The sequence below is a fragment of the Streptomyces sp. NPDC107550 genome, assembly GCF_055639095.1.
Map to the genome: position 1 here is coordinate 1 of NZ_JBVKBC010000020.1, position 56471 is coordinate 56471.

50 protein-coding genes (1 of these 50 running past the window's edge) are annotated in these 56471 nt (G+C 73.7%); 25 read left to right on the forward strand and 25 right to left on the reverse strand.

Annotation, left to right across the window (positions count from 1 at the left end):
• Positions 1–216 precede the first annotated feature (216 nt).
• Together ACZ7LY_RS23730 and ACZ7LY_RS23735 are read right to left on the reverse strand one after the other, a co-directional pair.
• Positions 217–966: a maleylpyruvate isomerase family mycothiol-dependent enzyme gene (locus ACZ7LY_RS23730; RefSeq protein ID WP_471626684.1), complete on the reverse strand. Its 750-nt coding sequence runs from the start codon at positions 964–966 to the stop codon at positions 217–219.
• A gap of 59 nt (positions 967–1025) precedes the next feature.
• On the reverse strand, positions 1026–2246 hold the full coding sequence (locus ACZ7LY_RS23735; RefSeq protein WP_471626685.1) for an MFS transporter: 1221 nt from the start codon (positions 2244–2246) through the stop codon (positions 1026–1028).
• 376 nt (positions 2247–2622) lie between these two features.
• On the opposite strand from ACZ7LY_RS23735, the gene ACZ7LY_RS23740 reads away from it, so the two are divergent.
• Entirely contained in the window at positions 2623–4026 is a 1404-nt protein-coding gene (locus ACZ7LY_RS23740; RefSeq protein ID WP_471626686.1) for a glycosyltransferase family 39 protein, read from the forward strand.
• 75 nt (positions 4027–4101) lie between these two features.
• Here ACZ7LY_RS23740 and ACZ7LY_RS23745 read toward each other — a convergent pair whose 3' ends face one another.
• Entirely contained in the window at positions 4102–4881 is a 780-nt protein-coding gene (locus tag ACZ7LY_RS23745) for a DeoR/GlpR family DNA-binding transcription regulator (RefSeq protein ID WP_471626687.1), read from the reverse strand.
• 265 nt (positions 4882–5146) lie between these two features.
• Here ACZ7LY_RS23745 and ACZ7LY_RS23750 point away from each other — a divergent pair, with 265 nt between their 5' ends.
• The 3 genes from ACZ7LY_RS23750 (at position 5147) to ACZ7LY_RS23760 (ending at position 8441) form a co-directional block, all read left to right on the forward strand.
• The gene (locus tag ACZ7LY_RS23750) at positions 5147–6031 is read left to right on the forward strand and encodes an SIS domain-containing protein (protein WP_471626688.1); all 885 of its coding nucleotides are present in this window, start codon (positions 5147–5149) and stop codon (positions 6029–6031) included.
• A gap of 34 nt (positions 6032–6065) precedes the next feature.
• A complete protein-coding gene (locus tag ACZ7LY_RS23755) occupies positions 6066–6926 on the forward strand; it encodes a class II fructose-bisphosphate aldolase (RefSeq protein ID WP_471626689.1) in 861 nt (286 codons plus the stop codon).
• Positions 6927–7574: 648 nt separating this feature from the next.
• Positions 7575–8441, forward strand: coding sequence for a calcium-binding protein (locus ACZ7LY_RS23760; RefSeq protein ID WP_471626690.1), 867 nt, complete (start codon positions 7575–7577; stop codon positions 8439–8441).
• A 177-nt stretch (positions 8442–8618) separates the two neighbouring features.
• On the opposite strand, the gene ACZ7LY_RS23765 is transcribed toward ACZ7LY_RS23760, so the two are convergent.
• A complete protein-coding gene (locus ACZ7LY_RS23765; RefSeq protein WP_471626691.1) occupies positions 8619–9551 on the reverse strand; it encodes a LysR family transcriptional regulator in 933 nt (310 codons plus the stop codon).
• Positions 9552–9713: 162 nt separating this feature from the next.
• Here ACZ7LY_RS23765 and ACZ7LY_RS23770 point away from each other — a divergent pair, with 162 nt between their 5' ends.
• Positions 9714–12050, forward strand: coding sequence for an FdhF/YdeP family oxidoreductase (locus ACZ7LY_RS23770; RefSeq protein ID WP_471626692.1), 2337 nt, complete (start codon positions 9714–9716; stop codon positions 12048–12050).
• Positions 12051–12146: 96 nt separating this feature from the next.
• The gene (locus ACZ7LY_RS23775; RefSeq protein ID WP_471626693.1) at positions 12147–13406 is read left to right on the forward strand and encodes an ROK family protein; all 1260 of its coding nucleotides are present in this window, start codon (positions 12147–12149) and stop codon (positions 13404–13406) included.
• Between the two features lie 259 nt (positions 13407–13665).
• Here ACZ7LY_RS23775 and ACZ7LY_RS23780 read toward each other — a convergent pair whose 3' ends face one another.
• Together ACZ7LY_RS23780 and ACZ7LY_RS23785 are read right to left on the reverse strand one after the other, a co-directional pair.
• Positions 13666–14595, reverse strand: coding sequence for a phosphotriesterase family protein (locus ACZ7LY_RS23780; protein WP_471626694.1), 930 nt, complete (start codon positions 14593–14595; stop codon positions 13666–13668).
• Positions 14596–14612: 17 nt separating this feature from the next.
• Positions 14613–15179 (reverse strand): TetR/AcrR family transcriptional regulator, encoded by a 567-nt coding sequence (locus tag ACZ7LY_RS23785; protein ID WP_471626695.1) that lies wholly within the window; start codon positions 15177–15179, stop codon positions 14613–14615.
• 166 nt (positions 15180–15345) lie between these two features.
• On the opposite strand from ACZ7LY_RS23785, the gene ACZ7LY_RS23790 reads away from it, so the two are divergent.
• The gene (locus ACZ7LY_RS23790) at positions 15346–15648 is read left to right on the forward strand and encodes an SHOCT domain-containing protein (protein ID WP_471626696.1); all 303 of its coding nucleotides are present in this window, start codon (positions 15346–15348) and stop codon (positions 15646–15648) included.
• A gap of 166 nt (positions 15649–15814) precedes the next feature.
• Here ACZ7LY_RS23790 and ACZ7LY_RS23795 read toward each other — a convergent pair whose 3' ends face one another.
• Both ACZ7LY_RS23795 and ACZ7LY_RS23800 read right to left on the reverse strand, forming a co-directional pair.
• Positions 15815–16315: an ATP-binding protein gene (locus tag ACZ7LY_RS23795; protein WP_471626697.1), complete on the reverse strand. Its 501-nt coding sequence runs from the start codon at positions 16313–16315 to the stop codon at positions 15815–15817.
• Between the two features lie 231 nt (positions 16316–16546).
• Positions 16547–16861, reverse strand: coding sequence for a hypothetical protein (locus tag ACZ7LY_RS23800; protein WP_471626698.1), 315 nt, complete (start codon positions 16859–16861; stop codon positions 16547–16549).
• 375 nt (positions 16862–17236) lie between these two features.
• On the opposite strand from ACZ7LY_RS23800, the gene cds1 reads away from it, so the two are divergent.
• Positions 17237–18334, forward strand: a complete 1098-nt coding sequence (gene cds1 / locus ACZ7LY_RS23805) for an L-cysteine desulfhydrase Cds1 (RefSeq protein WP_471626789.1) — start codon at positions 17237–17239, stop codon at positions 18332–18334.
• Between the two features lie 541 nt (positions 18335–18875).
• Entirely contained in the window at positions 18876–19379 is a 504-nt protein-coding gene (locus tag ACZ7LY_RS23810; protein ID WP_471626699.1) for a GNAT family N-acetyltransferase, read from the forward strand.
• Here the strand turns inward: ACZ7LY_RS23810 and ACZ7LY_RS23815 are convergent.
• Positions 19327–19818: an SRPBCC family protein gene (locus tag ACZ7LY_RS23815; protein WP_471626700.1), complete on the reverse strand. Its 492-nt coding sequence runs from the start codon at positions 19816–19818 to the stop codon at positions 19327–19329. The genes ACZ7LY_RS23810 and ACZ7LY_RS23815 overlap by 53 nt on opposite strands.
• A 97-nt stretch (positions 19819–19915) precedes the next feature.
• On the reverse strand, positions 19916–20746 hold the full coding sequence (locus ACZ7LY_RS23820; RefSeq protein ID WP_471626701.1) for a DeoR/GlpR family DNA-binding transcription regulator: 831 nt from the start codon (positions 20744–20746) through the stop codon (positions 19916–19918).
• Positions 20747–20960: 214 nt separating this feature from the next.
• Here ACZ7LY_RS23820 and ACZ7LY_RS23825 point away from each other — a divergent pair, with 214 nt between their 5' ends.
• Positions 20961–23402, forward strand: coding sequence for a hypothetical protein (locus ACZ7LY_RS23825; RefSeq protein ID WP_471626702.1), 2442 nt, complete (start codon positions 20961–20963; stop codon positions 23400–23402).
• Here ACZ7LY_RS23825 and ACZ7LY_RS23830 read toward each other — a convergent pair.
• From ACZ7LY_RS23830 to ACZ7LY_RS23845, 4 genes are all read right to left on the reverse strand, one after another.
• Complete coding sequence (locus tag ACZ7LY_RS23830; RefSeq protein WP_471626703.1) at positions 23372–25798, reverse strand: right-handed parallel beta-helix repeat-containing protein; 2427 nt, start codon at positions 25796–25798, stop codon at positions 23372–23374. The two genes, ACZ7LY_RS23825 and ACZ7LY_RS23830, sit on opposite strands and share 31 nt — an antisense overlap.
• A 126-nt stretch (positions 25799–25924) precedes the next feature.
• A complete protein-coding gene (locus tag ACZ7LY_RS23835) occupies positions 25925–26530 on the reverse strand; it encodes an Rv1733c family protein (RefSeq protein WP_471626790.1) in 606 nt (201 codons plus the stop codon).
• A gap of 192 nt (positions 26531–26722) precedes the next feature.
• The gene (locus ACZ7LY_RS23840) at positions 26723–27550 is read right to left on the reverse strand and encodes an MOSC domain-containing protein (RefSeq protein WP_471626704.1); all 828 of its coding nucleotides are present in this window, start codon (positions 27548–27550) and stop codon (positions 26723–26725) included.
• A gap of 95 nt (positions 27551–27645) precedes the next feature.
• A complete protein-coding gene (locus tag ACZ7LY_RS23845; protein ID WP_471626705.1) occupies positions 27646–28113 on the reverse strand; it encodes a DUF6643 family protein in 468 nt (155 codons plus the stop codon).
• 272 nt (positions 28114–28385) lie between these two features.
• On the opposite strand from ACZ7LY_RS23845, the gene ACZ7LY_RS23850 reads away from it, so the two are divergent.
• A complete protein-coding gene (locus ACZ7LY_RS23850) occupies positions 28386–29684 on the forward strand; it encodes a TerD family protein (RefSeq protein ID WP_471626791.1) in 1299 nt (432 codons plus the stop codon).
• Between the two features lie 19 nt (positions 29685–29703).
• Here the strand turns inward: ACZ7LY_RS23850 and ACZ7LY_RS23855 are convergent, their stop codons facing one another.
• Positions 29704–30879, reverse strand: coding sequence for a glycosyltransferase (locus ACZ7LY_RS23855; protein ID WP_471626706.1), 1176 nt, complete (start codon positions 30877–30879; stop codon positions 29704–29706).
• Positions 30880–30937: 58 nt separating this feature from the next.
• Here ACZ7LY_RS23855 and ACZ7LY_RS23860 point away from each other — a divergent pair, with 58 nt between their 5' ends.
• Together ACZ7LY_RS23860 and ACZ7LY_RS23865 are read left to right on the forward strand one after the other, a co-directional pair.
• Positions 30938–31723 (forward strand): glutamate racemase, encoded by a 786-nt coding sequence (locus ACZ7LY_RS23860; protein ID WP_471626707.1) that lies wholly within the window; start codon positions 30938–30940, stop codon positions 31721–31723.
• 76 nt (positions 31724–31799) lie between these two features.
• Positions 31800–32363, forward strand: coding sequence for a hypothetical protein (locus tag ACZ7LY_RS23865; protein WP_471626708.1), 564 nt, complete (start codon positions 31800–31802; stop codon positions 32361–32363).
• 17 nt (positions 32364–32380) lie between these two features.
• Here ACZ7LY_RS23865 and ACZ7LY_RS23870 read toward each other — a convergent pair whose 3' ends face one another.
• A complete protein-coding gene (locus ACZ7LY_RS23870) occupies positions 32381–33409 on the reverse strand; it encodes an O-antigen ligase family protein (protein ID WP_471626709.1) in 1029 nt (342 codons plus the stop codon).
• Between the two features lie 575 nt (positions 33410–33984).
• Between ACZ7LY_RS23870 and ACZ7LY_RS23875 the strand changes: the two genes are divergently transcribed.
• Together ACZ7LY_RS23875 and ACZ7LY_RS23880 are read left to right on the forward strand one after the other, a co-directional pair.
• A complete protein-coding gene (locus ACZ7LY_RS23875) occupies positions 33985–35199 on the forward strand; it encodes a cation:proton antiporter (RefSeq protein WP_471626710.1) in 1215 nt (404 codons plus the stop codon).
• A gap of 249 nt (positions 35200–35448) precedes the next feature.
• Positions 35449–36858 (forward strand): YVTN family beta-propeller repeat protein, encoded by a 1410-nt coding sequence (locus tag ACZ7LY_RS23880; RefSeq protein WP_471626711.1) that lies wholly within the window; start codon positions 35449–35451, stop codon positions 36856–36858.
• Positions 36859–36924: 66 nt separating this feature from the next.
• On the opposite strand, the gene ACZ7LY_RS23885 is transcribed toward ACZ7LY_RS23880, so the two are convergent.
• Positions 36925–37191, reverse strand: a complete 267-nt coding sequence (locus ACZ7LY_RS23885; protein ID WP_471626712.1) for a hypothetical protein — start codon at positions 37189–37191, stop codon at positions 36925–36927.
• Positions 37178–37435: a hypothetical protein gene (locus ACZ7LY_RS23890; RefSeq protein WP_471626713.1), complete on the reverse strand. Its 258-nt coding sequence runs from the start codon at positions 37433–37435 to the stop codon at positions 37178–37180. The genes ACZ7LY_RS23885 and ACZ7LY_RS23890 overlap by 14 nt, the downstream gene beginning before the upstream one ends.
• A 129-nt stretch (positions 37436–37564) precedes the next feature.
• On the opposite strand from ACZ7LY_RS23890, the gene ACZ7LY_RS23895 reads away from it, so the two are divergent.
• The 4 genes from ACZ7LY_RS23895 (at position 37565) to ACZ7LY_RS23910 (ending at position 40977) form a co-directional block, all read left to right on the forward strand.
• Positions 37565–38005, forward strand: coding sequence for a DUF6325 family protein (locus tag ACZ7LY_RS23895; RefSeq protein WP_471626714.1), 441 nt, complete (start codon positions 37565–37567; stop codon positions 38003–38005).
• Between the two features lie 73 nt (positions 38006–38078).
• A complete protein-coding gene (locus tag ACZ7LY_RS23900) occupies positions 38079–38423 on the forward strand; it encodes an SHOCT domain-containing protein (RefSeq protein ID WP_471626715.1) in 345 nt (114 codons plus the stop codon).
• 256 nt (positions 38424–38679) lie between these two features.
• On the forward strand, positions 38680–39279 hold the full coding sequence (locus ACZ7LY_RS23905; protein WP_471626716.1) for a TetR/AcrR family transcriptional regulator: 600 nt from the start codon (positions 38680–38682) through the stop codon (positions 39277–39279).
• A gap of 60 nt (positions 39280–39339) precedes the next feature.
• Positions 39340–40977, forward strand: a complete 1638-nt coding sequence (locus tag ACZ7LY_RS23910; RefSeq protein ID WP_471626717.1) for an acyl-CoA dehydrogenase family protein — start codon at positions 39340–39342, stop codon at positions 40975–40977.
• Positions 40978–41000: 23 nt separating this feature from the next.
• Here ACZ7LY_RS23910 and ACZ7LY_RS23915 read toward each other — a convergent pair whose 3' ends face one another.
• Both ACZ7LY_RS23915 and ACZ7LY_RS23920 read right to left on the reverse strand, forming a co-directional pair.
• On the reverse strand, positions 41001–41969 hold the full coding sequence (locus ACZ7LY_RS23915; protein WP_471626718.1) for a S8 family peptidase: 969 nt from the start codon (positions 41967–41969) through the stop codon (positions 41001–41003).
• A gap of 75 nt (positions 41970–42044) precedes the next feature.
• A complete protein-coding gene (locus tag ACZ7LY_RS23920) occupies positions 42045–43349 on the reverse strand; it encodes a hypothetical protein (protein ID WP_471626719.1) in 1305 nt (434 codons plus the stop codon).
• A gap of 255 nt (positions 43350–43604) precedes the next feature.
• Between ACZ7LY_RS23920 and ACZ7LY_RS23925 the strand changes: the two genes are divergently transcribed.
• Positions 43605–44114, forward strand: coding sequence for a DUF6069 family protein (locus ACZ7LY_RS23925; RefSeq protein ID WP_471626720.1), 510 nt, complete (start codon positions 43605–43607; stop codon positions 44112–44114).
• 383 nt (positions 44115–44497) lie between these two features.
• Positions 44498–45799 (forward strand): chloride channel protein, encoded by a 1302-nt coding sequence (locus tag ACZ7LY_RS23930; RefSeq protein ID WP_471626721.1) that lies wholly within the window; start codon positions 44498–44500, stop codon positions 45797–45799.
• On the opposite strand, the gene ACZ7LY_RS23935 is transcribed toward ACZ7LY_RS23930, so the two are convergent.
• Positions 45789–46523 (reverse strand): GAF and ANTAR domain-containing protein, encoded by a 735-nt coding sequence (locus ACZ7LY_RS23935; RefSeq protein ID WP_471626722.1) that lies wholly within the window; start codon positions 46521–46523, stop codon positions 45789–45791. The two genes, ACZ7LY_RS23930 and ACZ7LY_RS23935, sit on opposite strands and share 11 nt — an antisense overlap.
• Before the next feature lie 166 nt (positions 46524–46689).
• Positions 46690–48288, reverse strand: a complete 1599-nt coding sequence (locus ACZ7LY_RS23940) for an adenosine deaminase family protein (RefSeq protein WP_471626723.1) — start codon at positions 48286–48288, stop codon at positions 46690–46692.
• A gap of 183 nt (positions 48289–48471) precedes the next feature.
• On the opposite strand from ACZ7LY_RS23940, the gene lnt reads away from it, so the two are divergent.
• Together lnt and ACZ7LY_RS23950 are read left to right on the forward strand one after the other, a co-directional pair.
• The gene (gene lnt / locus ACZ7LY_RS23945) at positions 48472–50121 is read left to right on the forward strand and encodes an apolipoprotein N-acyltransferase (RefSeq protein WP_471626724.1); all 1650 of its coding nucleotides are present in this window, start codon (positions 48472–48474) and stop codon (positions 50119–50121) included.
• A 109-nt stretch (positions 50122–50230) separates the two neighbouring features.
• Positions 50231–50740, forward strand: a complete 510-nt coding sequence (locus ACZ7LY_RS23950; RefSeq protein ID WP_471626725.1) for an NUDIX hydrolase — start codon at positions 50231–50233, stop codon at positions 50738–50740.
• A gap of 81 nt (positions 50741–50821) precedes the next feature.
• Here the strand turns inward: ACZ7LY_RS23950 and ACZ7LY_RS23955 are convergent, their stop codons facing one another.
• Positions 50822–50962, reverse strand: a complete 141-nt coding sequence (locus tag ACZ7LY_RS23955; protein ID WP_471626726.1) for a hypothetical protein — start codon at positions 50960–50962, stop codon at positions 50822–50824.
• A 65-nt stretch (positions 50963–51027) separates the two neighbouring features.
• On the reverse strand, positions 51028–51999 hold the full coding sequence (locus ACZ7LY_RS23960; protein WP_471626727.1) for a hypothetical protein: 972 nt from the start codon (positions 51997–51999) through the stop codon (positions 51028–51030).
• 357 nt (positions 52000–52356) lie between these two features.
• Here ACZ7LY_RS23960 and ACZ7LY_RS23965 point away from each other — a divergent pair, with 357 nt between their 5' ends.
• Both ACZ7LY_RS23965 and ACZ7LY_RS23970 read left to right on the forward strand, forming a co-directional pair.
• On the forward strand, positions 52357–53160 hold the full coding sequence (locus ACZ7LY_RS23965) for a 3-hydroxybutyrate dehydrogenase (protein ID WP_471626728.1): 804 nt from the start codon (positions 52357–52359) through the stop codon (positions 53158–53160).
• A 110-nt stretch (positions 53161–53270) separates the two neighbouring features.
• A complete protein-coding gene (locus ACZ7LY_RS23970) occupies positions 53271–55256 on the forward strand; it encodes a helix-turn-helix domain-containing protein (protein ID WP_471626729.1) in 1986 nt (661 codons plus the stop codon).
• A 67-nt stretch (positions 55257–55323) separates the two neighbouring features.
• On the opposite strand, the gene ACZ7LY_RS23975 is transcribed toward ACZ7LY_RS23970, so the two are convergent.
• Positions 55324–56471, reverse strand: partial view of an MFS transporter gene (locus ACZ7LY_RS23975; RefSeq protein ID WP_471626730.1) — the 3' portion only. The gene runs 259 nt beyond the window's last position; only the last 1148 of its 1407 coding nucleotides appear in the window; its start codon lies off the right edge, out of view; its stop codon occupies positions 55324–55326.

Here is a 56471-nt window from a genome sequence, read left to right on the forward strand (position 1 = left end):
GCCTCGTACTGGATGTACTTGGCCTTACGCCCGGTGCGGCGAGAGTGCGTGCCAGGCGTCGCGGGGCAGACGGGACTTTGCGGACACGCCCTAGAGCGCCGAGGCCGGCTCGTTCGGCTTGTTACGCGACTGCCTCGCACCCCGGGCCCAGTCGCACGCCCGCACGCCCGCGCCCTCCCGCGTCTCCTCGGGCGTCGGCTCCCCGGCCTCCGTAGGTCAGACCGCCGACCGGTCCTTCCACATCGCGGCCAGTGCCTCGTCACCCGTCACGGCGGGGAACGGCAGCCGGTTCCACAGCGCCAGGTACAGGCGCGCCGCCGGGCCCGCGACCTCGCACTCCGCGTCCGTGTCGGCGCCGCGCACCGCGGCGGGCGGTTCCTCCGTGATGCGGACCGTCCAGCTCACCCCGGCGTCCGTCGCCCGCACCCGCAGCACGCGGGGCACCGCCGAACGGACCTGGCTGCGCGGGCGCGCGTGGAACCCGGTGAGCAGTTCGTCGATGCCGTCCACGCCGAACTCCGGCGTCAGCGCGTCCGGTTGCAGGTCGTCGAGGCCCGCGGTGCCCGTCAGCGCGGACTCCGCGTCCACCCGGTGCACCGCCGTCTCGTGCGCCTGCCGCCGCGCCCAGAACGCCAGCGGGGACGGCGCGGGCAGGAACGCCCAGCAGTCGATGTCCGGGTCGGCCTGCCGCAAGGTGTCGACCAGCGCCTCATGCCCCTGCGTGTACCAGGCGAGCAGGTCGTCCCCGTCGAGGTCCGCCGGTTCGACGAGCGGCCGGCGCTCGGTGTGGCCCTCGGCCACGTACGACCCGGCCCAGCGGTGCACCGCGCCCTGGTGGCGCAGCAGGTCCCGTACTTGCCAGCCGGGGCAGGTCGCCACCGGCGCGTCCACGCCCGCCTTCGTGGCCGCCTCGGCGAGCGCGCGGCCCTCACGGTCGACTGTCTCGATGTGCTCGGCTGTCTCCATGGCGCCGAGTCTGCCCTCTCGGGGCGTACGGGGACGGTGAGTTCCGTGATCCTGACGGGTCAGCCGGTCGCCGCCCGGCGCGTGGCGAAGCCGATCGTCGCCGCCACGGCCGCGAGCAGCGCGACGCTGGTCAGCGCCGCCGGCAGCGAGAACCAGTCGGCCATGAAGCCGATCGCGGGCGGGCCGAGCAGCATGCCGCCGTAGCCGAGCGTGGAGGCTGCCGCGACGCCGGTCGGGCCCGCGAGCGCCCCGGCCCGCTCGACCGCCACCGGGAAGATGTTCGCGAGGCCGAGCCCGGTCACCGCGAAGCCCGCCAGCGCCCAGCCCACCGAGGGGGCGAGGGAGCCGAGCAGCATCCCGGCCGCGCCCAGCAGCCCGCCGCACACCAGGGTGCGCGTCCTGCCGAGGCGTTCGAGGAGCGCGGTGCCGCCGAGCCGGCCGACGGTCATGGCGAGCGCGAAACAGGCGTAACTCGCCGCCGCCACCCCGGGGCGCGCGTGCAGGTCCTGTTCCAGGTGCAGCGCGCTCCAGTCGGCCAGAGCCCCTTCCCCGTACGCCGTGCACAGGGCGATGAGGCCGAAGACGAGGACCAGGCCGCGCGTGCCCGGGGCGAACCCGCGCGGGGCGTCGGCCGTGTTGACGTGCTCGGGCGTCACCACCCGCTCGGGCGGCCGGGGCGCCGGGTGCCGCAGCAGGGTCGGTCCCGCGGCCGCCGTGACGAGCAGCCCGACGACGGTGATCGCCAGCAGGTGCCGGGTGGGGGAGAGGTGCCCGGCGACCAGCCCGCCGAGCCCCGAGCCCACCATGCCGCCGAGGCTGAACGCCGCGTGGAAACTCGGCATCACCGGGCGCCGCAGGGCCGCGACGAGATCGACGGCGGCGCTGTTCATCGCCACGTTGATCCCGCCGTACGCGGCGCCGAACACCAGCAGCACCAGGCCGAGCGTGACCGGCGAGTGCGTCAGCGGCGGCAACGCGACCGTCAGCGGCAGCAGCACCCCGCAGGCCACGGTCACGGCATGGGAGCCGAACCGCTTGCACAGCCGCCCCGTCAGCATCATCGTCACCACCGCCCCCGTCGACACCCCGAGCAGCGCGAGCCCGAGCGCGCTCGCCGAGGCGCCCGTCTGCTCCTTGATGGCGGGGATCCGCACGACCCACCCGGCGAAGACGAAGCCGTCGAGGGCGAAGAAGACGGTGAGGGCGATCCGAAGGCGGCCCAGGGACACGGGAGCCGACCCGTCAGCGCTGACGACCCGGACTTTGTTCAATAGCGACACAAACTCAGGGTAGGGGGCGTGCGCGGACCCGTACAAGGGGGGTGCGGTGTGTGCCATGGCACCTGGAGGGGGGCCGGGACGCGCCTGCCGTGGCGCGGGTGGCGAGGGGGCTTTTCGGACGGGCGATGTCGCATTCAGGCCGGGAGGCCAAGAGGAGGGAGCCGTTCGGCGCGGACGCCCCTCTTGGCGGAGGTGCCACGGTCCGCGCCTGTCAGGGGCTTCCGCGTGGCCGACTTTCGTACAGTCGCGTCCCCAGGAGTCGTTCGCCGTGCCCACCGGACAGAAGTCAGAGACGGAACCCCGCCGCCCCGCCCGAAGACCTCGGACAGCCCCGGCGCTTCCGCCGTCCCGTTGGTGGCGTGCCTGCCCGGTGTGGGTGCCACCGGCGCTGTGGACGGTCGCCTTCGGCCTGTGGGGGCTCTCCCGGCAGGGGAGCGTGTGGCTGGACGAGGCCGCGACATGGATGGTGGCCGAGCGTTCGACGGCGGAGATCCTCCACACGCTGGCCCACGTCGACGTCGTCCACGGGCTCTACTACCTGTTGATGCACGGCCTGTTCGCGGTCTTCGGCGCGGGGACCATCACGCTGCGTCTGCCGTCGGTGCTGGCCGTCGCGGTGGCGGCGGCAAGCGTGTCCGTTATCGGCCGCCGCCTTGCGAACGCGCGGGCGGGCCTTGCCGCAGGACTGACGCTGCCGCTGCTGCCCGCCGTGCAGTTCCAGCTCCAGGAGGGGCGCTCGTACGCGCTCGTGGCCGCCGGTGCCGGAGCAGCGACCCTGCTCCTCGTCACCGCGCTCCAACGGCCGGTCCGCACACGGCACTGGGTGGCCTACGCGGCGGTGGTGCTCGCCATGGGTCTGCTGAACTGGCTCTCCCTGATCATCCTCGCCGCACATCTGGTCACCGTGGTGTGGTGCGGGAGCGGCCGCGCGGTCCTCGTCCCCTGGGCCGTCGCGGCCGGGTGCGCCGTCGCAGGCGTGCTGCCGCTCATCGTGTTCAGCCGGAGCCAGTCCGCGCAGGTCGCGTGGATCCCTCCGCTGTCCTGGCACATGCTCATCGGCCCCGGCGTCCTGCTGGCGCTCGGCGGCGTGTGCGCCCGTCTGGGGCGACAGCGGGGCGGGCGGTTGTCGGCGACGGCTGTGGGCGTGCCACTGCTGGCGGTCCCGTACGCGTCTCTGATCCTGCTCGCCCTGGTCCAGCCGATCTTCCTGGACCGCTACATCTTCTACAGCATGCTCGGCCTCGCCCTGCTGATCGGTACGGCCCTGAGTTCCGCCGCGGACATGGTCGAACGACGCTTCTCGTCGGGGGCGCCGTGGGTGCTGCCGGTCGCCCTCGCGCTGGCCACGGTGGCCCTGGTGCCGCAGTCGCTGGCCACGCGCTCCCCGGCCAGTCGGGTCGACGACGTGATGGCTGTCGCGCGGCAGGTGGCGCAGGTGAAGCGGGCCGGGGACGCGGTGGTCTTCCTCCCCTCGGGCCGGCGTGATGCCAAGTCCGTCTGCCCGCGGGAGTTCTCGGGTGTGCGGGACATCGCCCTCGTCGAGACCCCTGAAGGCTCGGGCACGTTGAAGGGAGTCGAGGCGGAGCAGGGCCGCGTACGCAGCGCGATGCTCGCGGAACGACGGATCCTGCTGGTGACGGACGCGGCCGAGGTGAGGCGGCCCCTGACCACCGGCCGCGACCGGATCAAGGCCAGGACGCTGCGACGGTACTTCACGCCGGTCGACGACCGGCGGGTGCGCGGCCGCAGAGTGACGGTGTACGAGCGCAGGGCGCGCTGAGTCCCCCGGCACCCGACCCCTGCGCCGGCCTTCCGGGCGAGCGTCACGGTCACCGAGGCTCCGGGAGTCCGGTGCTCAGACCGCGATGACCTCCACGCCTGCCTCGCGGAAGCGGGACAGGGTGTCCTTGTCGGCTGCCGTGTCCGTGACGAGGGTGTGGATCTGGTCCGCGTCGCAGATGCGGGCGAACGCGCGGTGGCCGAGTTTGCTGGAGTCGGCCGCGACGACGACGCGGGCCGCGCGCTCGCACAGCAGGCGGTTGATCGCGGCCTCCGCCTCGTCGTGCGCGGACGCGCCGTGCGTCACGTCGAGGCCGACCACGCCGAGCACCGCCGTGTCCAGCGTGATCTGGCTGAGCACGCCGTCCGCGAGCGGTCCGATCAGCTCGTACGACTGGGGCCGTGCCACCCCGCCGGTCAGCACGATCTTGAACTGGGGGCGCACGGCGAGTTCGTTGGCGATGTTCAGGGCGTTCGTGACGATGGTCAGGGCCGGGGTGCCGGAGGCCAGGTCGGGGCGGACGGCGAGGGCGCGCGCGACCTCGGTGGTGGTCGTGCCGCCGGTCAGGCCCACCGCCTCGCCGGGCGTGAGGAGTTCGGCGACGGCCTTGGCGATGCGTTCCTTCTCCGCCGTGCCGAGCGCCGACTTGTAGCGCAGCGGCAGCTCGTAGCTGACGCCGTGCACGACGGCGCCGCCGCGCGTACGCACCAGCATCTGCTGCTCCGCGAGCTGGTCGAAGTCGCGTCGGATGGTGGCGGGGGAGACGCCGACCTCGCTCGCCGCGTCCTCCACGTCGAGCCGGCCGCGCTCCACGAGCAGCTCCAGGAGGGACTTCCAGCGGGCGTCGCGGGACATCCGCGGCCTCCAATCGTCGACGTTCGACACGGTCGCATCGACCTTAACCGCCCCGGCCCGCGGCTCCCCGCCTGTGTGTAGGGGTGCCCCGGCCCCAGCCCCGGTCCGCGGCGCGGGCCCGGCGCACCGGCTTCCCCGTACTGCGCGCGAATGCTTGATAATGCTCGAAAGGTAGCTATATCTTGCAGGAACACGCAAGGCGGTGCGGGAGTGCGCCGCCCGCAGGGTCCGTACGGACACGACGCATCGGGGAGTGGGGCACGGCATGAGCCATGTCGAGAACGAGCTGACCAGCCAGCCGGAGTGCTGGACGCGAGCGGCGGGACTCGCCGCGCAGCACAAGGCGGCGCTGCCCGCGCCGGGGGAACGGGTCGCCCTCGTCGGCTGCGGCACCTCCTGGTTCATGGCGCAGGCCGCCGCCGCGCTGCGCGAGGAGGCAGGACAGGGCGAGACCGACGCGTTCGCCGCGTCCGAGTTCCCGGCCGGCCGCGCCTACGACCGGGTGATCGCGCTGACCCGCTCCGGCACCACCACCGAGGTCCTCGACCTGCTCGCCGCCCTCAAGGGCCGGGTCCGTACGACCGCGATCACCGGCGACCCCGAGACGCCGATCCGCACGGCCGCCGACGACCTCGTCGTCCTGGAGTTCGCGGACGAGAAGTCCGTCGTGCAGACGCGGTTCGCCACCACCGCGCTCACCCTGCTGCGCGCCCACTTCGGGCTGCACACCGAGCAGGCCGTCGCCGACGCGCGCACCGCGCTCGCCGAGCCGCTGCCCGAAGGGCTCGTGGAATGCGGCCAGTTCACCTTCCTCGGCCGGGGCTGGACCGTCGGCCTCGCCAACGAAGCGGCGCTCAAGATGCGCGAGGCGTCCCTGTCCTGGACGGAGGCGTACCCGGCGATGGAGTACCGCCACGGCCCCATCTCCGTCACCACCGAGGGCACCGCCACCTGGATGCTCGGCGATGCGCCCGAAGGGCTCGCCGAGCAGGTCACCGCGACCGGCGCCCTCTGGGTCGAGGGCCGCCTCGACCCGCTGGCCGAACTCGTGCGCGCCCAGCGCCTCGCCGTCGCCGTCGCCGCGCGGCGCGGACTCGACCCCGACCAGCCGCGCCACCTGACCCGTTCCGTCATCCTCACCGACAACTGACCTTCGTACGCCGGTACTTCAGAAGGGAGGGGCCGTGCCCCTCGCAGCCACAGGGACGTTGGTGGAAGCGGCCGCGGCCCGGCGGTCGGCCGTCGCCGCGTTCAACGTCATCACGCTCGAACACGTCGAGGCCGTCGTCGCCGGTGCGGAGGCCGTCGGCGCGCCCGTCATCCTCCAGATCTCCGAGAACGCGGTCCGCTACCGCTACGGCCGGCTCCTGCCGCTGGCCCGCGCCGCCGTCGCCGCCGCGGAGGGCGCGGCCGTCGAGGTCGGCCTCCACCTCGACCACGTCCAGAGCGACGAACTGCTGCGGCAGGCCGCCGACTCGGGGTTCAGCTCCGTCATGTACGACGCGGCCCGCCTCCCGTACGACGAGAACCTCGCCGCGACGCGTGCCGCCGCCGACTGGGGGCACGCCCACGGGCTGTGGGTCGAGGCGGAACTCGGGGAGGTCGGCGGGAAGGACGGGCGCGGGCCCCTCGACGCCCATGCGCCCGGTGCGCGTACGGATCCGGGGGAGGCCCGCGCCTATGTCACGGCGTCCGGTGTCGACGCGCTCGCCGTCGCCGTCGGCTCCTCGCACGCCATGACCACGCGGACCGCCGCGCTCGACCATGACCTGCTCAAGCGGCTCGCCGAGGGGCTGGCCTTGCCGCTCGTCCTGCACGGTTCTTCGGGCGTGCCCGATGAGGAGCTGGCGCGGGCGGTACGGGGGGGTATCGCCAAGGTGAACGTCGGTACGGCGCTGAATGTCGCCATGACGGGTGCGATACGGGAGTTCCTCGCGGCGCATCCGGATGCGGTGGACTCCCGGAAGTATTTGAGTGTGGGGCGGGAGGCGATGGTGCGGGCGGTGAGCTCGCTGATCACGGTGGTGAGGGGTGCCGCCGGCTGACCCCGGTCGGGGTACCTGTGAGCCGGCGCTCAGGCCAACTCGGGCAGGGGCGCGGGGAACTGCGCGCCCAGCCCCAACGCACCCGGCACTCTGGGGCGCCGCCCCAGGCCCCGCTCCCCAATCGCCGGAGGGGCTGGAAGTTTGGCGCTCAGGCCAACTCCCTAAGGGGCGCGGGGAACTGTGCGACCAGCCACAGCGAACCCGGCACTCTGGGGCGCTGCCCCAGCCCCCGCTCCTCAATCGCCGGAGGGGCTGGATGTATGGCGCGCAGGCCAACTCCCCGAGGGGCGCGGGGAACTGCGCGACCAGCCACAGTGAACCCGGCACTCTGGGGCGCTGCCCCAGGCCCCGCTCCTCAATCGCCGGAGGGGCTGGGAGTTGGCGGCGAGGCCAACCCCCAGGGCCGGAGGCCGGGAGTTGGCGATGAGGTCAGCGTCGTAGGGGGCGCGGGGAACTGCGCGAGAGGTTCCGCCGGGCTGCACCCGAGGCACAACAGTTGCGCGCCCGGCACTCTGGCGTGGTCACGCCGCCGCTACCCCCCGGCCCGCCGATGTTCATGACCCCCCGCACAACTCCCCTCCAGGCCCCCTGGTCTCACCCAGTGACCGCACGCACCACAGCGCACTGAACCTGAAGGGCCGCACCCGTATGCGCAGTTACCGCACCCTCACCGCTACAGCCACCGCAACCCTCACCCTCACTCTCACCCTCGGCACAACCGCCCTCGCGGCGCAGGCCGCCACCGCCGCCACCGCCGCCCCGGGGACCCCCGCCACCGTCGTCCACGAGCAGGGCGAACTCTGGTACAAGGCCGCCCCCGGCCAGCAGAACAAGCTGACGGTCGGTGAAAAGATAGAGCACCGCGGGGAGTTCGACTCGTACTACGTCCTCACCTTCCGCGACCGCTACGACATCGCCATCGACACGAGCGCGGGAGACGCGGACGAGTGCGCGTACCCGACGCAGGACGACCGCACCGTCGTGCGCTGCGCGGTGAAGATCCCGGAGAACTCCGATGACTCGGACAGCTACGACATCGACCTCGGCGACAAGGACGACACCGCGACGCTCGCCCCGGACAGCCACGCGTGGGCCGGGGTCCACGGCGGCAAGGGCAACGACGTACTGAAGGGATCGGCGTCCGCCATGCTCTACGGCGACGACGGTGACGACCGGCTCGACGGCGGCGGCGGGCCGTTCGGCTTCGGCTCCTACGGCGGACCGGGGAACGACACCCTCACCCACTGCGGGCAGGACTGCTTCGGCGGCGCCGGGAACGACTCCCTGACCGGCACCGACGAGGAGAACACCCTGCACGGCGACGACGGCAACGACGTCCTGCACGGCAAGGGCGGCGCCGACGTCCTCTACGGCGGCAAGGGCAACGACAAGCTGTACGGCGAGGCGGGCAACGACACCCTGTGGGGCAACAGCGGTGACGATGTCCTCTGGGGCGGCCCCGGCACCGACAAGCTCTCCGGCGGCCCCGGCCACAACAAGCTGCACCAGAACTGACCCCCACTCCTCATGCACCGCAGGGGCTGGGTGTCAGCGCTGAACCCAACTCCCCTCAGGGGCGCGGGGAACCGCGCGCTCAGCCACCGCGCACCCCCGCGCCCCGGGCCCACCCGAGCCCGTCCCGGACAGGAGTCGTACCCCGGGCACCCCGGGTACGAAGATGACGCGCCCCCCTCATCGCGGCTCCGGCAGCGCCTCCAGCGTCTCGGCGACCGAAATCCCGCCCCCGTCCACCACATCGAGCAACGCCCGCCCGAGCACCGACACCGGCTCCCGTGCCGCCAGCAGCAAGCCCACCTCGGACGTCCGCGCGGGCCGCGTCAACGGCACGACCCGCATCCCGCCCGGCACCCCGAACACATGCAGCCACGCGCGCGGCACGATGCTCGCCCACTGCCCGGTGTGCACATGCGCGAACAGCGACGCGATGGAGTCCGTCTCCACGCGCGGGGTCACCGGCGTGCCCAGTTCCGCGAAGACCGCGTCCAGCACCTGCCGTCCCTGCATCGCGGGCTGGAGCAGACACAGCGGCAGCGCCGCCGCCTCCCGCCACCCGATGCCGTCACCGGCCGCGTCCGCCCCCTCCGCGTCGCGTGCCGTGAGCAGCACGTACCGCTCCTCGTACAGCGGACGGAACACGAAGCCCGTGTCGCCGGGCGCCGGCCGGTAGGTGACGGCCGCGTCCAGCTCGTACGCCTGGAGGCGGCGCAGGATGTCGTCGGAGCGCAGGTCCGCGTAGAGGACGACCGTCGCCAGCGGGTTCGCCGCGCAGAACGGCTGCGTCAGCAGGGACACCGCCGTCGCCGCGGTCGGCACCGCCCCGATCCGCAGTCGTCCCGTCACCCCGGAGCGCAGCGCCCGGATGTCGTCCCGCATGGCGTCCCGGTCCGCGAGGATGTGCCGCGCCCACACCACGACCCGCTCGCCCTCGGGCGTCAGCCCGTCGAAGCGGCGCTCCCGGCGCACCAGCGGCACGCCCAGCTCGTCCTCCAGCTTGCGGATGCCCTCCGACAGCGCGGGCTGCGACACGAAGCACTCCTGCGCCGCGCGCGCGAAGTGACGTACGCGGGCGAGCGCGACGAGGTATTCCAGTTGGCGAAGCAGCACCCGCCCATGATCCCCCGTACGCCACCGCCGTGGGCGACCGGAGGGCCCGGCTGATCGGTGCCGCCTATCACGCGATCAGAAGAACCGCTTTGACCTGCGGATATGTAAGGGAGCAGGGTGCTGTCCGCAGGTTTTCGAGGGGAAGCGGAAGGTGGCGCGAGGATGCGCGAGCGGGACGAACAGGCCGAGGACATCACCGTCACCGCGCCCAAGACCTGGGCCACCGGCGCGCCGGCCGTCGCCCACGCCCTGAGCTACGCGCTCGGCCAGACGTCACCCAAGCGCACCGCGCTCACCCTCCTGAACCTCAACCAGACCAAGGGCATCGACTGCCCCGGCTGCGCCTGGCCCGACCCGGCGCCCGGCGACCGCCACCGCAACGAGTACTGCGAGAACGGCGCCAAGCACATCGCGGACGAGGCCACCTCCCGCCGCGTCACCCGCGACTTCTTCGCCCGGCACAGTGTCGACGACCTCGCCGGACGCACCGACCACTGGCTCAACCAGCAGGGCCGCCTCACCGAACCCATGGTGCTGCGCGAGGGCTCCCGGCACTACGAGCCCGTCGGCTGGGACGAGGCCCTCGACCTGCTCGCCGCCGAACTGCGCGCCCTCGACGACCCCGACGAGGCCCTGTTCTACACCTCGGGACGGCTCGCCAACGAGCCCGCCTTCCTGCTCCAGCTCACCGCCCGGGCCTTCGGCACGAACAACCTGCCCGACTGCTCCAACATGTGCCACGAGTCCAGCGGCTCCGCCCTCGGCGAGACCCTCGGCATCGGCAAGGGCAGCGTCGGCCTCGACGACATCCACGACAGCGACCTCGTCCTCGTCGTCGGCCAGAACCCCGGCACCAACCACCCCCGAATGCTCACCGCGCTTGAGGAGACCAAGCGGCGCGGCGGCCAGGTCATCGCCGTCAACCCGCTGCCCGAGGCGGGCCTGCTGCGCTTCAAGCACCCGCAGAAGGCGCGCGGCGTCATCGGCCGGGGCACGGCCATCGCCGACCAGTTCCTCCAGATCCGCGCCGGCGGCGACCTCGCCCTCTTCCAGATGCTGAACAAGCTGCTCCTGGAGGCCGAGGACAAGGCGCCCGGCACCGTCCTCGACCAGGACTTCATCGCCGCGCACACCACCGGCTTCGACGCGTTCGCCGCCCACGTACGGGACATCACCTGGGACGACGTCCTCGCCGCGACCGGCCTCACCCGCGCCGAGATCGAGGCCCTGCACGCGCGCGTGCTCGGCGCCCGCAGCGTCATCGTGTGCTGGGCGATGGGCCTGACCCAGCACAAGCACGGCGTCCCCACGATCCGCGAGGTCGTCAACTTCCTGCTGCTGCGCGGCAACATCGGCCGCCCCGGCGCGGGCGTCTGCCCGGTGCGCGGCCACAGCAACGTGCAGGGCGACCGCACGATGGGCATCTGGGAGCGCATGCCGCAGCGCTTCCTCGACGCCCTGGAACGCGAGTTCGGCTTCACCCCGCCCACCCGGCACGGCCTCGACTCCGTCGACGCGATCCGCGCCATGCGCGACGGCCGCGCCAAGGTCTTCGTCGGCGTCGCCGGCAACTTCGTACGCGCCACCCCCGACAGCGACGTCACCGAACGCGCCCTGCGCTCCTGCCGCCTCACCGCCCACATCTCCACCAAGCTCAACCGCTCGCACGCCGTGTGCGGGCGCACCGCGCTCATCCTGCCCACGCTCGGCCGCAGCGACCGCGACGTACAGGCGGGCGGCGAGCAGTTCATGACCGTCGAGGACTCCATGAGCGAGGTCCACGCCACCCGCGGCAAGCTCGCTCCCGCCTCGCCGCACCTGCTCAGCGAGGTCTCGATCATCAGCCGCCTCGCCCGCAAGGTCCTCGGTGACGAGCCCGGCCTGCCCTGGGAGGAGTTCGAGGCCGACTACGACACCATCCGTGACCGCATCGCGCGCGTGGTGCCCGGCTTCGAGGACTTCAACGCGCGCGTGCGCGCCCCCGGCGGCTTCCGGCTGCCCAACCCGGTCAACAGCCTCACCTTCCCCACCCCGAGCGGCAAGGCCCACTTCACCGCCAACGCGTTCACCGCCCTGACCGCCCCGCCCGGCCACCTCGTCCTGCAGACCTTGCGCTCCCACGACCAGTGGAACACCGTCCCGTACGCCCTCGACGACCGCTACCGGGGCATCAAGGGGGGCCGCCGCGTCGTCCTCATCCACCCCGACGACCTCACCGAACTCGGGTACGCGGACGCCGACCTCGTGGACCTCGTCGGCGTCTGGCGCGACGGCGTCGAGCGGCGCGCCCCGCGCTTCCGCGTCGTCGCCTACCCGACGAGCCGGGGCTCGGCCGCCGCCTACTACCCCGAGACCAACGTCCTCGTACCCCTCGACAGCGTCGCCGACATCAGCAACACGCCCACCTCCAAGGCCGTCGTCGTCCGGCTGGAGCCCGCGTCGGAGCCCGCGCCCGACCTCACCCAGGAGCGCGCGCCGCAGACCGTCACCGGAGCCTGACGCGCCGGACCCCCGCCCACGCCGGAGGACGGCCGGGCGGGCCCGCAGCGCGCACCGGCTACCATTCCTGAGCGTGATCAGGGCGAGGAGTTGCTGATGGGCGGCAGGGCGGCCTCCGAGGGCGGGGGCCACACGACGGGCGACGGCACACCGCGGGCACCACGCCTGGAGCGGGGCCGCAGCGCCCTCGGACCCGCGCTCGAACTCGTCCACACCGGCCGCGCGCCGACCCGTTCCGTGCTCACCGCCGAACTGGGCGTCACCCGGGCGACCGCGGGCGCCGTCGCCGCCGAGCTGGAGGCGCTCGGCCTCATCCGTATCGACGCGCGGCCCAGCGCCGCCGCCGGCTCGCAAGGCCGCCCCTCGCACCGGCTCTCCGTCGCCGAGGACGGGCCCGTCGCGCTCGCCGCGCAGGTCCACTCCGACGGCTACCGCGCGGCCCTCGTCGGGCTCGGCGGCCGGATCGTCGCCACCACCCCCGGCTGCGAGATCATCGACGCCGACCCGGCGCACGTGCTGCGGTCCGTCGTCGACGCGGGCCGCCGCCTCCTGGAGACCACCGGCCGCCGCTGCGTCGGCGCCGGGCTCGCCGTGCCCTCCGCCGTCGCCGAACCCGAGGGCACCGCCCTCAACCCCCTGCACCTCGCGTGGCCGGCGGGAGCGCCCGTACGCCAGATCTTCGCGGACTGCGTGCGCGAGGCCGGGCTCGGCGTCCCCGCGTTCGCCGCGAACGACGTCAACCTCGGCGCCCTCGCCGAACACCGGCACGGCGCCGGGCGCGGCGCCCGCGACCTGCTCTGCGTCGCCACCGGACACCGGGGTGTGGGCGGCGCGCTCGTCCTCGACGGCCATCTGCACACCGGCAGTTCGGGCCTCGCCCTGGAGGTCGGGCACCTGCCCGTCAACCCCGAGGGCGGCCGGCCCTGCCACTGCGGCGGCCGGGGCTGCCTCGACGTCGAGACCGATCCGTACGCGTTCCTCGCCGAGGCCGGCCGCACACCGGGCCCCGAGCGCTCGCTGCTCGCGCAGGCGCTGGACCTGCTGCGCGACGGCAAGGACGACCCGGGCGTACGCGCCGCGACCGCCACCCTCATCGACCGGCTCGGCCTCGGGCTCGCCGGGCTCGTCAACATCCTCAACCCGGACCGGATCATCCTCGGCGGACTGCACCGGGGACTGCTCGACGCGAACCCTGAGCGGCTGCGCGCGGTCGTCGCCGAGCGCAGCCTGTGGGGCCGCAGCGGCGGCGTGCCGATCCTCGCCTGCACCCTCGACCACAACAGCCTGGTCGGTGCCGCCGAACTGGCCTGGCAGCCCGTACTCGACGACCCGCTCACCGCTCTCGTCCCCGCCTGACCCGAGCGGCCGACGCGGACAGGTCCGGCCCTGCACGTGGTCAGGCCCTGCCTGCCTGCGGTCACGCCCGCCCGGCGGTCAAGTCCGGCCTGAAGTCATGCCCGCCCGGCGGTCAGGTCCAGGTCGGCCCATGGTCCGTCCCGCCCACGTCCGTGGTCAGGCCCACCCGGCGGTGAGGCGCGCCCTGCGGCCAGGTCCGGCCTGCGGTCAGGCCCGCCCGGCGGTCAGGTCCGCTCTGCGGCGAGGCCCGCCCCCGCGGTCAGGGCCAGTCGACCGTGAACGCCCGCGCCGGGTTGTCCCGCAGCACCCGCGCGACCGCCTCCTCGCCGAGCGTCGCCTCCAGACGCGGCCGCACCCGGCGCAGCAGATACGGCATCCCCGGCCCGCCGTCCACGGACCGGGCGGCCGCGCTCGTCGTGTCGCCGCCGAGCAGCAGCCGGTCCCCGAAACCGGCCGCCGCCAGCTCCGCCATCGCGTCCGGCATCCGCCAGTCCGTCGCGTGATGGGCGCGGGACGGCCCGTCGAACGCCAAGTAGGCTCCCGAAGCCGCCGCCTGACGTTGCGTCACGAAATCGGGGGAGCGGTTCAGATGCCCGAGGACCACGCGCGGCGCCGGCACCTCCAACTCCCCGCACAGCAGGTCCAGTACGTCCAGCACGCCCGTGCCCAGTTCGTGGTGGACGGCGATCGGGGCGCCCGTCGCGTGATGCGCCTCCGCCGCCGCCCGCATCGTCCACCGCGCGTGCGCGTCCAGCGCGTGGAAGCCGCCCGCCACCTTGATCAGCCCGGCCCGTACGCCACTGCCCGCGATGCCCTCCGTCAACTCCCGTACGAACACCTCGGCGAGGTCGGCGCGCCGCGCCGCAAGCAGTTCGGGCGGGTAGTGCGCCGCCTGGTGCAGCCCCGTCGCCGCCACGATCCGTACGCCGGTCGCCGCCGCGAGAGCGGGCAGGTGGTGCGCGCCCCGGCCGAGGCCGTACGGCGTCCACTGCACGACCGTGCCGCCGCCCTGTGCCGCGAACGCCTCCAGCTCGCGGCGCGCCGCGTCCGGGTCGTCCAGCTCGGCGCCGGGCAACAGCGGGGAACGGAAGAAGAGATGGTCGTGGGCGTCGACCAGACCCAACTCGCCCGGACCCAGGTCACCTTGGACGGTCCGGACCGTGCCGTGTACTTCGTGCTCCGTGCTCATCGTGCGTGCGCCGCCGTTCACTTCGGGGTGGTGGGGGAGAGGAGGGCGAGCAGGCCGCGTACGGCGGTGTCGAAGGCCGTCGTGTCACCCGACGCCCGCGCCAGTACGTAACCGCCCTGGACCGTCGCCACGAGCGTCGCCGCGATCTCGGCCGGGTCGAGGTGCGGGGCGAACTCCCCGCTGTCCACGCCCTGTCGGACGACATCCGCCAGACGGCCCGTCAGATGGGCGAGCGTCTCGTCGACCGGGGCGCGCAGCTCCTCGCCCGCGATCACGTCCGGGTCCATCGCCAGCCGCCCCACCGGGCAGCCCCGCAGCGCGTCCCGCTCGCGCAGCAGATAGGCCGCCGCCCGCTCGTACGCCGAACCCTCCGCGCCGAGCAGCTCGTCCACGGACGCGCGCATCTCCTCGCCGGTGCGGCGGATCGCGGCCCGCGCGAGATCCTGCTTCCCGGTGAAGTGGTGGTACATGCTGCCCTGGCCGACGCCCGCCCGCTGGAGTATCGCCTTCGGGCTCGTGCCCACGTACCCGCGCTCCCACAGCAGCTCACGCGCCGTCTCGATCAATCGCTCCCTGGTGTCCATGCCCGCACCGTACCTACCGGTAGGTACAGCGCCAAGGAGCAGGGCCGGGCCGCCCGCGTACTCCCTCGGTGGTACGCGCGGTGCCGCCGGCCGCACGACGACGCGGGGCCCTGGCCGGGGCGACGCTCGAAGCATCCAGCAGAGCACTTACCGGGAGATGAGTCAGATGCAGACACTCGCGCACTTCGCGGGCGGCGGCGGGCCGGGCCCGTGGATCCTGTTCGTCCCGCTCGTCTGGGCGGCCGTCGTGTTTGGCGTCGTCACACTGGTGCGGCGCACGATCTGGCGCGGCGGACGCGGCCCCTGGCGGCCCGGCCCGGAACGCGTCGCGCAGGACTCGCCCATCGCCGTGCTCGGCCACCGTTTCGCCGCGGGCGAGATCGACGAGGACGAGTACTGGCGCCGGCTGACCGTGCTGAACGAGGAGTTCGGCCGCCGCGGCGGAGACCCGAAGGGCGGTGCCATGTGACCACCGGGCCCGCGCGGCCACCCGCGTACGGTACGTCTGCCGTGCGTCCCTGAAAACCGCCGCGGACCGCCCTCCCGTACGCCACTGCGCGCGCGGGGCGCCCGCGACGTGCCGCGCACCTACGGGACAGGGACGCGCGGCGGGCGGCGGAAAGATCACCGCCCGGTCAGCCTGCGACGGCCGACCGGGCGGGAGTGTGGCGGGGGCCTTCGGCGCAGACGGCGGCCGGAGCCGCCCGGCGCCGCGCGGCGGAGCCCTTGGCGCGGGTGGGGACGGCCGCCGGGAGCGTGAACCAGACGACCTTGCCGCCGTCCCCGTGCGGGCGCACGCCCCAGCTCTCGCTGACCTCGGCGACCATGGCGAGCCCGCGCCCGCACGTGGCGGACGTGTCCGCGTCGCGCACCGTCGGCAGCCGGGGATCGTGGTCGTGCACGGAGACCGTGAGCCGGCCCCGCAGCAGTTCGATCTCCACGGTGCACCGCTTGTCCGGCTGGGCGTGCCGGTGCACGTTGGTCAGCAGCTCGGTGACCCCGAGCGCCGCCTGGTCGACGATCGGATCGAGATGCCAGTGGCGCAACTGCGCCGATACGATTCTGCGGACCTGTCCGATCCGCGACGGCAGGGCTTGGAGCTCCACCGTGCAATGCCTGCTCGGCTGGCTGATCACGGCTGCGACTCCCCGAAGTTGGGTCCGGAAGAAGACGAGAACGGATCGGCGTGGCGACCGCGCTGTGAACAGGATCGCCCGTCGCGTGTCCGGCGGGCTGGTTCGCAGCGTCATCGCCGGTAAACCCTGAGTAGTGATGTGTGACCAGAGTGACCCAGGGGGTGCGGCCGTGCAACTCCGGCGACTGCACCGCGTAACGCTTGACGACGTGCCGCCTCCCGGCGGGCGGGGTCAGGGAGTGCGGGCCGCCGCCCTGCGCACGGCGTCGATGAGGCGGCGCGCCGCGGGCGGGCCGGCGTCGCCGCCCTGACCGCCGAGCCGGAGCTGATAGCGGCGCCCCTCGACCTCGGCCGTCGCGCTGTCGTCGGAGCCGAACCACGGGCGCCGGGCGCGGACTTCGCCGAGCGGGGCGCTGTCGATCTCGCTGCCGTAACTCGTCAGCAGTTCCAGCCGGCCGCCCTTGATCCGCACCTGCCCGGCGCGGGTCAGCGAGCGCAGCCGCCGCCCGATCCGTACGCCCGTCACCGTGAACTCCGGCTCCGTCATACGTGTCGCCCCCTCGATCGGCTCCGTCACGTGAAGTCTGCACGGGCCGGGCCGGTGGCACCAGTGCGCGGTGCGGGCCCGCCGGGGCATCGGGCGCATCCGGTTCGCGCGCCCCCTTCGCCGGGTCGCACCCGCGCGCGTACGTCCGTGCGAAAGCCTGCCGCCAGGCGGGCCTTTGAGGCTCTCAAAGGTGTGTTTATGCAGGTGAGAAGCGTGAGGGAGGTGTCTATGATCGAGGTGTCCCGTCGTGCCGGAGCAGCGCTCCGCCGGGGTGCCGAACCCGTCCGGACGACGCGATGGACGACGTGAAGGAGTCGCGCGGTGAGCACCGTTCAGCAAGGCCGTCCCGAGGACCACGACACGGCCGGCGCGCCGATGCCCACCCTCGACGTGGACCACACCGCCCCCGGATACCGCGGCTGGCTGAAAGAAGCCGTCCGCAAGGTCCAGGCGGACAGCAACCGCTCCGCCGACACCCACCTCCTGCGTTTCCCGCTGCCCGAGCAGTGGGGCATCGACCTCTACCTCAAGGACGAGTCGACGCACCCCACCGGCAGCCTCAAGCACCGCCTCGCGCGTTCGCTGTTCCTGTACGGCCTGTGCAACGGCTGGATCCGCCCTGACCGCCCCGTCATCGAGGCGTCCAGCGGCTCGACGGCCGTCTCCGAGGCGTACTTCGCCAAGCTCATCGGCGTGCCCTTCATCGCGGTGATGCCGCGTACGACGAGCGCCGAGAAGATCCGCCTCATCGAGTTCCACGGCGGCCAGTGCCACTTCGTGGACGACTCCCGCACGATGTACGCGGAGTCCGCCGCGCTCGCCGCCCGCACCGGGGGGCACTACATGGACCAGTTCACCTACGCCGAACGGGCCACCGACTGGCGCGGCAACAACAACATCGCCGAGTCGATCTACCGGCAGATGGAACTGGAGCGCTACCCCTGCCCCACCTGGATCGTCGCCACCGCCGGCACGGGCGGCACCTCCGCGACGCTCGCGCGGTACGTGCACTACATGCAGCACGACACCCGCATCTGTGTCGCCGACCCCGAGAACTCCTGCTTCTTCGAGGGCTGGACCACCGACAACCCCGACGCCACCAGCGAGTGCGGCTCCCGCATCGAGGGCATCGGGCGGCCCCGCATGGAGCCGAGCTTCGTGCCCGGGGCCATCGACCGGATGATGAAGGTTCCCGACGCGGCGAGTGTGGCCGCCGTGCGCGCCCTGGAGAAGACCATCGGGCGCAAGGCGGGAGGGTCGACCGGTACGGGGTTGTGGAGCGCGTTGAAGATCGTGGCGGAGATGGTCGCGGAGGGGCGGACCGGGAGTGTCGTCACGCTGCTGTGCGATCCCGGGGACCGGTACCTGGACAAGTACTACTCCGACGCGTGGCTCGCGGAACAGGGGTTGGACATCCGTCCGTACGCTGCGGTGATCGAGCGGTTGCTGGTCAGTGGGCACTGGGGCGAGTGAGGCTCCGCCGGCGGGTCCCAGCGCCGGGGGCGTGATCGTTGTGCGGCGGGTGCGGCCCCGGCGGGGCGTCTCGCGCAGTTCCCCGCGCCCCTGACGGGGTTGCCATCCCCGGCACTTCTTAGGCGCCCCCGCCGCGGAGCGCGTTTCGTCGTGGCTGGTCGCGCAGTTCCCCGCGCCCCTGACGGGGCGTTCAACTCCGGTGCCCTGGGGAGCCGCCCCGCCCCCGCCTTGGGCAATCTGCCGCCTGGGGCGGCAGGGTGGGCAAGGCGGCACCCCAGCGCCGGGTGCGAACAGGTTGTGCCTCCAGTTCAGCCCGGTGGGGCTTCTCGCGCAGTTCCCCGCGCCCCTGGGGGAGTTGGCCTGAGCGTCCAACTTCCAGCCCCTCCGGCGATTGAGGAGCGGGGGCTGGGGCGGAGCCCCAGAGTTCCGGGTGCGTCGTGGCTGAGCGCGCAGTTCCCCGCCCCCCTGGGGGAGTTGGCCTCAGCCTCAGATTCCCAGCCCCTCCGGCGATTGAGGAGAGGGTGTGTCAGGATTCGGGGTTGTGTTCGACCGACCTGAGATCCGCCGCGCCCTGCCCACCGACGCCGAGGCCACCGCCAGGGTCTGGCTGCGTTCCTACACCCACGCCCTCCCTGACATCCACCGCCCCCACAGCGACGACGAGGTCCGCGCCTGGATACGCCACATCGTCGTCCCGGGCCCCGACACCTGGGTCGCCGACGCGGACGGCACCGTCGTCGCCCTGCTGGTGCTCGACGGCGACGAACTCGACCAGCTCTACGTGGACCCGGACCGGCAGGGCCAAGGACTCGGCACCCGCCTCCTCGACCACGCCAAGACGCTCCGCCCGGCCGGCCTCGACCTGTGGACCTTCCGCGTCAACACCCGCGCCCGCCGCTTCTACGAACGCCACGGCTTCACCGCCGTGGAGTGCAGCGACGGAGAGCGCAACGAGGAACGCGAACCCGACATCCGCTACGCGTGGCGCCCGCTCACGCCGGGGCCGCGGCCAGACGTCGTTCCAGCGCCGACACCGCGTCCCTGAACGCCCGCCCGAACCCGGCACGCCCCGCCTTCAACCCCATCCGGAAGGGCGCCCCGCCGTCCGCGGCGAACGTCCACTGCACCCGCGTACCGCCACCGCCCACCGCGACCAGCCGCCACTCCTCCACGAGGGCGCGCATGCCCGGCGCGTTCGTCTCGTCCACCCGGTACGCGTACACCTCGTGCGGCTGGGCCGCCACGATCGTCTCCACGAACCGTGTGCCGCCCTTGAGCCGCACCTCGCGGCGCGGACCGTCGGGCCCCTCGGGCAGCGGACGCGCGAGCGTCACCGCCGAGAACCACTGCGGCCACGACGAGACGTCCTCGGCGAGCGCGCGGTACACGGCCTCGGGCGGCGCGGACACCTCACGCGCGAACACCAGCCGGAGCGGGGCGGTCTCGACGAACTCGCGGCGGACGGGCAACAGACGGCGTGCCATGGACGGTCAGCCCCCAGACAGGTCGGCGATGACGCGGACAGCCCCACGCGTGTACGGAGAGTACCGGCGGGCCACCGTCACCATAGCTGTCACCCCATCAGTTGTCTGTACCGGTTTCCGGCTCGCCCGCGACCACGAGCCGCACATGCTCGGCGGCCTCCGCGCGCGTCTCCTCGGGCAGCCCCGCGTCCGTCACGAGCGTGTCCACCTGATCGAGCGACGCGAACGAACTCAGGCCCACCGTCCCCCACTTGGTGTGGTCGGCGACCACCACGACCCGACGCGCGGACCGCACCAGGCGCCTGTTCGTCTCCGCCTCCGCGAGGTTCGGCGTCGACAGTCCCGCCCGCGCGCTGATGCCGTGCACGCCGAGGAAGAGCATGTCGAAGTGCAGCTCGGAGATCGCGCGGTCCGCGACCGGACCCACCAGCGAGTCCGACGGCGTACGCACCCCGCCCGTCAGGACCACCGTCGCCGCGCCCGGCCGCGCACCCAAGGCGCCGCGCTGCGCCGCGTGGAACACGTCCGCCACCCGCACCGAGTTCGTCACGACCGTCAGGTCCGGCACGTCCAGCAGCCGCTGCGCCAGCGCGTACGTCGTCGTACCGCCCGACAGCGCGATGGCCGTGCCCGGCGCCACCAGCGTCGCCGCCGCCCGCGCGATGTCCTCCTTGGCCGTCGGCTCCAGCTCCGACTTCGCCTCGAACCCCGGCTCGTGGGTGCTCGCCTCGACGACCGGGACCGCGCCGCCGTGCACCTTCTCCAGGACGCCCTGCCGCGCCAGCGCGTCCAGGTCGCGGCGGATCGTCATGTCGGAGACGCCGAGCCTGCGCGTCAGCTCGTTGACCCGGACTCCGCCGCGGCGGCGGACCTCGTCGAGGATCAGGGCGCGGCGCTGCTCGGCGAGCAGGTTCTGGTTCTCGCTCACGTCCCGTCGGTCCCCTTCACCTCGGCATACCCGCCCCACGGCCGGTCACCTCGTCATCCTCGCACGCGCCACCGACAACCGGACCACCGCCCGCGATCGGTGCCCGATCCACGTGACACACGCCCCGGGAACGGGGAGATTCCGTGACGAGGGATGCGCACGGGCGCCCCCACCCGGGATCCTGGTGGGGCTCACAGACGGGGGACACATCCATATGGCGCGCGAGACCCACCCGGCACGGCCGGACCACCGGCAGGACACGGCCGACGAGACGGCACTGGAACTGCTCGTCCACGGAGTCGGCGGCACGACACCGCAGGACATGCTCAACGACCCGTGCACCGTCCGGGTCTCCGGCGACGAGACCGCCGCCGTCTTCCGCCGCGCCGAGGACGCCGACGCCGAGAGCCGCCCCGAGGACTACCGCGGCAAGCCCGTCCCCGAGGCGTACGTGTGGTGCAACCTCACCTCGGGCGGCGGCTCCCGCGCCCTGTGGCTGTTGCTGCTGCCGTTCATGGTCGTCAACCTCGCCCACTGGATGCGCCCCAACGCCCTGCGCCGCACCCGCGCCGTGCGCCTGTACGGCGTCATCGTCCGGCTCGCCGGACTCACCCTCACCGTGCTGCTCGTCGCCGCCGCCTGCGAGGTCGCCCTCGACCTCGCCGCGTGGCAGTGCGCGGGCACCGCCGCCTGCGCGGCGCGGCGCACCTGGCTCGGCTTCCTCGCCGTCGACGCGCACGGCCACGGCGGCTGGTGGAGCCAGCCCGGCCGCCGCCTCGCGCTCGCCTCCCTCGTCCCGCTCGCCCTGACCGCGCTGCTCTGGTACCTCTCGCACCGCACCTGGAGCACGTACGAGTCCCACCGCCCGCTCCCGCAGCGCACCGAACCGGACGACGACGACACCGCCAACCTGCTGGGCCGCCCCGGCTTCTGGTACGGCCGCCGCCCCGTCGCCCGGCTGCGCGCCGCCCACACCGCCGCCGCCCTGCTCACCGTGGCCGCCGCCGTCGGCACCGCCGCCGCCCGCCACGACCGCACCCCTGGTGGCCCCGCCGCGCTGGACCTCGCCGGCCGCGTCCTCGACGGCGCCTTCGTCGCGGGCGCACTCGTCGTGATCGCGGTCGTCGCCGGCCGGGGCCGCAGCGAGAACCACCTCGACGACACCTCCGATCGCGTCCTCGTACGCGTCCTGCCTTGCGCGGCGCTCGCCCTGCTCACCGTCACCCTCGTCTACGCGGCCTGGTCGCGCCCCGAGTGGCGCTCGTCCGGCCGGCTGCCCGGGGACGCCACGTTCGGCGCCGTCACCCTCGCCCAGGGCGCCCTCGTCCTCGCGCTCGCCGTCGTCGCCAAGGCCATCTACCGCACCACCCCCGACCGGCGCACCGCCCTGCATGGACTCGGCGGCCCCGCCACCGCCATGCTGGCCTGCGCCCTCGGCGGCGTCATGACCGGCGGTGTCGCCCAGCGCGTCGCCGACTGGCTCGACGGCACCGACAGCCGCATCCCCGGCCCGCCCGTGCTGCTCACCTGGCAGGCCGCCGTCATCCCGCCACTGCTCGTCGTCCTCGCCCTGCTGGCCGGCGTCCTCGGCCTGCGCACCGCCCGCATGCAGAAGCGCGAGAGCCGCCAGGTGGAGGCCGACTACCACCTCGACATGGCACGCGCCCGCACCGAGTACGACGAGAGCGAGGAACGGCCCGACGAGACCCGCACCGCCCGCATCGCGGGCACGCGCGCGCGTGCCGCCCTCACCGACCGGGCGCCCCTGATGATCGGCGCCCTGTCCTCGGTGACCCTCGTCCTCGGCGCCCTCGCCGTCGCCGGAGCGTGGGGCACCCACGAGGTGCCGGGCACTGCCGCCGAAGGCACGTACCCCGTCGTCCAGGGCGGCGCCGACACCGCGCAGGCGCTCGGCTCCTGGCTCATCGGCGTCGGCTTCCTCCTCTTCGTCACCTGGGGCCGCCGCGCCTACAAGGACCCCTCCGCCCGCCGCACCATCGGCATCCTGTGGGACGTCGGCACGTTCTGGCCGCGCGCGGCGCACCCCTTCGCGCCGCCCTGCTACGCGGAACGCGCGGTGCCCGACCTGACCTGGCGCATGGCGACGTGGACCCGCCGGACGGGCGGCCGGCTCGTCCTGTCCGGCCACTCCCAGGGCAGCGTCCTCGCCGCGTCCGCGGCCTGGCAGCTCCACCCGTCCGTACGCCGGCGCGTCGCGCTGCTCACGTACGGCTCACCGCTGGAGCGGCTGTACGGGCGCTGGTTCCCCGCGCACTTCGGGCCCGAGGCACTGGCCACCCTGCACCGGCAGGTCGACTGCTGGCGCAATCTGTACCGCAGGACCGACCCCATCGGCGGGCCCATCCGCCTCGACGGCGCCTGCGGCCCGCAGGTCGACCACGAGCCGCTGCTCGACCCGCTCGCCTACGGCCGCACCGAGGCCCATCCGCTGCCCGCGCCGATCCTCGGCCACAGCGACTACCAGGCCGACCCGGTCTTCGCCGAGGAACGCGCCAAGCTGCTCGCCCGCCTGCGGCCCGGGGTGCCGCACCCGCGCCCCGAGGCCCCGGACTGCGACTGCACCGGGCCGGTCGCCCTCGACGGGACCGGCCGCGAGGGCGGGGCTCAGGGCAGCTCGGGCAGGTCCTCCGGGTAGAGCAGCGTCAGATCGTCGGTGTCCGGGGCGGCGAACTGGGCCACCCGCCCCGCGTGCCGCTCCACCATCGACTCGAACGTCTGCCGGGCGGTACGGCCGTTGCCGAACGCCGGGCCCTTCGGGATCGCCGTGAAGTACTTGAGCAGCGCCTCCGGCGTGCCCGGGGCCAGCGTGTACTCGTGCTCCTCGGCCTGCTGCTCCACGATCCGCAGCAGCTCCTCGGGCATGTAGTCGGAGAACGTGATGGTGCGGGAGAACCGCGACGCCACCCCCGGGTTGACCGACAGGAAGCGCTCCATCTCGGCCGTGTAACCCGCGACGATGACGACGACCGCGTCCCGCTGGTCCTCCATCAGCTTCACCAGCGTGTCGATCGCCTCACGGCCGAAGTCGCGCCCCGAGTCCTCCGGCGACAGCGCGTACGCCTCGTCGATGAACAGGACACCGCCGTGCGCCCGCTGGAACGCCTCCTGCGTGCGGATCGCCGTCGAACCGATGTGCTCGCCCACCAGATCGACCCGGGACACCTCCACGAGATGCCCCTTCTCCAGCACCCCGAGCGAGGCCAGGATCTCCCCGTACAGGCGGGCCACCGTCGTCTTGCCGGTGCCGGGGGAGCCCGTGAACACCAGATGCCGGCGCACCGACGCGGCCTTCAGGCCCGCCTCCTGGCGCCTGCGGCCCACCTCGATCATGTCGGTGAGCGCCCGCACCTCGCGCTTGACGCTCTCCAGACCGACCAGGGAGTCCAGCTCGCCGAGCACGTCCGACGACGTACGCACCGAGTCCGACGTCTCCACGGCCGCCGGCACCGGGCGCTGCTCGGGCACACCGCCGAGCAGCCCCACGGTCTGCGTCGCCGTCTGCACGGCGGGCTGCGCGGCGCCGACCGGCGACAGGGACGCGCCCGCGCCGGGGCGCAGACCGCCGCCGCTCTCGTCGCTCGCGCAGTCCTCGACGACGGGCCCGTCCTCGGCGAACTCGTAACCGCCGCGCGCGCACCGCTCCGTACGGCACTTCTTCAGCGTGGTGCGACAGCCGTCGATGACATGGAAGCCGTAGCCGCCGCTGCCCGTGACGCGGCAGCCGTGGAAGCCGCCCCGGCCGCCCGCCGACACATAGAACCCCGCCTCGGCGGGGGAGGTGACCGTACAGCGCTCGATGGTCGGGTCGGCGCCCTTGGTGACGATGACACCGGTCTGGACCGTGTCGACCGTGCAGTTGGCGAGGGTGCCGCCGCTGCCGTGGTCGCGGAACCAGGCGCCCGTCGCGGCCTCCCGGATGCGGCAGTCGTCGAGCTGCGCCGTCGCCCCGTCGCTCACCGACACCGCCGTGTTGCGCACTTGCGACAGATCGCTGTCCACCACGTCCACGCGGGAGCCCCGGTCGAGCACGAACAGCGCGTCCGGCACGTCGTGCACGCGGCAGGAGTCGAGCACGGCGGTCGCCCCGTCGCTCACCCACACCGCCGGGTAGTCGCCGGTGCTGTCGTGGATCTCGCACTGGTTGGCGTCGACGCGTGTGCCGGGGTCCCACACCGACAGGCCGTTGCGCCCGAAGCGGCTGACCGTGGAGCGCGTCAGCGTCAGCACCGAACGCGACCGCAGGTCGATCGCGTTCTCCGGGATGTCGTGGATGCGGCAGTCCGCGAGGGTCAGCACGGCGTCCGTGTCCAGCGTGACGCCGTCCGCCGTCGTACGGTGCACATCGCAGTCCGTCAGATGGGCGGCGGCCCGGCCGGTGACCTGGACGCCGGCGCCCTTGATCTCGTAGACCTCGCAGCCGACCGCCTCCAGGCCGCTGTGCTCGCCGGTCGCGGAGAACCCCGCGCCCGACGCGTGATGCACCCGGCAGCGCTCCAGCCTCGGGTGCGCGCCGCCGCGCACGGCGACCCCGGCCTGGCCCGCGGCGACGACCTCGCACTCCTCGAACACGCCGCCCCCGCCGTCCAGTACGGCGATGCCGACGCCGCCCGGGTTGTCGACGGTGCAGCGCCGGACGGTGGGGCGGGCGCCGCCGCGCACCTCGATGCCGGCGGCGGAACGCGTCACCACGCGCACGTCCGTGATCTCCGGGGCGCCCTCCTCGACGACCAGCGCGGGCGCCGCCGCGTCCTGCCCCTCGATGTGCAGATCCTGCACGGTGGCCGACGCGCGGACCGTCAGCGGCACGCCGTCGCCCGGCGCGATCCGCACCGAACCGGGGGAGCCCTCGGGGCCGCGCAGCGTCACCGCCCGCTGCACGATCAGGTTCTCTCTGTACGTGCCGGGAGCGACAGTCAGCACGTCGCCGTCCGCGGCCGCCTCCAGGGCGGCGGCGAGAGAGGCGTACTCACCTGTGCGGCGCCGCCACCGCGACGTGCCGGTGTGCGTCACCTGGACCGTGCCCTGTGCCATGGCGCTGCTCTGCCCCCACCTCGTCGTACACGGGTCGTGTTCGCGCCCTGCACGGCGCTCTTCTGCGGAAGGTGGGTCCACCGTAGCGTGCGCGGGGCACGGTGGTTGACCAGAGCCGGGAGCCCGTCAGATGCCCGTCCCGGTCCTGCCCCAGTCCGGGCCCGCGATGTCCCAGGCGCGGTCCCAACGCGCGTACCTGCGACGGACCATGCGCCACAGGACGACCCGGCGGGTGCCCTCGACGAACGCGGTGACGGCGACGGCGGTGCCGAGGCCGGCGAGCACCGCGTGCGTGGTGGCCGTCGCCCGGTCCAGCGGGCGGCCCACGACGTGGCCGCGCGCGTCCGTCCACAGCGGGAACCGGTCGCCCGGTCCGGGGGACTTCAAGCCGGCGAGGACCCGGCCGCGGTGGTGCGAGCCGTCCGGCGCCGTCCAGTCGGCGACGACGCGGCTGTGCGCGTCACGCGCGGTGGAGGTCTCCGGGTCGGAGTCGAGGGGCGGCTGCGCGATCTTGCGTACGACGGTCGCCCGCACCTCGTGGCGCGCCTCGTGCTGCTGCTGCACCGAGCGGTACAGCGCGTCCCGTGACAGTGAGCCCGCGACGGTCCCGAGGACCGGCGCGGCCACGACGATGAGCACCAGCGCCACCAGCGCGATCCATGCCTCGGCCAGATCCGTCCCGCGGCGCAGCGGATTGTGGCGCCAGCGCCACAGCCCGACGATCGCTCGCACGGCCTGCACCCCCTTCCGCTCCCGTCCGGCACGGCACAGCGGGCCCGCGTGCGGGCGGGGCGAGGAGAGCGACGTCACCCCGTCCGGGTCCCGCGTGCCGACTGCGTCCGACACCCTCATTGTCCCTCAACGAGCGTGTCCGGCGGCCGGGTTCCCCATCCGGGTGACGCTTATTCGATGCCCGGGTGGCGCTTATTCGATGACGGTGAACGGATCTCCGACCCGCAGCGTGCCCGTCGTCTCGGGGATCAGATTCGTCCCGAAACAGAGCTGGTCACCGAAGCGCCGGTGGCGGGCGAGGGTACGCAGCGGCTCCTTGCCGCGCTCGGCGGTGCGCTGGTCGGTGGTGGTGACGACGCAGCGCCCGCTCTTCTTGGCGACACGGAAGGTGACGTCGCCGATCGCCACGCGTGACCAGTCGTCCTCGGCCCAGGGGGCGGTACCGGAGATCACCGCGCTCGGCCGGAAACGGTCCATCGGCAGCGGGCCCTCGTCCGCGTGATCACCCTGGGCTATCAGCGAGTTCAGAGCGTCGAGCGAGGAGGTGGTGGTGAGCAGCAGCGGGTAGCCGTCGGCGAAACTGACCGTCTCGCCGGGGCGGGCGTACGCGGGGTCGATGGGGCGCCGCGTCGCCGGGTCGTCGAGGTGGAACATCAGGGTGTCGGCGCCGAGGTACGCGCTCCACCAGGCATGCGCGGCGGGGGCGGCCGGGACCGCCTCGACCTTGTCGCCCCACACGTCCACGACGGTCGTCGTGGACGGCTCAGGAACCTCGACCGTGAGCGGCCGGGCCCCGGGCGCGGTCAGCCGCAGCCCGCCGCCGGGCAGGGCGGCGGCGGAGGCCAACGCCAGGCGCGGATGCGGCCGCTGCGTGACGATCTTGTGGTGGGCGGTGTCCACCAGCACCCAGCGGCGGTCCCCCGCGAGCCCCCACGGCTGCACGGCCGCCTCGTGCGGGGCGTGCCCCCGGACCGCCTTGAGCGGGTAGACGTGAAGCGAACTGAGCACAGGCTGCGACATGGGCCCATCCTGTCAGCAGCCACTGACAACGCCCCGCCCGGCCGGGGAGTTTCCGCCGGGCCCGCCGGTACGCGCGGGAGGGGCGCCGCGCCGCCTCAGTAGCCGCGGTACTGCTGGCGGTTGTACGGATCCTCGTACGGGGCCGGAGCCGGGGCGGGCGCGGGGCGCGGCGCGGCAGGGCGCATCGCCTCGTAGCCGGTGGGCGCCGGGCGCTGCTGCTGCGGGGCCTGCTGCATCGGCGCCTGCGGGCCCGGGTAGCCGCGCGGGGCGGCCGGCTGCTGCGGGATGTACGCGGTCGGGGCCTGCTGCATCGGCGCCTGCTGCTGCGGGTAGCCGTACTGCTGCTGCGGGGCCTGCTGCACCGGAGCCGGGGCCGCGGGGAGGGCGGGCAGCGCGGAGGGCAGCGCGGGCAGATGACTGCCGGTGTCGTACGCGGAGGGAACCCGGATCGGAGCGATCTGGGGAGTGCCCCGCTCAGCGACGAGCGAGTCGTAGATCGGAGTGTCCTTGAAGGACGGCGCGGAGTAGTAACCGCCGCCATAGGTGGAGCGGGGGGAGGTCATGGCACATAAGTTAAGCCCACGATGTGCTCGTTGGGGTAGCCCGATAAGAGGGTTCTTTTGCGTGTCGGCAGTGACGCTGCGTCCCCAATGTGAGCGAACTTGGGGAAAACGGGCTTCTCGTGGCGTCAGATTCGTGTAAAGGCTGCGATTTCGACGGGTTACCGCCGGGTCACCGAGCGCTGCGCAACCCCTTCGGGCGGGCCGGAGCATAGGTTGGGCGCGAGGCAGCGCAGGAGAGCGGCCGCACACGAGAGTTGGGGGCAGACATGACCATGGCCAAGGGGTCGAACGTGGCGGTGCCGGTACCGGCGGTCCGCGTCGAGGTCGGCTGGAACACCGGGCCCGGCGTGCCCGACGCCGACGCCTCCGCGCTCCTCCTGGCCGGCGGGAAGGTCCGCTCCGACGCCGACTTCGTGTTCTACAACCAGCCCGCGCACACCTCGGGGGCGGTCCGTCACGAAGGCAAGAGCACGACGGGCGCCGGCGTCACCGACACGCTTTTCGTCGACCTCGCGCGCGTGGAGCCCGCCATCGAGCGTGTGGTGCTCGCCGCCTCCGCCGACGGCGGCACCTTCGGCCGGGTCCCCGGCCTGCGCATCCGCGTCACCGACGCCGCAAGCGGCACCGAGATCGCCCGCTTCGACGCCACCGCGACCGTGGAGACCGCGTTCGTGCTCGGCGAGTTGTACCGCCGCCAGGGCGCCTGGAAGTTCCGTGCCATCGGCCAGGGCTATGGCAGCGGCCTCGAAGGGCTGGCCACGGACTACGGCATCACCGTCGACGAACCGCAGCACACCGCGCCGCCCGCCCCCGCCCCCGCACCCGCCCCGGCCCCCTGGACCCCGCCCCCGGCGCCGCCCGCCCCGGCCGCGCCCGCGACGCCCCCGCCGCCTCCGATGACGCCTGCGCCTCCCGCGCCCCCGGCACGGCCCGTCCAACTGGCCAAGGTCACGCTCACCAAGGCCGCGCCCAGCGTCTCGCTAGCCAAGCAGGGCGGCACGTCCGGTGCCATGCGCGTCAACCTCAACTGGGAGACGCGCAAGCAGTTCAGTGGCTGGGGCAGCAAGCGCGGCAGGGCCGTCGCCCGGCACAGCGACCTCGACCTCGACCTGTGCGCCCTGTACGAACTCGCCGGCGGCCGCAAGGGCGTCGTCCAGGCTCTCGGCAACGCCTTCGGCGCCGTGGACCGGCCCCCGTACATCCACCTCGACGGCGACGACCGCAGCGGCGGCGTCGCCACCGGCGAGAACCTCACGATCAACCTCGACCACAAGCACGCCTTCCGCCGCATCCTCGTCTTCGTGACCATCTACGAAGGCGCCCGCAGCTTCGCCGACCTGCACGCCACCGTCACGCTCCAGCCCTTCGGCGGCGCCCCCATCGACTTCTCCCTCGACGAGTGCACGGTCCCCTCCACCGTCTGCGCGCTCGCCCTGATCACCGCCCAGGGCGGCGACCTGACCGTCCAGCGCGAGGCCCGCTACCTCGTCCCCGCGCGCGGGGTCAGCCCCCAGCGGACCGTCGACCAGGCGTACGGATGGGGCATGAACTGGACACCGGGCCGGAAATAGCCTGCCTCGCGCGCGTGGTTCACCGCTGCTCCGGCGCGGCGTCGGGACGGGCGTACGTACGCCCCTTCCATGCCGCGCCGCGCCCCCGGTAGTGCTGCACGGCCGAGTCGACCGTCATCAGCAGGTAGAGCGCCGCCGTGAACGGCATCAGCGGCGCGAGCCACAGGGGCTGCCGGTAGTAGCGCAGCATCGGCATGTAGGTCGCCGTCATCACGCCCCAGGCCGCCGCGCCGAGCACGGCCGTCGGGACGCTGTGCGCGACGAGCCCGGCGACCAGGGCGAGCGGCGGCACGAGATAGACCAGCGCGAGGCCCAGCACGGTGCCGAGCAGGACCAGCGGGTTGTGCCGCAGTTGCGCGTACGCGCTGCGCGACACCATGCGCCACAGGTCGGCGAGGCGCGGATACGGGCGCACGCTGTCGACGCGCTCGGCGAGCCCCAGCCAGATGTGCCCGCCCGTCCGCTTGACCGCGCGCGCCAGCGACACGTCGTCGATCACCGCCTGCCGGATCGTGTCCGGCACCCCCGCGCGCGTGGCCGCCTCCGTCCGCAGCAGCACGCAGCCGCCCGCCGCCGCGGCCGTCCGCGCCCCGGGCCGCGCGATCCGCCGGAACGGGTAGAGCTGCGCGAAGAAGTACACGAACGCCGGGACGACCAGCCGCTCCCACGCGCTCGCCACCCGCAGCCGCGCCATCAGCGAGACGAGGTCGTAGCCGCCCGTGGAGGCCGCCGCCACCAGCGCCCGCAGGCTGTCCGGCTCATGCGCGATGTCCGCGTCGGTCAGCAGCAGGAACTCCGGCTCACGCGCGCGTGCCAGCGCCATCCCGTGCCGTACCGCCCACAGCTTCCCCGTCCACCCGGCCGGCGGCTCGCCGGGCGTGTCCACGGTCAGCGGCAGCCCGCCGTGCCGCCGGCCCAGCTCGCGCGCCAGCGCGCCCGTACCGTCCGAGCTGCCGTCGTCGATCAGGAAGACCTCGGCCCGCCCCGGATAGTCCTGGGCGAGCAGCGACGGCAGGCTCGCCGCGAGGACCTCCGCCTCGTCCCGGGCCGGCACGACGACGCACACGTCCGGCCAGCGCGACGGCTCGGCGCGCGGGGGCAGCCGCACGTCCGTACGCCAGAAGAAGCCCTGGCAGAGCAGCAGCCACAGCCATGCGGCGAGCGAGGCCGCGGTGATCCACACAACGACGTCCATCCGCCGCAGTCTGCCCCACCACCGGGGGCCTGTCGGTGCGATCGTCTATGGTTTCCGGGTGAAGATCGCGCTGATGGACTCGGGAATCGGACTGCTCGCGGCCGCCGCCGCGGTACGGACACTGCGGCCCGACGCCGACCTCGTGCTCTCCTCCGACCCCGACAGCATGCCGTGGGGACCCCGCACCCCCGAGGACGTCGCCCAGCGGGCCCTCGCCGTCTGTGAGGCCGCTGCCGAGCACCGCCCCGACGCCCTGATCATCGCCTGCAACACGGCCTCCGTACACGCCCTGCCCGCCGTACGGGCCCGCCTCGAACCGGCGATCCCCGTCATCGGCACCGTCCCCGCGATCAAGCCCGCCGCGGCCGGCGGCGGACCCGTGGCGATCTGGGCCACGCCCGCCACCACCGGCAGCCCCTACCAGCGCGGCCTGATCCGCGACTTCGCGGCCGGCGTCGAGGTCACCGAGGTGCCCTGCCCGGGCCTCGCCGACGCCGTGCAGTGGGCCGACGAGGACGGCATCGACCGGGCCATCGCCCACGCCGCCGCCCTCACCCCGCGTGACGTGCGCGCGGTCGTCCTCGGCTGCACCCATTACGAACTGGTCGCGGAGCGTATCCGCGCCGCCGTCCAGCAGCCCGGCGCCGCCCCGCTCGTCCTGCACGGCAGCGCCGGAGCCGTCGCCGCCCAAGCGCTGCGCCGCATCGGCGAGCGCCCCGACGCCGGTCCCCGCACCCCGGGCGGCCTGACCGTGCTTCTCGGCGGGCGCGCCGCGCCGCTGCCCGAGGCCGCCCTGACGTACGCCGAAGGCCGCTCGCTCCAGGCCGTCAGTCACGCGGGGTGAGCGCCGCCACCGGCACGGAGCAGTCACTGTCCGCGATGCGGTGCTTTCGCCGCGGAAGGTGAGTACGCTCGACGGCATGAAGGGACACGCCGCCGACGAGCACCCCGGGCGACGCACCTCCGCCCACAGCAGCGACATCTGGACCGGCCGCGCGCACAACCGTGTGCAGTGGGTCCTCGCGCTGGGCGGGCTCGCCTGCCTCGCCCTCGGCATCGAACTGGCCGTGGAGAGCTCCTGGGCGAGCGGCATCGCCGCGCTCGCCATGTCCGTGGTCGGCCTCATCGCCGTGGGCCTGCTCGTCCTGTTCGGCACGCTCGCGTTCCTGCATGTCGCCGTCAAGGTCGACAAGGACCATCTGGAAGTGCGCTGCGGCCATGTCGGGCTGCCGCGCCGCCGCATCCCGCTCGACCACGTCGTCGACGCCGACTTCGCGCCGCGCGTCACCCCGCGCCAGTGGGGCGGCTGGGGCTATCGCTGGCGCCCCGAGATCGGCACGGCCGTCGTCGTGCGGCGCGGCGAGGGCCTGGTGCTGCGCCTGGGCGACGGACGCAAGTTCACCGTGACCGTGGACGACGCGGAGAGCGCCGTCCGCCACATCCGCGACCGCCTCAAGCACCCCCGCGCCGGCCGCGCCGTCTGACCCCGCTCAGGGGCCGCTCACACGGGTGGCTCCGGCAGCGGCTGGGCCGTCGCCAGGCCCGCCAGCAGGCCCGCGCCGGCGGTGACCGCCGTGAAGCTCAGCGCGTTGCCCGCGCCGGCGACCAGTGCCACCGCCGTCAGCGCCGTCCCCGCCGACAGCACCACCTGCGTCGTACGCGCGGACCGCGCCAGCGCGAACAGCAGCCAGCCGAACGCGGCCCCCAGCAGCACCACCCCCGGCACGCCCTGCTCGGCGGCGACCTGGAGCACCGCCGAGTGCGGCCTGCCGTCGCTCAGCGGGGAGCGCACCAGCGTCGGGCTCAGCTCCCCGAACCGGCCGGGGCCCACGCCCAGCGCCGGATGCCCCTGAGCCAGCCGCCCCGCGTCCCGCCACAGCTCAAGACGGTGCCCGCCCAGACGGCCCTCCGCGACAGCCGTCAGCCCGTCCGGCAGCGCCCCGCGCGCCAGCAGCACCCCGAGACCCGCCGCCGCGCCCGTCACCACGCCGCACACGACCAGCGCCGGGAGCCGCCTGCGGGCCCGCGCGGCCGCCAGCGAGCACAGCACCACCGCCGCGCACGCCACCGCCCCGGCCCCGGAACCCGCGGCCCAGGCGAGTACGGCGGTGGCGGCGGCCGGGACATGCCACGCGGCCCGCACGGGCGCGCGCCGAGCCGACCACGCCGCGCAGCACCACGCGCCGGCCGCGAGCACGAGCAGCGCCGCCGTCGCTCCCGCGCTGCCGAGCGGCGCCAGCGTGTCCGAGGCCGGGACGACGGGCGGTGACGCCAGCGCCAGACCTACGCCGATGCCCCCTGCCGCGGCTGCCGCGCCGACTGGGGCCAGCGCCCCGCCGATCCGGCCGCACGCGTAACCGGCGGCTACGGCGAGAACGGCCAGCAGCACGCCCTCGGGGCGCCCCGCGCGGGCGGTGGCGGTGACCAGCGACCAGACGGCACAACCGCCCAGAACGGCGAGCCCGGCGCCGTCGGTGAACGCGCGCCGTCTCTGGCCCGCCGTACTCCCGGCCCCCACGGACCCGTCCATGGCTCGCACCCGTCGCCCCCCGACTGTGACGGGCCCCGCCCACGGTGGGAGGGCGCCGGCCCACACGGTAACGGCTACGACGCCCCACCCAAGCAGGAACGTTCCCTTCCCCTAAACACCCACCGCACAACCGAAGCCCGGGCACCCGCCGATCAAGCCCGAGGCCCATCCCCCTGAGTGGGCGCGTCCTCAGGGACGCGGGGAACCGCGCAACCCGGCACGCCACCCCCCGGGCACCTGCCGATCAAGCCCGAGGCTCATCCCCCTGAGGGGCGCGAGGAACTGCGCGCCAAGCCACGACGCTCCCGCACCGAGAGCCCCACAGAACACCCCACCCCCTCAGGGGCGCGGGGAACTGCGCAACCCGGCACGCCGAACCCAGGGCGCCCGCGCAATCACCCCCACAAACAACCCGCATCCCCATCCGGCCCGCCAGAAAATGCGCCGCAAGCCCGACTCCCCGAAGCTCGGTGCAGCAAGCCCCAGACAGATACGTCCCAGCACAACAAGCACCGCCACCGGCATAGACACAGGCGCAGGCGCAGGCGCAGGCATGAACGAGGGGGCCCACGCAAGTGACCCAGGCAGGCACCTTGATCCTGATCATGGCGGCAGCCGTCCTCGCCCCACTCCTCGCCCACGCCGTAGGCAAACACGCCCGCATCCCAGTCGTGATCTTCGAGATCGTGCTCGGCATCCTCATCGGCCCCGACGTACTCGGCTGGGCCCGCGGCGGCCCCGTCATCGACACGCTCTCCGACCTCGGCCTGTCGATGCTGATCTTCCTCGCCGGGTACGAGATCCAGTTCGGCGCGATCCGCGGCGACACCCTGCGCCGCTCGGTGTGGGCGTGGGCCGTGTCCCTGGTCCTCGGGCTCGCCGTCGCGCTCGTCCTCACCGGCCTGGACCTGTCCCGTACGGTCGTCGTCGGTACCGCCCTGACCAGCACCGCCCTCGGTACGGTGCTGCCGATCCTGCGCGACAGCGGGGATCTGGAGGGCCGGTTCGGGACGGTGATGATGGCCTTCGGGGCGGTCGGCGAGTTCGGGCCGATCATCGCCATGGCGGTGCTGCTGAGCGGGCGCAGCCCGGGCGTCTCCACGGCCGTGCTCGCCGTGTTCGCCGCCATCACGGCGGCGGCCGTGCTGTGGGCGCTGCGCCCGCGCCCGCCCTGGTTCAGCGCCGTGGTCCGCGCGACGCTGCACTCCAGTGGGCAGTTCGCGGTCCGGTTCGTGATGCTGCTGCTCGTGGCGATGCTCGCCCTGTCGCAGGTGTTCGGGCTCGACGTGCTGCTCGGGGCGTTCGCCGCGGGCCTGCTGACCCGGCTCGTGCTCCAGGGGTCGGCGCCCGAGAGCAGTGAGGAGATCCTGGAGAAGGTCGAGGCGATGGGCTTCGGCTTCCTCGTGCCGCTGTTCTTCGTCGTGACGGGCATCGAGTTCGATCTGTCCTCGCTCCTCGCGGGCGGGCGCGCGTTGCTGCTCGTGCCGGTCTTCCTCGTCCTGTTCGTCGTGGTGCGCGGGCTTCCCGCGTACGTGCTCGCCCCGCGCGATCTGACGCCGCTCGGCCGGCGCGCGCTGACCCTGTACTCGGCGACCTGTCTGCCGCTCGTCGTCGCCATCACGGCGATCGGCGTCGACGACGGTGTGCTGAGCGAGAGCGACGCGGCGGCCCTCGTCGGCGCCGCCATGGTCTCCGTCCTCGTCTTCCCGCTGCTGGCGATGCGGCTGCGCGCCGCCGACCGGGACGTGCCGCCCACCCTGCCCGCCGCCGGGGCGAACGAGGCATGGTGACCGCGGACGGACAGCAGAGCGCCACATTCGGACAACTCCGAAGATTCACAGTCCCGGGAGAGTGCCGGGCGCGATGATGCCGGGACGTCGCCGGGGGACCGCTGTCGCGCGGCGCACGTACGAGAAGGCTCTCGCGGGCCCGCGGCTCAGGCCCCGGCCCGCGGCGGGGCCGGCACCACCGCGCCGCCGCCGGTCCCCGGGGCCTTCGGACCCGCCGGCAGGGGCGCGTACCGCTGAAGGGGGATCACCTTGACCCACGCGCACGCGCACCGCAGACCGGCCCCGCTCGCCACCGGACGGCTGGCCTCCGCCCTTGTCGCCGGGGCCCTCGCCCTGACCGGCGTCGCGGCGCTGCCCGGCACCGCCGAGGCCGCCACAGGACCGACGGCGTACGTGGCGAACTACTACGCGGACTATGTCTCCGTGGTCGACACCGACACCAACACCGTCGTCGACAGCATCACCGTGGGCAGCAACCCCATCGGGATCGCCGTCAGTCCCGTCGCCCCGCGCGCGTATGTGACCAATTTCGGCAAGAACACCGTCTCGGTCATCGACATGGACACGCGGGCCGTCACCGCGACGGTTCCTGTGGGCTCCAATCCGCTCAACCTGGCCTTCGAACCGTCCGGCGCCCACGCGTACGTCGCCAACAGCGGCGGGAGCACCGTCTCGGTGATCGACACCGCGACGAACGAGGTCAGCGGCACGATCCAGGTGGGCCGGGCGCCGAACGGCGTCGCCGTCACCCCGTCCGGCGCCACCGCGTACGTCACCAACACCGACGACGGCACCGTCTCCGTCCTCGACACCGCCAGCGGCACGGTGACCGCCACCGTCCCGGTCGGCTCCGCGCCCACCGGCCTGGCCGTCAGCCCGTCCGGGGCCTTCGCGTACGTGGCCGACAGCGGCGGCGACACGGTGAGCGTGCTCGACACGGCCACCGGCGCCGTCAGCCGTACGCTCAAGGTCGGCGACGGCCCGAGCAGCGTGGCGTTCGACGCGTCCGGGAGCCGCGCCTACGTCGCCGACCGGGGGAGCGACGAGGTCTCGGTCATCGACACGGCGACCGGCACCGTCAAGGCGACCGTCCCCGTCGGCGACGGCCCGGCCCGCGTCGAGGTGGCCCCCTCTGGCTCCGTCTACGTCACCGACGTCGCCGACCGTTCCGTCTCGGTGATCGACCCCGCGACGAACGCGGTCACGACCATCGACGGCTTCTCCGGCCCGTACGGTCTCGCGTTCTCCTCGCCGCCGCCCGCCGCCCGCGCGGACCTCGCCGTCACCCTCGGCGCGCAGCCCCGCCTGAACCTGCTGGTGCCGTACCTGTCGTACACCCTCACCGCCCGCAACACCGGGCCCCAGGCCGCCACCTCGGCCACCCTCACCGCGAAGCTCCCGGCGGGCGCGCGGGCCACCGACCTGGCCCCCGGCTGCACCGCCTCCGCCACCACCGTGACCTGCGCGTACGGTGCCGTGCCGGTCGGCCAGAGCGTGCACAAGACGTTCCGGGTGCCGCTGCACCTGCTGACCCTCGGTCCGGTCAAGGTCACCGCCGCCCGCACCGCGTCCGCGCCCGCCGACCCGCGCGCCGACAACGACACGGCGTCCGTGACCTGCAACGCGCTCTCCATCGTCCTCGTCACCTGCCCGTCGTGACCGGACACCCGAGCTGACCCGGGTCCCCGCACGCGCGGCGGCCCGAACCGGCGGCCCTCACGCGGCTCACGCGCCCGGGTCGCCGCCCGCGCCCCTCACGAGGTCCAGGTCGGGGTAGTCCATCTCGCGCAGCGCGGCGGCACAGCGGCCTATGACCCGCTCCTCGTTGTACGCGGGCACCAGGACCGTCACCCCTGGCCAGCCGCCCGGCGGCGGACCGGGGTCCACGCGCTCCTGCGCGACACGGAAGACGACCCCGCCGACCATCCAGGCGGCGCCCGTCACGACCGGATAGAACGCGAGGAAGAACAGCAGCACGTCAAGGAAGCTCACGGCGCTCCTCCCTGCGCCGCAGCGCGGCGGCCCAGGCGAGCAGGGCGCCCGACGCGAGCCAGGAGATCAGCACGGCCAGCAGCAGTCTGCGCAGGATGTACGTGTGGCCGAGCAGGACGACGGCGAGGACGCCGGCCGCCACCCATACGAGGGCGCCGAGCATGAAGGCGAACACCCTGCGTCCGCCCGACGCGGGCCGGGCGGGCTCGAACCTGACGGCGCGGCGAGGGTCTCCTGGGTTCATGGGCGCCCTTCCCGGCGCGGGTCGCGCGATGGGTGTTTGTCGCCCTATGCTCCGTAATGTCTGCTGTGCATGTCAGGACGTGCATGCCAGGACTGTCCGCCACGCACGTCAGGAGAGGTGGCCCCGCCCGTGCCCAGTGACCTGAACTCCGCCGAGATCGGCCCCGTGGACGTCGCCGTGATCGCCTTCGAGGGCAACCGCTTCAACGGCGATGTCGCGCCCGCGCTGCGCGAGTTGCAGAAGAACGGCACCGTGCGCATCCTCGATCTGACCTTCGTCACGAAGGCGGCCGACGGCTCGCTCGACCTGCTGGAGCTGGCCGACGAGCGCGTCGCCGACGCCTTCGAGCAGCTGGCCGACGTCCAGTTCGACCTGCTCGGCGACGAGGACCTGAAGGCGGTCGCCGCGCAGCTGCCGCCCTCGTCCTCGGCCGTGGTGGTGGCCTGGGAGAACACCTGGGCCGCGCGCCTGTCGACGGCCGTACGCGACTCCGGCGGGGAGGTCGTGCTCCTGGAGCGGGTCCCGAGGGAGACCGTCGCGACGGCTGTCGCCGCGCTCGATGCCGGTTGACCGCGCCGGTCTCCGGGACGAGAACCGCGGCCGGTCCGCCGGCCGACAGCCAAGGGACGAAAGGGAGACGGGGATGCCCCAGCGATTCGGACGACCTGGCCTTCTGGGCACCATCGCGCGCACCGCGGTGATCTCGGGCACCGCCTCGGCGGTCTCCCACCGCGTCAACCGCGGCATGGCGGAACGCGAGCTGCGCCGCGACCCCGACGTGCGGGCGCAGCAACAGGCGTGGCAGGAGCGGGGAGCCGCCGCCCAGGCGCCGCAGCCCCGGCCGGAACAGCCGTCGGCCGCGCCCCCGGCGGCGGGCGGCGCCGCCGACCGCATCACGCAGCTCACCGCGCTCGCTGACCTGCGGGCCCAAGGCGTCCTGACCGACGAGGAGTTCGCCCGCGAGAAGGCCCGCATCCTGAACGGCTGAGTCCGCCCTGCCCGGGCTTCTTACCGGCACGGGCGCGCCCCGGCCGCGCCGGGCGCCCTGCCTTCGCGTACGCGCTCTGCCTCCCCGTACGTACGCGCGGGTGGCGCCCTGCCTCCCCGTACGCGCGGGTGGCGCTCGGCCTTCTCGTACGCGCGCGTGGCACCCTGCGTGCCGCTACGCGCGCGTGGCGTGATTCCCGACGGTTGCTTGCGCGCAGCCTCTTGGCCGAAGGTCTGAATGGTGGTTCACTCCTTTCATGGCCTACCGCAAGACGCCCGCCGAGATCGGCCGCCTGGATGCCGCGAGGGAGCGGCTGATCGCCTGCGCGACCACCGTCGTCGCCGAGGTCGGCTGGGCCCAGGCGTCCGTCACCGCCGTCGCCGACGCGGCCGGGATCGCCGCCGGCTCCGTCTATCAGCACTTCCCGTCCAAGGCCGCGCTCGCCGTCGAGGTCTTCCGGCGCGCGGCCGGGCACGAGGTGGACGTCCTCGCCGCCGTCCTCGGCGGCACCGGCGACCCGGTCGAGCGGCTGGCCCGGGGCGTCGACGTGTTCGCCCGCCGCGCTCTGGAGAACCGGGGCCTCGCCCACGCCCTGCTCACCGCCCCCGCCGAACCGGCGGTCGGCGCCGAACGGCTCGCGTTCCGGCGCCGCTACCGCGCCCTGTTCGCGGAGGTCGTCGCGGAAGGCGTGGCCGCCGGCGCCCTGCCCCCGCAGAACGCCGAGATCACCGCCGCCGCCCTCACCGGCGCCGTCGGCGAAGTCCTCGTAGACCCGCTCGGCGCCCCCGACCGCGCGGCCGGCGACCAGCTCCTCGCCGACCTCACGGCGGCGGCCCTGCGCTGCGCCGGCGCCTGACCCCCGCGTACGCCACCGAACCCGACCGAACCCGACCGACCCGCCTCCGGAGGACGCTCCATGACCAGCACCGGTTTCGTCACCCACGAAGTGACCAACCAGGCACCGCCGTTGACCGGTCACGACGCGGCCGACGACCCGGTCCTCATCGAGGGCGTCCGCCGCGAGGGCGCCGCCTGGCACCTGGAGGACCTGCACGCCTTCGGACGCTACGCGGGCAGCGAGGAGGCCCGCGCCTGGGCCGAGCAGGCCAACCGCCACGAACCCGAACTGCGCACCCACGACCGCTACGGCAACCGCGTCGACGAGGTCGACTTCCACCCCGCCTACCACCACTTGATGTCCGCCACCGTCGGCGCCGGCGCGGCCGGTTCGGCCTGGGCGGACGAGCGGCCCGGCGCCCACGTCGCCCGCGCCGCGACCTTCATGGTGGCCACCATGGTCGAACAGGGCCACATGTGCCCCGTCTCCATGACGTACGCCGTCGTCCCTGCCCTGCGCCACGCCCCCGACCTCGCCAAGACGTACGAGCCGCTGCTCACCAGCCGCGTCTACGACCCCGGCCTGCGCACCCCCACCGGGAAGCGGGGCCTGCTCGCCGGGATGGGCATGACGGAGAAGCAGGGCGGCACCGACGTACGCGCCAACACCACCACCGCCACCGAACAGGCCGACGGGACCTGGCTGTTGCGCGGCCACAAGTGGTTCACCAGCGCCCCGATGAACGACCTGTTCCTCGTGCTCGCGCAGGCCCCCGGCGGACTGTCCTGCTTCCTGGTGCCGCGCGTCCTGCCCGACGGCACCCGCAACACCTTCCGCATCCAGCGCCTCAAGGACAAGCTCGGCAACCGCTCCAACGCCTCCAGCGAGCCCGAGTTCGACCGGACCGTCGCCTGGCTCGTCGGGCCCGAGGGCAAGGGAGTCCGCACGATCATCGAGATGGTCACCAGCACCCGCCTCGACTGCGTCCTCGGCTCGGCCGGGCATCTGCGCGAGGCGCTCGCCCAGGCCGCCCATCACACCCGCCACCGCGCGGTGTTCGGCGCCAAGCTCATCGACCAGCCGCTCATGCGTAACGTCCTCGCCGACCTGGCGCTGGAGTCCGAGGCCGCCACCACCCTCGCCCTGCACCTCGCGGGCGCCGCCGACCGGGCCCAGCGCGGCGACGCCGACGAGCGGGCGTTCCTGCGGCTCGCCACCGCCGTCTCCAAGTACTGGGTGTGCAAGCGGCAGCCCGCATTCGTCGCGGAAGCCCTCGAATGCCTAGGAGGCAACGGATATGACGAGGCGTCAGGCATGCCGAGGCTCTACCGCGAGGCCCCCCTCAACGGCATCTGGGAGGGTTCGGGGAACGTCAACGCCCTCGACCTGCTGCGCGCGTTGGCCCGCGAACCCGCCTCCCTCGACGCGTTCCGCGCCCGCGTCGACGCCGCCGCCGGAGCCGACGCCCGCCTGGACGCCGCCTGGCGGGAACTCCAGGGGGAGTTGACGCTCACCGAGGACGCCCCGCTGTGCGCCCGCCGGATCATCGAACGGGCCGCGCTCGTCCTCCAGGGCGCCCTGCTCGTCCAGCACGCGCCGGCCGCCGTCGCCGACACGTTCTGCGCCACGCGGCTCGCCGGGGACCAGGGCCTCGCGTTCGGCACCCTGCCCCCGGGAACGGACTTCGCCGGGCTCCTCGCCCGCCTGCCCGCCTGAACAGGGGGCGACGCGGCCGGTGTTCAGTCGCCGGCCGCGTCGACGGCGGCCTTCGCGTCCACCACCCCGAGCCCGAGCTTCTTCTGGCCGCCCGGGTCCTTCGCCGTGTCCCGGATGATCTTCATGACGGTGTCCGGGTCCTTGACGTGCTGATGCAGCAGCGCGGCGACCGCCGACACGTACGGCGCCGCCATCGACGTCCCGTCGAGCTTGCCGTACCCCGAGTCGTTCTTCTTCGTGAGCTGCGTCGGGTACGTGGGAAGCGTGGACAGGATGCCGGCGCCGGGCGCCGACACCGCGTTCTGCGCCCCGTAGTTGGAGAACTCTGCGGGCCGCCCTTGCTGGTCGCTCGCGTTGACCACCAGCACCGGCGTGTCCACTTTGTACGGCTGGGTCGCCGCACTGTCGTTGCCTGCCGCGGCCACCACCACGGCACCCTTGTCGTGCGCGTGCCGGATCGCCGCGTTCAGGACGCCGCCCTGGAGCAGGTTCGACAGCAACGGGCCTTCGCCGAGCGACAAGTTGATGACGTCGGCGCCGTGGTCGGCCGCCCAGACGATGCCCTTGGTGATGTTCGCGTTGCTGCCGCTGCCGTCGTCGCCGAGGACCCGCACCGGCATGATCTTCGCCTCGGGCGCGCCGCCCGCGATGCCGACACCGTTGTCCGTGTCGGCGGCGGCGATCCCCGCCACATGCGTGCCGTGCCCGAAACCGTCCTCGGGCCGCTGATCGCCGTCCACCACGTCATAGCCCTGCACGAGCCGTTTCTTGAGGTCCGGATGGTCGAGATCGACGCCGCTGTCCACGACCGCGATCACCATCTTGGAGCCGTCGGCCTTCTTCCACGCGTCCGGCAGCCGCAGCGCGTTCAGCGCCCACTGCTGGTCGCGCATCGGGTCGGCCTTCTTCCCGTCGTCACCGCCGCACGCCGTGGCGAGCGACGCGACCAGCAGACTCGCGGCAAGAGCGGCACAGGTCCGGGGGATACGCATGACAGACGTCTCCAGGGCTCGGTTACGGGTACGGACAACGCGTATGCGGACGGGGATCGGGGACGGGGCGAGGGGTCATGGGCCGGGTGCGGGCGGGGCGGGGGAGGAGCCGCCGGACTCCGCGTCCGGTACGGGCGGGCCGCCCAGGAACTCGACGACGGCGAGCACGCCCACCAGACACAGGGCGACACCGACGACCACCCAGCCCGTCGGATGCGGCCAGAGCAGATACACGACCAGCGCTGCCGCGACGGCCACCCACACGCACCACGTCCGGAACCGGCGCACGAAGGGACCGACCGGGCCCGTACGCAGCCCCGCCCGCTCCGCGCCCGCGCGCACCGCGCCGATCCCCGACCCCCACAGGCCGCGCAGCACCCCGGCCCGCCGCCCCGGCCCGCTCAGCCACGCGCCGAGCGCCACGACCGCGCCGAGCGCGACGACCATCCGTACGGCCGTGAACAGGAAGTGCGTCATCGTGTCGTAGACGGCCGCGCCCGCGTCCTGCGAGACGTCGGCGGGCAGCCGGTCCAGATAGATCGCGCGGAAGACACGCAGCCCGATGCCGAGCAGCCCGGTCGCCACCGCCGTCGCCAGCGCGGCGGCCACCAGCGCCCGCCGTCTGCGCACGGCGAGGAGCACGCCCGCGGCGAGCAGTACCAGAGCGAGCACGGGCAGCCAGGTTCCGGCCAGTTGCAACACCCGCAGATACGTTCTGACCTGGGAGACGTTCTCGGACGTGAGGACCGTGAACTCGGCGTGCACCTCGGGCACACGGCCCGCCGCCGTCATCCCCGCGTCCACCAGCCGTGCCTTCACCTGCTCCACGACCGGCCCCAGATCGACCGTGACGTCGTCGCCCTTCAGCCGGACCGCGCCGCCGCCCTTGCCGGTGAGGGCCTTGTCGAACGCGCTGTGCGCCTGCCGGTTGGCCTGCCGCCACACCCCTTCGAACGCGTCCGACCGGGTGAAGGTCAGCGCCTTGTCGTGCACGAAGTCACGGACCGCGCCCTCCAGCGAGTTACCGAGCCGGCCGAGCGCCTTCTCCAGCCGGGGCCGCTCGCCCGGCGCCACCCCCGACAGCAGGGTCCCCACGTCGATACGGGTCATCAGCGCGTCCGTCGCCCGGCCGGCGACCGCCTCCTGTACCGCCGGGTCCGAGGCCAGCGGGCCCACCGTCGCCACATACCGGTCCGTGTCGCCCACCTCGTCCGCCGCCCACGCCGCCACCACGGACAGCGGCGCGAGCACACACCCGACGAGGATCAGCACCGCCGCGCACCACGAGCGCGCCCGGTGGTGCCGCACGGGCGCGTCCCGCTCCGCCTCCAGCGTCGCCAACCGCGCGCGCAACTCCCGTAGTTCGTCGTCGTCCGTCACAGGCTCCTGCTTCCGGTCCGGGCACGGGCGTACGTTCCTCAGCGTCACCGCAATACCGCGACACCGCCATTCGAGGGCCGCCGTCCGACATGCGGGCGTCTGGGGGGCGGGTGATACTTCCGGCCATGGAAGCCGCCCTGCGTCACCGTCTCTGACCTGGCACGACAGCACGCCCTGACGAACTCCGGGCGGATCGCCCGTCCGCCCTTTCCGTCCCGCATCGGGACCACCCGCACCAGGACCGAAGGAACCGCCGTGGAATCTCCGAACAGTCCCTACGGCCGGTCGAGCACGCACTACAGCGTTCCTCCGCCGGCGTCCGAGCCCCTGCCTCCGCGGCCCCAAGGGCCCCGTGTCGACGCGGGGCGGCTGTGGGCGGGCGGTGTCATGACCGCCGTGGTCGCCGCGCTCACCGCCGTCGTCGCGCTCATGCTCGTACGCGGGGTGCTCGGCATCGCCGTGTTCGCGCCCGAGGGGGACGGGGCGATGGGGAACGCGACGACCGGGGCGCTGGCCGGGGGAGCGGCTGTCGCTGCGCTGCTTGCCACGGCGCTGCTTCATCTGCTCGTCGTCGGTACGCCGCGTCCCGAGCGGTTCTTCGTCTGGATCGTCGGGCTCGCCACCGCGATCATGGTGTTGCTGCCGTTCACGTGGGGGGCGACGTCGGCGGCCGCGTTCGGTACGGCGGGGGTCTATCTCCTCATCGGCATCGCCATCGGGTCCTTGCTTTCGTCTGTGGCGCGGAGTGCGGTGCGGCGGGTTTGAACGGGGGTTGGCTCTTCGTGTGCGGCGCCCCAGCGCCGGGTGAGTGCACGTTGTGCCTCGGGTGCAGCCCCGGTGGGGCTTCTCGCGCAGTTCCCCGCGCCCCTGAGGGGGCTGGTCTCAGCGCCGGTAATTCAAGCCCCTCCGGCGATTGAGGAGCGGGGTCTGGGGCGGAGCCAGGGTTTGTCGCCGGGTGCGGGTTTCGTCTGGGCTGGCCGCGCAGTTCCCCGCGCCCCTGAGGGGGCTGACCTGAGCGCCGGCTTTCGGCCTTCGGCCTTGAGAGGCACGATTGGGCTAGCGTGGCGGGCGTTCGGCGCGCGGGCCGCCTTGGATGGGGGCATGGCCCGGTACGTACAGGACGCCACCCCCACCACAGGGCACCGCCCATGACGCAGACGCTGCTCAGCCCGAGATATCTGCGCGTCCTGCTCCTGTCCCTCCTGCTCGGCATCCCCATCGCCCTGGCCTGCTTCTTCTTCGTAGGCCTCCAGCACTGGCTGCAACACCAGGTATGGACCGCGCTGCCCGAAGCCGCCGGCTACGACCGCGCCCCCTGGTGGTGGCCCCTGCCCGCCCTCGCCCTGGCCGGCGCGATCCTCGCCCCGATCGTCACCCGCATGCCGGGCGGCGGCGGCCACCTCCCCGTCAACGGCCTCGGCGGCGCCCCCATCGGCCCCCGCGAACTGCCCGGCGTCGTCCTCGCCGCCCTCGCCACCCTGCCCCTCGGCGTGGTCCTCGGCCCCGAGGCGCCGCTGATGGCGGTCGGCAGCGGCCTCGCCCTGTTCGCCGTCCGCCGCATCGGTGACGTACGCGATCCGCAGGCCGTCGCCCTCATCGCCACCGCCGGTTCCACCGCCGCGATCTCCACCATCCTGGGCGGCCCGGTCGTCGCCGCGATCCTCGTCGTCGAGAGCGCCGGACTCGCGGGCCCCCGGCTGGCCGCACTGCTGCTGCCCTGCCTCACCGCGAGCGCGGCGGGCGCCGTCGTCTTCACCGGGTTCGGGCACTGGACCGGCCTCGCCATCGGCGGCCTCGCCCTGCCGCACGTGCCGGCCGACCACCTCCCCGACGCCGGCGACTTCCTGTGGGGCGTCCCGCTCGCCGCGCTCATCGCCGTGGGGATCGCCCTCGCCCGCCGCCTCGGCCGCACCACCGCCACCTGGACCGCCGCCCGCGCCACCGGCCCCCGTACCCTCGGCTGCGCGCTCGCCGTCGGCGTCTGCCTCACCGCTTACGCCCTGCTCAGCGGCCGCTCCCCGGAAGAGGCCGCGCTCTCCGGACAGGCCGCGCTCGGCGACCTCGCCGCCGACCCGGGCGCCTGGTCGGTCGGCGCGCTCCTCGCGCTGGTCGCCTGCAAGGGCCTCGCCTGGGGCATCAGCCTCGGCAGCCTGCGCGGCGGCCCGATCTTCCCCGCCGTCCTGCTCGGCGCAGCCGCCGCACTGGCCTGCGCCGGACTGCCCGGCCTCGGCGCCGCGCCCGCCCTCGCCCTCGGCATCTGCGCCGCGACCACGGCGGTGACCGGTCTGCCCCTGTGCAGCGCCGTGCTGACCGTCCTGCTGATGGGCAAGGACGCCCACGACCAGATGCCGCTCATCGTCATCGCGGCCGTCGCCGCGCACCTCGCCGTCCTCGTCGTCAACCGGCGCCTGACGCGCACCGAAGGGACCCCGGAAGCGCCTACGCCGTGAACGGGTCCGTGTCCTCGCCGCGCCCCACCACCGCGCGGCACACGTCGTCCAGCGGCGTGCGCCGGGAGCGCGCGTACGTGCGCAGCCGGTCGAACGCGCTGTCCACGTCCGTACGCCACCGCTCCGCGAGCACGCCCTTGGCCTGCTCGACCAACACCCGGCTGTGCAGGGCGTGTTCGAGCTGGGCGATGGTCCGCTGCGCGGCGAGTGCGGCGTCCCGCCGGTCCAGCGCGAGCGCCGCCGCACGCGCCAGCGTCCGCGCCGCCTCGACCCGTTCCGTCGACAGCGCGTCCGGGGCCGCGGCGAACAGGTCGAGTGCCCCGCGCACCGGCCCGCCCGGGCGCCGCAACGGCAGCGAGGCCACTGCCGTGACGCCCGACTCGTCCGCCGCCGCCCCATAGCGCGGCCAGCGGTCGCGCCGTCCGCGTAAGTCCCGCACCACCTGCGGTGCACCCGACCGTACGCACCACGGGCCCGGCCCCTCGCCGGAGTCCGCCGCCAGTTCCTGCAACGCCTCGATCCCCGGCTCCGTGGCCGCCGCCACCCGCAGCGCGCCGTCCGGCCCGGCCAGCAGCACCCCGGCCGCCCGTACCTCGAACCGGCGCGCGCACCACCGTACCCAGGAGTGGAGCACCTGCCGCTGATCCAGCGTCACATCCGACAGCGCGTCCATCAACTGCACGGCAGCGGCGGCCAGATGACGGTCCTCGGGCAACTCGCTCACGTCGTCTTCCCTGTCCTCGCCCCTCGCTTCGGCGGGCAGCCTAGAGCAGCGCGCGGCCCCCGCCGTACGACCGCGCGTTGCCGGCGCCGCCCCTCCGTACGACGGCGGCGGGGCGGCCCCCTCGTGGGACCGCCCCGCCGCCGGGGACATCACAGGAGCGTCGGGGTCAGCGCCTGGAGCCGTACGTGCTCTCGAACTGCCGGAACGCGATCTCCTGCCGCCACTCCAGGCGTGCCTTCGGGCTCGCCGCGAGCGCCGCACGGCAGCGCGGTCCGGGCACGCCCACACCGGGACGCTGGCCCCGGCAGGCCGCCACGAACGTGTAGTGCTCACGCGTCGGGTTGCCCCGCCACAGGCTCGCGCCCGGCAGGAACGCGTATTCGAGCGAGGCCCGCGCCAGGTCCTTCAGCTCCGGGTACGACAGGTGGTACGTGGTGGCCGCGTACCGGTACTCGTGGCTGATGTCGATGCGCGAGATGCCCTGGTCGTCGGTGGCGAGGACGACGGGCACGCCGTAGGCGCGGTAGGTGCGGAACGGGTGGTCCGCGCCGCGCACCTTCAGGATCTGCGCGTTGCTCGTGAACGGGACCTCGACCGCCGTCTCACGCGCCGCCATCGTGCGCGCCGTGCGCCGCCAGTCGTCCTCGTGGACCAGGTCGACGCCGTGCCCGATGCGGTCGGCGCCGGCCACCTCGACGGCCTCCTTGATGTGGAACTTCAGGTCCTCCGGCTTGACCAGGCCCGGCCACAGCTCGCCCGCGTGCAGCGTGACGTGCGCCTTCGGGTAGACGCCCCGCAGGTACTGCACCATCCGCATCTGGAGGCTGTAGTCGCGCAGCGAGCTGTCCCAGTCCTCGGGCTGTACGAGGTTGACGGCGACGAAGCGGTGGTCGCGCTCGGCGAGCCGCATCCCGAGCGCGAGCTGTGTGAACACCCGCTCCGGCGCGCTGCCCCGCGACGCCTGCGAGATCCAGCGCACCGGCAGCCGGCAGCCCGGACGCGCCCGGTCCGTGCCGCAGTGCGCGGCCTTGCGGAACTCGGCGTTCCCGTCGTCCGCCTCCTTGCCGGCCTCGCGGACCAGCTTGTCGAGCCGCCCGCCGTCGACGAGCTTGGCGTGCAGCCGCTCCAGGTCGTCGTCCCAGCCGACCTCGGCGGCGAGCGCCTTCGCGCCGTCCGACGCGGGCGAGACCATCGTCTCCAGATAGAACTGGTTCTGGCGCGCCGCCTCGTCGGCGACCTGGGCGAGCAGCTTGCCGCGGTGGCGCCAGGTCACCTCGCCGAACTTGCCGAACGCGTCGAAGAAGTGGTCGTGCCCGTTCCCGCTCGCCGGGAAGTCCTGCATGGACCAGGCCCGCACCAGCTCCTGGTGGAAGGTGCGGTCCCTGAGCGCGTCGGCGGCGGGCCGCTTGCCCGGACCGCACGGCGGGGCGACCGCCGTGTCCGTCTTGTCGATGCACAGGCCGTCCTGCGCGGCCAGCTGGATCAGATACTCGGTCGAGACCGCACCCGACAGATGGTTGTGCAGGTCACCACCCTTGGGCAGCTTCTCGAAGAAGCGGCGCAGCAGACGCGGGTCGGAGCGGACCGCGTCCAGGTACGCGTTCGTGCCGGCCTCCGCCCGGGTCGTCGGCCGGGGCGCGGCCGTGGCGGTGCCGACGGCGGACGCGGGCTGGACGGACAGCAGAGTGAGGACGCCGAGGCCCCCGGCGAGCAGCGCGCGGCGCCGGCGGGGGAGGCGGTGGGGTCGATGGATCACGCGGCACATGATCACGAAGCGAGCGCCGGGTGTCGGCGCGCAGCACCGCGCACTCCCGATGATCACCCAAGAGGGTGACGACGCGCCCCCGCGGGCGCCCCTCGGCCGCCCCTTGTGCGCCCCCGATCGCCCCAGGTGACGGCCCCGCCACCGCCGTGTCGTACGGACAGGTGCGCGCCGTACACTCCCCGGGTGACCGCCACCGCCCCTCCCGTCGTCCCCTCCGACGAGCCCGCAGCCCGGCCCGCTCGCCGCCTGAACCCGCGGCGGTTCGCACGTGTCGGCCTCGCGGCCGTCGCCGGGCTGCTCCTGTACGCCACGTTCCCGCCCCGGGAACTGCCGTGGCTCGCGCCCGTGTCGATCGCCCTGTTCGGGCTCGCGGTGCACGGGCGGCGGGCGCGCGCCGGGTTCGGCCTCGGGCTGGTCTTCGGGCTCGCGTACCTCGTGCCGCTGTTGTCGTGGACCGGCGTCGACGTCGGCCCGCTGCCCTGGCTCGCGCTCGCCGTCGCCGAGGCGCTGATCCTCGCCCTCGCGGGCCTCGGCATCGCCCTGGTGTCCCGGCTGCCTCTGTGGCCGCTGTGGGCGAGCGCGGTGTGGATCGCGGACGAGGCGCTGCGCGCCCGCTTCCCGTTCGGCGGCTTCCCCTGGGGCAAGATCGCCTTCGGCCAGCCCAGCGGCGTCTTCCTGCCGCTCGCCTCGCTCGGCGGCACGCCCCTGCTCGGCTTCGCCGTCGTCCTGTGCGGCTTCGGGCTCACCGCCTGCGCCCTGCGCCTGCGGTCCCTGCGCGCCGCGCGGGACGGTGAGGCTCCCGACGCCCCGGGCAGCGGCGCCCGGACCTCGCTGGGCGCGACGCTGCGGGACCGGTCGCTCGCCGCCGCCGCGGCCTGCGCCGTCCTGCCCGTCGTCGCGGGCGCCGCCGCCACGCCGCTCGTCGCCACGTCCGCCGAGCACGGCACCGCGCGCGTGGCGCTCATCCAGGGCAACGTGCCGCGTATGGGCCTCGACTTCAACGCCCAGCGCCGGGCCGTCCTCGACTACCACGTACGCGAGACGATGAAGCTCGCCGCGCGCGTCAAGGCAGGTGAGACACGGCGTCCCGACCTCGTGCTGTGGCCGGAGAACTCCTCCGACATCGACCCGTACGTCAACATGGACGCCTACGACGAGATCCAGAAGGCGGCCGAGGCGGTCGGCGCCCCGATCTCCGTCGGCGCGGTCGTCACCCTCAAGGACGGCACGACCCGCAACCGGCTCATCCAGTGGGACCCGGTCAAGGGCCCCGGCGCCACGTACGACAAGCGGCACCTCCAGCCGTTCGGCGAGTACATGCCGTACCGGAGCTTCTTCCGGATCTTCAGCAAGGACGTCGACCGCGCGGGCAGCTTCGTGCCCGGCAAGAAGGCCGTCGTCTTCGACATGGGGGGCACCGAGATCGGCAACGTCACCTGCTACGAGGCCGCCTTCGACGACGTGGTCCGCGACCAGGTGCGGGCCGGGGCGCAGATCCTGTCGGTGCCCAGCAACAACGCCACGTTCGAGCGCAGCCAGATGACCTACCAGCAGCTCGCCATGGACCGGGTGCGTGCCGTCGAACACGGCCGCGCGGTCATGGTCCCGGTCACCAGCGGCGTCAGCGCGGTGATCCGTCCCGACGGCTCCGTCGCGCAGCACACCGGCATGTTCGTCGCCGACACGCTGCTCGCCGACGTCCCCCGGCGCACCTCGCTCACGCCCGCCACGCGCGCGGGCGCCTGGCCCGAGGCCCTGCTGACGGCTCTCGGCGCGGGGGGCCTCGCCTGGACGCTCGTACGGTCCCGCAGGGCGCGGCGCCAGGACGGCTGAGGCGGCCGGGGGGCTGAGGGGCTGGCTGAGCGGGTCGGCGAGGGCCTGAGCGGTAGGTCGACTGAGCGGGTCGGCGGGCGGGGCGGGCGGGCTCGGTAGGGTCGGTGGCATGCCGACTCCTGAGTACATCCGCACCATCAGGGCCTCCGCCGGTCACGAACTGCTGTATCTGCCCGGCGTCACCGCCGTGGTCTTCGACGACGAGGGCCGGCTCCTGCTCGGCCGCCGGGCCGACACCGGTCGCTGGGCGCTGCCCGCCGGTATCGCCGAGCCGGGTGAACAGCCGGCGGACGTGGCGCGCCGCGAGGTGGAGGAGGAGACCGGGGTGCGCTGCGTGCCCGAGGGGGTCGTCCTCGTCGAGGCGCTGCGCAGCCCGGTCACCTACCCCAACGGCGACCGCTGTCAGTTCATGGACATCACCTTCCGCTGCCGCGCCGTCGGCGGGGAGGCCCGCGTCAACGACGAGGAGTCCCTGGAGGTCGACTGGTTCGCCCTCGACGCGCTGCCGCCGATGGACGAGCACTGCATGTTCCGCATCAAGCAGGCCCAGACGGAGGGACCGACATGGTTCGAGGGCTGCTCGGCGGCCCGGCCGGGCCCTGGCGACCTGTCGACATGAGGGGATGAGGCGATCCGGTCAGGAGCCCCCGAATGTCCCGCATGGGATGGGAGCGCCTGCCGGGCGGCTGTGGGTGCTGGGTCAGCGGCGCCTGGATCGGCGTCTGAGGATGACCTCAACGAGGAGGCACAGCAGCCCGACTGCGGCAGAGATGTATACGTCCTGCCAGCTCAGGGAGTGCTCGTAGGCGAACTGCACGCCGAGGACGATGAGCGCGGCCATGCCGGCGTCTCTGAGTGCTGACTTGACGGACGGGCGCTCGGGCTGCGGGGGGCGGGGGGAGGCGCTCAGCACGTGATGCCCTTCCAGCCTGCCGGCCAGCCGTTGTAAGTGGTCCTCATCTGTACACACCGATGCTTCTTGGCGGCGTTCTTGAACGTCCTCTGCAGGCTCTTGCCGATCGTAGCCACTGCGCCGCGGCACATCGTGCGCAGCAGAACACCACGGAAAGACCGGGGCAGCTTCTGGCATGCGGCGACGGCGGCATCGCCCGCCCGAACGTATTTGGCGATGGTCTTGGTCTCCCACTTGCTGAACTTGGCGTACACGAACCAGCCAAAGCTGATCTTCGGGTCTGCGACCACCGGGTACGCGGTGCCCGGTGTTGTCTCGATGGTCTGGGTGAGTGTGGTGCCGTTCAGTGTGTAGTGCGTCGGAACGCTGACGCCGTTCGCGTCTGTGGCCCAGGCCGGCTCGATGACACCCCTGATGGCAAGCCCTTCAGGATCGCCCTGGACGATGAGGTATCCGCCGGTGGCTCCGTCTGGGACGAGGCGCATGCCATCACTCAGATCCACGTCGAACGAGTACGTGGTGGGAGCTGTGGAGTCTCGGAGCACAACTACGGCTCGCGCACCGCTGTCGACCGTCGGCTGAACAGCGACGTCGGTCGCGTCGTGCGTGGCCGGGTACACGATGGTGCCCACGCCTGCCTTCGTGCCCTGGCTGTCCTGCATCTCGGGCAGGGAGAGAGCGAGGGTACTGCCGTCGGGAGCGACGGCTTTCACCTTCCCGGATGCCTTCTTGGGCGCGTCTACTGTGGCACGGATGCCGTCAATGTCGTAGGCGCTGTGCGCAGCAGTGCCTGGAGTCGGATGGGAGGCCGCCAGATCTTGTGTGCCGGTGACCTCTTCGATGAGCTGCGCGGTCTGCGTGGGGTTCGTCGTCACGTCGGCTGCTGACGGTGATGCGGCGGCGAGGAGGAGAGCCCCTGTCGTGAGTGTGGCGGCGAAGCCGCTGGTTATGCGTCTGGCGATCATGGTGAGCCCCCTCCAACTGGTCGGATCGGCTGCCCTGTTGGGCTGTCTGTCGGGTGCGGGAGGAACCCTGACATAAGGTGCCGATCCAGGGAAAGTGAAGGACGGTGTCTTCGCCCTGAAACAGGCTCAAAGTCCCCGGAGAGTCCCGAAGGGATGTCAACCAACGCGCTGCGAAGTGGCGGAACGGAGACTGGACGCCGAACCGCTCGTTGATGAAGGGGAGACGCGCGGCAACACCGCGCAGGCGCATGGAGGCCCAGACGGACGGACCGACATGGTTCGAGACCATGGCCGAGGGCTGAAGTATGGGTGCTGACCACATCGGGCGGGGCCCGGCGGCTGCCTAGGGTGCGGAGTATGACCCCGCACACCCCCGCCATCGCCGCCCCCGCGACCGCCCCCACCGACGCGCCGCTCGACCTCGGCGGACGCACCGCACTCGTCACCGGCGCCGCGAGCGGCATCGGCCGGGCCTGCGCCCTGCGGCTGGCCGCCGCGGGAGCCAAGGTCAGGGCGGTGGACCGGGACGCCGCCGGCCTCGACGTGCTCGCCGGGGAGGCCGACGGTATCGAACCGTACGTCCTCGACCTCACCGACCTCGACGCCGCCGAGTCGGCCGCGGCCGGCACCGACATCCTCGTCAACAACGCGGGCCTGCAACTCGTACGGCCCCTGGAGGAGTTCCCGCCCGACGTCTTCCACACCGTTCTGACGGTGATGCTGGAGGCGCCGTTCCGCCTGATCAGGGGCGCCCTGCCGCACATGTACGGGCAGGGGTGGGGCCGCATCGTCAACGTGTCGTCGGTGCACGGGCTGCGGGCCTCGCCGTTCAAGTCCGCGTACGTCGCCGCCAAGCACGGCCTCGAAGGGCTCTCCAAGACGGCCGCCCTGGAAGGCGCCCCGCACGGCGTCACCTCGAACTGCGTGAACCCCGGTTACGTTCGCACGCCCCTCGTCGAACGGCAGGTCGCCGACCAGGCCGCCGCCCACGGCATCCCGGAGGAACGGGTGCTGAGCGAGGTGCTGTTGCAGGACAGCGCCCTCAAGCGGCTCATCGAACCGGACGAGGTCGCGGCGGCCGTGGCGTATCTGTGCGGGCCGGCCGCGTCGTTCATGACCGGGGCGTCGCTTGTGCTCGACGGGGGCTGGACCGCGCACTGAGCGGACGCGATGAACGCGGCTCACTCGTGTGGGTGAGCGGATTTTCGTGAACTCCTGAGTTGTCCACAGGGCTGGCGGGGCCGGCCGTACGGCGGGTAATCCTGTTGAGCATGTCGCACCATCCACCGCGCTCACCCGCGGCCTTCGATCCGGCGCCGTCCGCGGCCCCGCGGTCCCCGGCGCCCCGCCCGGCCGCCGACGCGTCCCACGCGGACGCCGAGGCGCCGTTCCTGGAGCTGCTCGCCCGGGGCGCCTCCGCCGACGCGTACGAACAGCCCGCGCTGCTCGCCCGCGCCGAAGGAGCCCCGCCCGCGCGGATCGCCGCGCTGGAGCGGGCCAAGCGGCTCGCGCTCGGAGTGCGGGAGGAGATGGAGGGGCGCCGGCGCCGCGAGGCCGAACTGTCGGCCCTGTTCGAGACGGCCCACGACCTGGCGGGCCTGCGCGACCTGGACTCCGTCCTCCAGGCCATCGTGCAGCGCGCCCGCTCCCTGCTCGGTACGGACGTCGCCTACCTCACCCTCAACGACCAGGCGCGCGGCGACACCTACATGCGCGTCACCGAGGGCTCCGTCGCGGCCCGTTTCCAGCAACTGCGGCTCGGCATGGGCGAGGGGCTCGGCGGCCTCGTCGCCCAGACGGCCCGCCCGTACGTCACCGAGAACTACGCGCAGGACGTCCGCTTCCAGCACACCCACACCATCGACGAGGGCGTCCACGACGAAGGGCTCGTCGCCATCCTCGGCGTGCCGCTCATGCTGGGCCCGCACGTCATCGGCGTCCTGTTCGCGGCCGACCGGCGCGCCCGGGTCTTCGAGCGGGAGCAGATCGCGCTGCTCGGCTCGTTCGCCGCGCTCGCCGCGGCGGCCATCGACGCGGCGAACCTGCTCGCCGAGACCCGTGCCGCCCTCGGTGAACTGGAGCGGGCCAACGAGATCATCCAGGACCGCAGCGGCGTCATCGAGCGGGCCTCCGACGTCCACGACCGGCTCGCGGAACTGGTGCTGCGCGGCGGCGGCGTGCACGATGTGGCCGCCGCCGTCTCCCAGGTCCTCGACAGCACCGTCGCGTTCACCGACGCCGACGCGGCGCCCGGCGAGGCCCTGGAGGCATCCCGCGCCGAGGGCCACGCCGTACGCAGAGGCGCCGACTGGGTCGCCGCGGTCGCCGCCGGCGAGGAACTGCTCGGCGCGCTCGTCCTGCGCGGCCACGGGCCCCTCGACCCCGTCGACCAGCGCACCCTGGAGCGGGCCGCGATGGTCACGTCCCTGCTGCTGCTCGCCCGGCGCTCCGCCTCCGAGGCCGAACAGCGGGTACGGGGCGAACTCCTCGACGACCTGCTCGACGCCCGCGACCGCGATCCGCGCCTGCTGCGCGAGCGCGCCGCCCGCCTGCACGCCGACCTGGACGCCACCCACGTCGTCCTCGCCGCCCGCCTGGAGAGCGCGGAGGCCGACGCGGAGGAGGAGTCCGCCGCCCGGCGCCGCCTGTGGTCCGCCGCCAACCATCTGGCGGCGACCCGGCACGGGCTGGCCGCCGCCCGCGACGGCGGCACGGTCCTGCTGCTGCCGCTGCGCGGCGACACCACCGCCTCCGACCTCGCGGCCCGTGTCGCCCGCAGACTGTCCGCCGCCATCCACGACAGCGTCACCGTCGGCGCGTCCGCCCCCGTCACCGGCATCGCCGCGCTGCCCGAGACGGCGAGCGCCGCGTACGGGGAGGCCCGCCGCTGCCTGGACGCGCTGCGCCTGCTCGGCCGGGCGGGGCAGGGCGCGGCGGCGGAGGACTTCGGCTTCCTCGGCCTGCTGCTCTCCGGCAGCCGCGACATCGGCGGCTTCGTCCGGCGCACCATCGGCGAGATCGTCACCTACGACCGGCGCCGGGGCACCGACCTCGTCCGCACCCTCGACGCCTACTTCGCCTCCGGGATGAGTCCCGCCCGCACCAAGGACACCCTGCACGTCCACGTCAACACCGTCGCGCAGCGCCTGGAGCGCATCGGGCGGCTGCTCGGCCCCGACTGGCAGAGCCCGGCCCGCGCCCTGGAGATCCAACTGGCGCTGCGGCTGCACCGGTTGGCGGGCCCGGACATACCGTGACCCCGTACGCGGGGTGCGTACGGGGTCACGGGGGCGGGCCGCGCGGGGAGTTCGCGGCGGCGGGAGATCAGACGCGGTGCGCGCCCGCCTCCCGCGAGGCTCCGGGGATGTCGGCGCCGGCGCCCGCCTCCGTCTCCTCGGGGCCGTCGACGGCGGTGAGATCGCGGTGGCGGGTCTCCTTGGCGACGCCCACGGCCAGCAGCGTCAGCAGCGCGGCGCCGATCACGTAGAGGGCGATCGGGGTGGAGCTGCCGGTGCTCTCCAGCATCGCCGTGGCGATGAGCGGAGCGGGTGCCCCGGCGGCCACCGAGGCGAACTGCGCGCCGATCGACGCCCCCGAGTAGCGCATGCGGGTGGCGAACATCTCGGAGAAGAACGCGGCTTGCGGGGCGTACATCGCGCCGTGCAGCACCAGTCCGACGGTCACGGCGAGCAGCAGCGCGCCGAAGCCGCCCGTGTCGATGAGGGAGAAGAAGGGGAACATCCACAGTCCGACGCCCGCCGCGCCCAGCAGATACACCGGGCGCCGCCCGATCCGGTCGGAGAGGGCGCCCCAGGCGGGGATGACGGCGAAGTGCACGGCGGACGCGATGAGTACGGCATTGAGCGCGGTCTGCTTGGACAGGCCGGCGGAGGTGGTGGCGTAGACGAGGATGAAGGCGGTGATGACGTAGTAGCTGATGTTCTCGGCCATGCGGGCGCCGATGGCGACCAGGACATCGCGCCAGTGGTGGCGCAACACCGCGACCAGCGGCATCTTCTCGACGGCCTCGCTCTGGGCCGCCTTACGGGCCTCGGCGCGGGCCAGGGCCTCCTTGAACACCGGGGATTCGTTGACCGACAGGCGGATCCACAGACCGACCAGCACCAGCACCCCGGACAGCAGGAACGGGATACGCCAGCCCCAAGAGGTGAACGCGGCGTCCGAGATGAGCGCGGTCAGCGCGGAGAGCACACCGGTGGCGAGCAACTGCCCGGCGGGCGCGCCGGTCTGCGGCCACGACGCCCAGAACCCGCGGCGCGCGGCGTCCCCGTGCTCGGACACCAGCAGGACCGCTCCGCCCCACTCGCCGCCGAGGGCGAAGCCCTGGATCAACCGCAGCATGGTGAGCAGTACCGGCGCGGCCGACCCCACGGTGGCGTGCGTGGGCAGCAGCCCGATGGCGAACGTGGCGCCGCCCATCATCAACAGGCTCAGCACCAGCAGCTTCTTAC

Excerpts from the sequence above, each read along its gene's own strand:
- ACZ7LY_RS23730 (WP_471626684.1), bottom strand. The coding sequence starts at position 966 with ATGGAGACAGCCGAGCACATCGAGACAGTCGACCGTGAGGGCCGCGCG.
- ACZ7LY_RS23745 (WP_471626687.1), bottom strand. The coding sequence starts at position 4,881 with ATGTCCCGCGACGCCCGCTGGAAGTCCCTCCTGGAGCTGCTCGTGGAG.
- ACZ7LY_RS23750 (WP_471626688.1), top strand. The coding sequence starts at position 5,147 with ATGAGCCATGTCGAGAACGAGCTGACCAGCCAGCCGGAGTGCTGGACG.
- ACZ7LY_RS23760 (WP_471626690.1), top strand. The coding sequence starts at position 7,575 with ATGCGCAGTTACCGCACCCTCACCGCTACAGCCACCGCAACCCTCACC.
- ACZ7LY_RS23770 (WP_471626692.1), top strand. The coding sequence starts at position 9,714 with ATGCGCGAGCGGGACGAACAGGCCGAGGACATCACCGTCACCGCGCCC.
- ACZ7LY_RS23775 (WP_471626693.1), top strand. The coding sequence starts at position 12,147 with ATGGGCGGCAGGGCGGCCTCCGAGGGCGGGGGCCACACGACGGGCGAC.
- ACZ7LY_RS23780 (WP_471626694.1), bottom strand. The coding sequence starts at position 14,595 with ATGAGCACGGAGCACGAAGTACACGGCACGGTCCGGACCGTCCAAGGT.
- ACZ7LY_RS23785 (WP_471626695.1), bottom strand. The coding sequence starts at position 15,179 with ATGGACACCAGGGAGCGATTGATCGAGACGGCGCGTGAGCTGCTGTGG.
- ACZ7LY_RS23790 (WP_471626696.1), top strand. The coding sequence starts at position 15,346 with ATGCAGACACTCGCGCACTTCGCGGGCGGCGGCGGGCCGGGCCCGTGG.
- ACZ7LY_RS23800 (WP_471626698.1), bottom strand. The coding sequence starts at position 16,861 with ATGACGGAGCCGGAGTTCACGGTGACGGGCGTACGGATCGGGCGGCGG.
- cds1 (WP_471626789.1), top strand. The coding sequence starts at position 17,237 with ATGCCCACCCTCGACGTGGACCACACCGCCCCCGGATACCGCGGCTGG.
- ACZ7LY_RS23815 (WP_471626700.1), bottom strand. The coding sequence starts at position 19,818 with ATGGCACGCCGTCTGTTGCCCGTCCGCCGCGAGTTCGTCGAGACCGCC.
- ACZ7LY_RS23825 (WP_471626702.1), top strand. The coding sequence starts at position 20,961 with ATGGCGCGCGAGACCCACCCGGCACGGCCGGACCACCGGCAGGACACG.
- ACZ7LY_RS23830 (WP_471626703.1), bottom strand. The coding sequence starts at position 25,798 with ATGGCACAGGGCACGGTCCAGGTGACGCACACCGGCACGTCGCGGTGG.
- ACZ7LY_RS23840 (WP_471626704.1), bottom strand. The coding sequence starts at position 27,550 with ATGTCGCAGCCTGTGCTCAGTTCGCTTCACGTCTACCCGCTCAAGGCG.
- ACZ7LY_RS23845 (WP_471626705.1), bottom strand. The coding sequence starts at position 28,113 with ATGACCTCCCCCCGCTCCACCTATGGCGGCGGTTACTACTCCGCGCCG.
- ACZ7LY_RS23850 (WP_471626791.1), top strand. The coding sequence starts at position 28,386 with ATGGCCAAGGGGTCGAACGTGGCGGTGCCGGTACCGGCGGTCCGCGTC.
- ACZ7LY_RS23855 (WP_471626706.1), bottom strand. The coding sequence starts at position 30,879 with ATGGACGTCGTTGTGTGGATCACCGCGGCCTCGCTCGCCGCATGGCTG.
- ACZ7LY_RS23865 (WP_471626708.1), top strand. The coding sequence starts at position 31,800 with ATGAAGGGACACGCCGCCGACGAGCACCCCGGGCGACGCACCTCCGCC.
- ACZ7LY_RS23870 (WP_471626709.1), bottom strand. The coding sequence starts at position 33,409 with ATGGACGGGTCCGTGGGGGCCGGGAGTACGGCGGGCCAGAGACGGCGC.
- ACZ7LY_RS23890 (WP_471626713.1), bottom strand. The coding sequence starts at position 37,435 with ATGAACCCAGGAGACCCTCGCCGCGCCGTCAGGTTCGAGCCCGCCCGG.
- ACZ7LY_RS23900 (WP_471626715.1), top strand. The coding sequence starts at position 38,079 with ATGCCCCAGCGATTCGGACGACCTGGCCTTCTGGGCACCATCGCGCGC.
- ACZ7LY_RS23905 (WP_471626716.1), top strand. The coding sequence starts at position 38,680 with ATGGCCTACCGCAAGACGCCCGCCGAGATCGGCCGCCTGGATGCCGCG.
- ACZ7LY_RS23910 (WP_471626717.1), top strand. The coding sequence starts at position 39,340 with ATGACCAGCACCGGTTTCGTCACCCACGAAGTGACCAACCAGGCACCG.
- ACZ7LY_RS23915 (WP_471626718.1), bottom strand. The coding sequence starts at position 41,969 with ATGCGTATCCCCCGGACCTGTGCCGCTCTTGCCGCGAGTCTGCTGGTC.
- ACZ7LY_RS23930 (WP_471626721.1), top strand. The coding sequence starts at position 44,498 with ATGACGCAGACGCTGCTCAGCCCGAGATATCTGCGCGTCCTGCTCCTG.
- ACZ7LY_RS23940 (WP_471626723.1), bottom strand. The coding sequence starts at position 48,288 with ATGTGCCGCGTGATCCATCGACCCCACCGCCTCCCCCGCCGGCGCCGC.
- ACZ7LY_RS23950 (WP_471626725.1), top strand. The coding sequence starts at position 50,231 with ATGCCGACTCCTGAGTACATCCGCACCATCAGGGCCTCCGCCGGTCAC.
- ACZ7LY_RS23955 (WP_471626726.1), bottom strand. The coding sequence starts at position 50,962 with ATGGCCGCGCTCATCGTCCTCGGCGTGCAGTTCGCCTACGAGCACTCC.
- ACZ7LY_RS23960 (WP_471626727.1), bottom strand. The coding sequence starts at position 51,999 with ATGATCGCCAGACGCATAACCAGCGGCTTCGCCGCCACACTCACGACA.
- ACZ7LY_RS23965 (WP_471626728.1), top strand. The coding sequence starts at position 52,357 with ATGACCCCGCACACCCCCGCCATCGCCGCCCCCGCGACCGCCCCCACC.
- ACZ7LY_RS23970 (WP_471626729.1), top strand. The coding sequence starts at position 53,271 with ATGTCGCACCATCCACCGCGCTCACCCGCGGCCTTCGATCCGGCGCCG.